57 protein-coding genes, 1 tRNA gene, 2 pseudogenes and 1 riboswitch (1 of these 61 running past the window's edge) are annotated in these 53,569 nt (G+C 66.6%); of the genes and pseudogenes, 24 read left to right on the forward strand and 36 right to left on the reverse strand.

Annotated features, from left to right (window positions below):
* Positions 1-54 carry the beginning of an N-acetylmuramoyl-L-alanine amidase gene (locus ACWDV4_RS19270; RefSeq protein ID WP_449980649.1) on the reverse strand. The gene continues 1,974 nt to the left of window position 1, outside the view, so only the first 54 of its 2,028 coding nucleotides appear in the window; it begins with the start codon at positions 52-54; the stop codon falls past the left edge of the window.
* A gap of 246 nt (positions 55-300) precedes the next feature.
* Positions 301-441: riboswitch (cyclic di-AMP (ydaO/yuaA leader) on the forward strand.
* A 12-nt stretch (positions 442-453) separates the two neighbouring features.
* On the opposite strand from ACWDV4_RS19270, the gene ACWDV4_RS19275 reads away from it, so the two are divergent.
* Positions 454-1,485, forward strand: coding sequence for a C40 family peptidase (locus ACWDV4_RS19275; protein WP_449980651.1), 1,032 nt, complete (start codon positions 454-456; stop codon positions 1,483-1,485).
* Between the two features lie 79 nt (positions 1,486-1,564).
* Here ACWDV4_RS19275 and dcd read toward each other — a convergent pair whose 3' ends face one another.
* Positions 1,565-2,143, reverse strand: coding sequence for a dCTP deaminase (dcd, locus tag ACWDV4_RS19280; RefSeq protein ID WP_449980654.1), 579 nt, complete (start codon positions 2,141-2,143; stop codon positions 1,565-1,567).
* A 79-nt stretch (positions 2,144-2,222) separates the two neighbouring features.
* Between dcd and ACWDV4_RS19285 the strand changes: the two genes are divergently transcribed.
* The gene (locus ACWDV4_RS19285; protein WP_449980657.1) at positions 2,223-2,873 is read left to right on the forward strand and encodes a pyridoxamine 5'-phosphate oxidase family protein; all 651 of its coding nucleotides are present in this window, start codon (positions 2,223-2,225) and stop codon (positions 2,871-2,873) included.
* A 27-nt stretch (positions 2,874-2,900) separates the two neighbouring features.
* Here ACWDV4_RS19285 and ACWDV4_RS19290 read toward each other — a convergent pair whose 3' ends face one another.
* The gene (locus ACWDV4_RS19290) at positions 2,901-3,902 is read right to left on the reverse strand and encodes a zinc metalloprotease (protein ID WP_449980660.1); all 1,002 of its coding nucleotides are present in this window, start codon (positions 3,900-3,902) and stop codon (positions 2,901-2,903) included.
* Positions 3,903-4,013: 111 nt separating this feature from the next.
* Positions 4,014-5,012, reverse strand: a pseudogene (locus ACWDV4_RS19295) (zinc metalloprotease).
* Between the two features lie 194 nt (positions 5,013-5,206).
* On the opposite strand from ACWDV4_RS19295, the gene ACWDV4_RS19300 reads away from it, so the two are divergent.
* Positions 5,207-5,280 (forward strand) — tRNA-Gly (locus ACWDV4_RS19300).
* 89 nt (positions 5,281-5,369) lie between these two features.
* On the opposite strand, the gene ACWDV4_RS19305 is transcribed toward ACWDV4_RS19300, so the two are convergent.
* The 12 genes from ACWDV4_RS19305 to ACWDV4_RS19360 form a co-directional block, all read right to left on the reverse strand.
* Complete coding sequence (locus ACWDV4_RS19305; protein WP_449980663.1) at positions 5,370-6,566, reverse strand: tyrosine-type recombinase/integrase; 1,197 nt, start codon at positions 6,564-6,566, stop codon at positions 5,370-5,372.
* Positions 6,566-6,781 carry a helix-turn-helix domain-containing protein gene (locus tag ACWDV4_RS19310; protein WP_449980666.1) on the reverse strand — a complete coding sequence of 72 codons (216 nt, stop codon included), beginning with the start codon at positions 6,779-6,781 and terminating at the stop codon, positions 6,566-6,568. The genes ACWDV4_RS19305 and ACWDV4_RS19310 overlap by 1 nt, the downstream gene beginning before the upstream one ends.
* Positions 6,766-8,538 (reverse strand): replication initiator, encoded by a 1,773-nt coding sequence (locus tag ACWDV4_RS19315; RefSeq protein ID WP_449980669.1) that lies wholly within the window; start codon positions 8,536-8,538, stop codon positions 6,766-6,768. The genes ACWDV4_RS19310 and ACWDV4_RS19315 overlap by 16 nt, the downstream gene beginning before the upstream one ends.
* On the reverse strand, positions 8,535-9,092 hold the full coding sequence (locus tag ACWDV4_RS19320) for a DUF2637 domain-containing protein (protein WP_449980672.1): 558 nt from the start codon (positions 9,090-9,092) through the stop codon (positions 8,535-8,537). The genes ACWDV4_RS19315 and ACWDV4_RS19320 overlap by 4 nt, the downstream gene beginning before the upstream one ends.
* On the reverse strand, positions 9,089-9,289 hold the full coding sequence (locus ACWDV4_RS19325) for a hypothetical protein (protein WP_449980675.1): 201 nt from the start codon (positions 9,287-9,289) through the stop codon (positions 9,089-9,091). The genes ACWDV4_RS19320 and ACWDV4_RS19325 overlap by 4 nt, the downstream gene beginning before the upstream one ends.
* Before the next feature lie 3 nt (positions 9,290-9,292).
* Positions 9,293-9,556 (reverse strand): hypothetical protein, encoded by a 264-nt coding sequence (locus ACWDV4_RS19330; RefSeq protein ID WP_449980677.1) that lies wholly within the window; start codon positions 9,554-9,556, stop codon positions 9,293-9,295.
* Positions 9,553-11,151: an FtsK/SpoIIIE domain-containing protein gene (locus tag ACWDV4_RS19335; protein WP_449980793.1), complete on the reverse strand. Its 1,599-nt coding sequence runs from the start codon at positions 11,149-11,151 to the stop codon at positions 9,553-9,555. Before ACWDV4_RS19335 ends, ACWDV4_RS19330 begins: the two co-directional genes overlap by 4 nt.
* A 198-nt stretch (positions 11,152-11,349) precedes the next feature.
* On the reverse strand, positions 11,350-11,745 hold the full coding sequence (locus ACWDV4_RS19340) for a transcriptional regulator (protein ID WP_449980680.1): 396 nt from the start codon (positions 11,743-11,745) through the stop codon (positions 11,350-11,352).
* A gap of 588 nt (positions 11,746-12,333) precedes the next feature.
* Entirely contained in the window at positions 12,334-13,107 is a 774-nt protein-coding gene (locus tag ACWDV4_RS19345) for a glycosyltransferase family 2 protein (protein ID WP_449980683.1), read from the reverse strand.
* Positions 13,095-13,907, reverse strand: a complete 813-nt coding sequence (locus ACWDV4_RS19350; RefSeq protein WP_449980686.1) for a GntR family transcriptional regulator — start codon at positions 13,905-13,907, stop codon at positions 13,095-13,097. Before ACWDV4_RS19350 ends, ACWDV4_RS19345 begins: the two co-directional genes overlap by 13 nt.
* 61 nt (positions 13,908-13,968) lie before the next feature.
* A complete protein-coding gene (locus ACWDV4_RS19355) occupies positions 13,969-14,220 on the reverse strand; it encodes a precorrin-4 C11-methyltransferase (RefSeq protein WP_449980689.1) in 252 nt (83 codons plus the stop codon).
* An 82-nt stretch (positions 14,221-14,302) separates the two neighbouring features.
* A complete protein-coding gene (locus tag ACWDV4_RS19360) occupies positions 14,303-14,554 on the reverse strand; it encodes a hypothetical protein (protein ID WP_449980691.1) in 252 nt (83 codons plus the stop codon).
* Positions 14,555-15,215: 661 nt separating this feature from the next.
* On the opposite strand from ACWDV4_RS19360, the gene ACWDV4_RS19365 reads away from it, so the two are divergent.
* Complete coding sequence (locus ACWDV4_RS19365; protein ID WP_449980694.1) at positions 15,216-15,992, forward strand: GntR family transcriptional regulator; 777 nt, start codon at positions 15,216-15,218, stop codon at positions 15,990-15,992.
* A 174-nt stretch (positions 15,993-16,166) separates the two neighbouring features.
* Here the strand turns inward: ACWDV4_RS19365 and ACWDV4_RS19370 are convergent, their stop codons facing one another.
* From ACWDV4_RS19370 to ACWDV4_RS19395, 6 genes and pseudogenes are all read right to left on the reverse strand, one after another.
* On the reverse strand, positions 16,167-17,507 hold the full coding sequence (locus tag ACWDV4_RS19370; RefSeq protein WP_449980697.1) for a hypothetical protein: 1,341 nt from the start codon (positions 17,505-17,507) through the stop codon (positions 16,167-16,169).
* 1,328 nt (positions 17,508-18,835) lie between these two features.
* Positions 18,836-19,732, reverse strand: a pseudogene (locus ACWDV4_RS19375) (IS481 family transposase); the annotation flags it as partial.
* 1,054 nt (positions 19,733-20,786) lie between these two features.
* Positions 20,787-21,176: a hypothetical protein gene (locus tag ACWDV4_RS19380; protein WP_449980699.1), complete on the reverse strand. Its 390-nt coding sequence runs from the start codon at positions 21,174-21,176 to the stop codon at positions 20,787-20,789.
* Positions 21,177-21,465: 289 nt separating this feature from the next.
* Positions 21,466-22,377 (reverse strand): hypothetical protein, encoded by a 912-nt coding sequence (locus tag ACWDV4_RS19385; protein WP_449980702.1) that lies wholly within the window; start codon positions 22,375-22,377, stop codon positions 21,466-21,468.
* Positions 22,378-22,612: 235 nt separating this feature from the next.
* Entirely contained in the window at positions 22,613-23,056 is a 444-nt protein-coding gene (locus tag ACWDV4_RS19390; protein WP_449980704.1) for a DUF6924 domain-containing protein, read from the reverse strand.
* A 216-nt stretch (positions 23,057-23,272) separates the two neighbouring features.
* Positions 23,273-23,695 carry an ester cyclase gene (locus ACWDV4_RS19395; RefSeq protein ID WP_449980706.1) on the reverse strand — a complete coding sequence of 141 codons (423 nt, stop codon included), beginning with the start codon at positions 23,693-23,695 and terminating at the stop codon, positions 23,273-23,275.
* 173 nt (positions 23,696-23,868) lie between these two features.
* Here ACWDV4_RS19395 and ACWDV4_RS19400 point away from each other — a divergent pair, with 173 nt between their 5' ends.
* Complete coding sequence (locus ACWDV4_RS19400) at positions 23,869-24,480, forward strand: TetR/AcrR family transcriptional regulator (RefSeq protein ID WP_449980708.1); 612 nt, start codon at positions 23,869-23,871, stop codon at positions 24,478-24,480.
* A 788-nt stretch (positions 24,481-25,268) separates the two neighbouring features.
* Here the strand turns inward: ACWDV4_RS19400 and ACWDV4_RS19405 are convergent.
* Both ACWDV4_RS19405 and ACWDV4_RS19410 read right to left on the reverse strand, forming a co-directional pair.
* Positions 25,269-25,928, reverse strand: a complete 660-nt coding sequence (locus ACWDV4_RS19405) for a LuxR C-terminal-related transcriptional regulator (RefSeq protein ID WP_449980711.1) — start codon at positions 25,926-25,928, stop codon at positions 25,269-25,271.
* The gene (locus ACWDV4_RS19410; RefSeq protein ID WP_449980714.1) at positions 25,919-27,103 is read right to left on the reverse strand and encodes a sensor domain-containing protein; all 1,185 of its coding nucleotides are present in this window, start codon (positions 27,101-27,103) and stop codon (positions 25,919-25,921) included. Before ACWDV4_RS19410 ends, ACWDV4_RS19405 begins: the two co-directional genes overlap by 10 nt.
* 298 nt (positions 27,104-27,401) lie before the next feature.
* Between ACWDV4_RS19410 and ACWDV4_RS19415 the strand changes: the two genes are divergently transcribed.
* The 5 genes from ACWDV4_RS19415 to ACWDV4_RS19435 all read left to right on the forward strand — a co-directional run bounded on the left by ACWDV4_RS19415 (position 27,402) and on the right by ACWDV4_RS19435 (position 31,376).
* Entirely contained in the window at positions 27,402-28,481 is a 1,080-nt protein-coding gene (locus tag ACWDV4_RS19415) for a serine hydrolase domain-containing protein (protein ID WP_449980716.1), read from the forward strand.
* Between the two features lie 261 nt (positions 28,482-28,742).
* Positions 28,743-29,096, forward strand: a complete 354-nt coding sequence (locus tag ACWDV4_RS19420) for a hypothetical protein (protein ID WP_449980795.1) — start codon at positions 28,743-28,745, stop codon at positions 29,094-29,096.
* A gap of 404 nt (positions 29,097-29,500) precedes the next feature.
* Positions 29,501-30,115 carry a hypothetical protein gene (locus ACWDV4_RS19425; protein WP_449980719.1) on the forward strand — a complete coding sequence of 205 codons (615 nt, stop codon included), beginning with the start codon at positions 29,501-29,503 and terminating at the stop codon, positions 30,113-30,115.
* A gap of 247 nt (positions 30,116-30,362) precedes the next feature.
* A complete protein-coding gene (locus ACWDV4_RS19430; RefSeq protein WP_449980722.1) occupies positions 30,363-30,914 on the forward strand; it encodes a hypothetical protein in 552 nt (183 codons plus the stop codon).
* 57 nt (positions 30,915-30,971) lie between these two features.
* Positions 30,972-31,376, forward strand: coding sequence for a roadblock/LC7 domain-containing protein (locus tag ACWDV4_RS19435; RefSeq protein ID WP_449980725.1), 405 nt, complete (start codon positions 30,972-30,974; stop codon positions 31,374-31,376).
* Positions 31,377-31,404: 28 nt separating this feature from the next.
* Here the strand turns inward: ACWDV4_RS19435 and ACWDV4_RS19440 are convergent, their stop codons facing one another.
* The 3 genes from ACWDV4_RS19440 to ACWDV4_RS19450 all read right to left on the reverse strand — a co-directional run bounded on the left by ACWDV4_RS19440 (position 31,405) and on the right by ACWDV4_RS19450 (position 33,350).
* Positions 31,405-31,686 (reverse strand): hypothetical protein, encoded by a 282-nt coding sequence (locus ACWDV4_RS19440; RefSeq protein WP_449980728.1) that lies wholly within the window; start codon positions 31,684-31,686, stop codon positions 31,405-31,407.
* A 141-nt stretch (positions 31,687-31,827) separates the two neighbouring features.
* Positions 31,828-32,868, reverse strand: coding sequence for a type VII secretion target (locus tag ACWDV4_RS19445; protein ID WP_449980730.1), 1,041 nt, complete (start codon positions 32,866-32,868; stop codon positions 31,828-31,830).
* Positions 32,865-33,350 (reverse strand): hypothetical protein, encoded by a 486-nt coding sequence (locus tag ACWDV4_RS19450; protein ID WP_449980733.1) that lies wholly within the window; start codon positions 33,348-33,350, stop codon positions 32,865-32,867. The genes ACWDV4_RS19445 and ACWDV4_RS19450 overlap by 4 nt, the downstream gene beginning before the upstream one ends.
* A gap of 102 nt (positions 33,351-33,452) precedes the next feature.
* Here ACWDV4_RS19450 and ACWDV4_RS19455 point away from each other — a divergent pair, with 102 nt between their 5' ends.
* Positions 33,453-34,343, forward strand: a complete 891-nt coding sequence (locus ACWDV4_RS19455) for an LLM class flavin-dependent oxidoreductase (RefSeq protein WP_449980734.1) — start codon at positions 33,453-33,455, stop codon at positions 34,341-34,343.
* A gap of 27 nt (positions 34,344-34,370) precedes the next feature.
* Here the strand turns inward: ACWDV4_RS19455 and ACWDV4_RS19460 are convergent, their stop codons facing one another.
* Positions 34,371-34,919: a phosphoribosyltransferase family protein gene (locus ACWDV4_RS19460; protein ID WP_449980736.1), complete on the reverse strand. Its 549-nt coding sequence runs from the start codon at positions 34,917-34,919 to the stop codon at positions 34,371-34,373.
* Positions 34,920-35,084: 165 nt separating this feature from the next.
* On the opposite strand from ACWDV4_RS19460, the gene ACWDV4_RS19465 reads away from it, so the two are divergent.
* The 4 genes from ACWDV4_RS19465 to ACWDV4_RS19480 all read left to right on the forward strand — a co-directional run bounded on the left by ACWDV4_RS19465 (position 35,085) and on the right by ACWDV4_RS19480 (position 39,407).
* Entirely contained in the window at positions 35,085-35,717 is a 633-nt protein-coding gene (locus tag ACWDV4_RS19465; RefSeq protein ID WP_449980739.1) for a septal ring lytic transglycosylase RlpA family protein, read from the forward strand.
* A 117-nt stretch (positions 35,718-35,834) separates the two neighbouring features.
* Entirely contained in the window at positions 35,835-36,962 is a 1,128-nt protein-coding gene (locus tag ACWDV4_RS19470; protein ID WP_449980741.1) for a PP2C family protein-serine/threonine phosphatase, read from the forward strand.
* Between the two features lie 143 nt (positions 36,963-37,105).
* A complete protein-coding gene (locus ACWDV4_RS19475) occupies positions 37,106-38,959 on the forward strand; it encodes an acyl-CoA dehydrogenase (RefSeq protein WP_449980743.1) in 1,854 nt (617 codons plus the stop codon).
* 178 nt (positions 38,960-39,137) lie between these two features.
* Entirely contained in the window at positions 39,138-39,407 is a 270-nt protein-coding gene (locus tag ACWDV4_RS19480; RefSeq protein ID WP_184535203.1) for a DUF6458 family protein, read from the forward strand.
* A 71-nt stretch (positions 39,408-39,478) separates the two neighbouring features.
* Here ACWDV4_RS19480 and ACWDV4_RS19485 read toward each other — a convergent pair whose 3' ends face one another.
* Positions 39,479-40,375, reverse strand: coding sequence for an SDR family oxidoreductase (locus ACWDV4_RS19485; RefSeq protein WP_449980746.1), 897 nt, complete (start codon positions 40,373-40,375; stop codon positions 39,479-39,481).
* A 179-nt stretch (positions 40,376-40,554) separates the two neighbouring features.
* Positions 40,555-41,094, reverse strand: a complete 540-nt coding sequence (locus ACWDV4_RS19490; protein ID WP_449980749.1) for a SixA phosphatase family protein — start codon at positions 41,092-41,094, stop codon at positions 40,555-40,557.
* 117 nt (positions 41,095-41,211) lie between these two features.
* On the opposite strand from ACWDV4_RS19490, the gene ACWDV4_RS19495 reads away from it, so the two are divergent.
* The gene (locus ACWDV4_RS19495) at positions 41,212-41,481 is read left to right on the forward strand and encodes a DUF6458 family protein (protein ID WP_449980752.1); all 270 of its coding nucleotides are present in this window, start codon (positions 41,212-41,214) and stop codon (positions 41,479-41,481) included.
* Positions 41,482-41,608: 127 nt separating this feature from the next.
* Here ACWDV4_RS19495 and trhA read toward each other — a convergent pair whose 3' ends face one another.
* Together trhA and ACWDV4_RS19505 are read right to left on the reverse strand one after the other, a co-directional pair.
* Positions 41,609-42,286, reverse strand: a complete 678-nt coding sequence (gene trhA, locus ACWDV4_RS19500; RefSeq protein WP_449980754.1) for a PAQR family membrane homeostasis protein TrhA — start codon at positions 42,284-42,286, stop codon at positions 41,609-41,611.
* A 47-nt stretch (positions 42,287-42,333) separates the two neighbouring features.
* Positions 42,334-42,921, reverse strand: a complete 588-nt coding sequence (locus ACWDV4_RS19505) for an exonuclease domain-containing protein (protein ID WP_449980756.1) — start codon at positions 42,919-42,921, stop codon at positions 42,334-42,336.
* A gap of 118 nt (positions 42,922-43,039) precedes the next feature.
* Here ACWDV4_RS19505 and ACWDV4_RS19510 point away from each other — a divergent pair, with 118 nt between their 5' ends.
* Genes ACWDV4_RS19510 through ACWDV4_RS19520 form a run of 3 tightly spaced genes read left to right on the forward strand, consistent with a single transcriptional unit; the run spans position 43,040 to position 45,241 of the window.
* Positions 43,040-43,660, forward strand: coding sequence for a 5-oxoprolinase subunit B family protein (locus tag ACWDV4_RS19510; RefSeq protein WP_449980758.1), 621 nt, complete (start codon positions 43,040-43,042; stop codon positions 43,658-43,660).
* A complete protein-coding gene (locus ACWDV4_RS19515; RefSeq protein WP_449980797.1) occupies positions 43,654-44,505 on the forward strand; it encodes a 5-oxoprolinase subunit C family protein in 852 nt (283 codons plus the stop codon). The genes ACWDV4_RS19510 and ACWDV4_RS19515 overlap by 7 nt, the downstream gene beginning before the upstream one ends.
* The gene (locus ACWDV4_RS19520) at positions 44,489-45,241 is read left to right on the forward strand and encodes a LamB/YcsF family protein (protein WP_449980759.1); all 753 of its coding nucleotides are present in this window, start codon (positions 44,489-44,491) and stop codon (positions 45,239-45,241) included. The genes ACWDV4_RS19515 and ACWDV4_RS19520 overlap by 17 nt, the downstream gene beginning before the upstream one ends.
* 132 nt (positions 45,242-45,373) lie before the next feature.
* On the opposite strand, the gene ACWDV4_RS19525 is transcribed toward ACWDV4_RS19520, so the two are convergent.
* Genes ACWDV4_RS19525 through ACWDV4_RS19540 form a run of 4 tightly spaced genes read right to left on the reverse strand, consistent with a single transcriptional unit; the run spans position 45,374 to position 48,816 of the window.
* On the reverse strand, positions 45,374-47,212 hold the full coding sequence (locus ACWDV4_RS19525; protein ID WP_449980761.1) for an NHL domain-containing thioredoxin family protein: 1,839 nt from the start codon (positions 47,210-47,212) through the stop codon (positions 45,374-45,376).
* A gap of 4 nt (positions 47,213-47,216) precedes the next feature.
* On the reverse strand, positions 47,217-47,693 hold the full coding sequence (locus ACWDV4_RS19530) for a MarR family winged helix-turn-helix transcriptional regulator (protein ID WP_449980763.1): 477 nt from the start codon (positions 47,691-47,693) through the stop codon (positions 47,217-47,219).
* Positions 47,690-48,085 carry a hypothetical protein gene (locus ACWDV4_RS19535; RefSeq protein WP_449980765.1) on the reverse strand — a complete coding sequence of 132 codons (396 nt, stop codon included), beginning with the start codon at positions 48,083-48,085 and terminating at the stop codon, positions 47,690-47,692. Before ACWDV4_RS19535 ends, ACWDV4_RS19530 begins: the two co-directional genes overlap by 4 nt.
* A 56-nt stretch (positions 48,086-48,141) precedes the next feature.
* Positions 48,142-48,816, reverse strand: a complete 675-nt coding sequence (locus ACWDV4_RS19540) for a class I SAM-dependent methyltransferase (RefSeq protein WP_449980767.1) — start codon at positions 48,814-48,816, stop codon at positions 48,142-48,144.
* A 138-nt stretch (positions 48,817-48,954) separates the two neighbouring features.
* Here ACWDV4_RS19540 and ACWDV4_RS19545 point away from each other — a divergent pair, with 138 nt between their 5' ends.
* From ACWDV4_RS19545 to ACWDV4_RS19565, 5 genes are all read left to right on the forward strand, one after another.
* The gene (locus ACWDV4_RS19545) at positions 48,955-50,178 is read left to right on the forward strand and encodes a serine hydrolase domain-containing protein (protein WP_449980769.1); all 1,224 of its coding nucleotides are present in this window, start codon (positions 48,955-48,957) and stop codon (positions 50,176-50,178) included.
* A gap of 165 nt (positions 50,179-50,343) precedes the next feature.
* Complete coding sequence (locus tag ACWDV4_RS19550; RefSeq protein ID WP_449980771.1) at positions 50,344-51,450, forward strand: sensor histidine kinase; 1,107 nt, start codon at positions 50,344-50,346, stop codon at positions 51,448-51,450.
* Positions 51,447-52,103, forward strand: a complete 657-nt coding sequence (locus ACWDV4_RS19555; protein WP_449980773.1) for a response regulator transcription factor — start codon at positions 51,447-51,449, stop codon at positions 52,101-52,103. The genes ACWDV4_RS19550 and ACWDV4_RS19555 overlap by 4 nt, the downstream gene beginning before the upstream one ends.
* 57 nt (positions 52,104-52,160) lie before the next feature.
* Positions 52,161-52,772, forward strand: coding sequence for a hypothetical protein (locus ACWDV4_RS19560; RefSeq protein WP_449980775.1), 612 nt, complete (start codon positions 52,161-52,163; stop codon positions 52,770-52,772).
* Positions 52,773-52,878: 106 nt separating this feature from the next.
* Positions 52,879-53,556, forward strand: a complete 678-nt coding sequence (locus ACWDV4_RS19565; RefSeq protein WP_449980777.1) for a hypothetical protein — start codon at positions 52,879-52,881, stop codon at positions 53,554-53,556.
* The last annotated feature ends 13 nt before the right edge of the window (positions 53,557-53,569 follow it).

Consider the following 53,569-nt stretch of genomic DNA (forward strand, 5'->3'; position numbering starts at 1 on the left):
TATCGCGGTACTGAGCAGTATCCGGCTGCTCAGCGGTACTTTCGGACGGTGCATCGAACCTCCATTCGGGGGATGACTCATTGGTCACCCTCACTCGCCCAGGGGTGGTTCGTCAATGGCTTGCGAGAACGGCGATCGAAGTGAAAGATTTCTTCGCATCTGCCGCCCGAAGTCCACCCTTAGTGACCGATGGCTGTACGAAGCGAATTATCTTGCCGGTTCGGGTTGCGCCCTGGTAGTGCACTTCCTTAGGTTGGGGACGGTCGAGACGAGGGCAGTTCGTCCACCCGGGGCGACGTCGGCTCGATACCGCCGAATCGTTCGCAAGATCGAACCGGGGACCCACGTGATCCATTTGGGGTGAATCCGCGATCCGCGGTAGGGCGCACATCTTCCCGCCCGAACCCGTCAGCTAACTCGGTAGGCGGTCAGGAAGAAGGAGTACGGACACCGGTGGCACATCATGCCCCCCGGTTGCGCCCGTTCGGGTCGGTGCACGCCGACCGAGAACCGGCGATGCCACCTACCCGTCGGTCCCTGTTCACCGCCACGCTCGCCGCGATCGCCAGCATCGCCGTCGTGCTCGTTGGCGCGACCCCGGCCCACGCCGAGCCGTCGGTGACCGAGATCGAGAATCAGATCGACAAGGCGTGGGCGAAGCTGGAACCGATCATCGAAAAGCACAACGCCACCCGCCAGGATTTGGCCGTCAAGAAGAAGCAGGCCGACGCGCTGGGCAAGAAGATCCAGCCGCTGCAACGCCAGGTCGACGAGGCGATGGGGAAGGTCAGCGAGCTGGCCGTCCAGGCGTACAAGGGCAACAACGCCTCCACCCTCAACGCCATCCTTGCCACCGGCTCACCCACCAGCCTCATGGACCAGCTCGGCGTGCTCGACCAGTTCGCTCGCCAGCAGCAGCACGACATCCAGGCCGTGGTCGACCTGAAGAACAAGTACGCCGCGCAGAAGGGGCCGCTGGACGTGCTGGTCGCCCAGCTCACCCGGACCGAGGCTGAGCTGGCGGCGAAGAAGAAGGAGATCGACGCCGAGGTCGCCCGGCTGCAGAAGCTGCGCCTGGTGGCGTACGGCAACGGTGGCGGTGGCGTGCTCCGACCGGCCCCCTGCCCCGCGACCTACCCGGGCGGCTCGATCGGGCAGGTGGTCAAGTTCGCCTGCGCCCAGATCGGTAAGCCCTACGTGTGGGGTGCGGCCGGACCCAACTCGTACGACTGCTCGGGCCTGACCCTGCGGGCCTGGCAGCAGGCCGGCGTTACGCTGCCGCACAACGCGGCCCGGCAACGGGCGATGATGCCGCACGTGAGCCGTGCCGAGCTACGCCCAGGTGACCTGGTCTTCTACAGCAACCTCGCGCACGTCGGCATCTACGTCGGCAACGGTTGGGTGGTGCATGCCCCCACCAGCGGCGACAAGGTCAGGATGCGCAAGGTCGACGGCGGCGTGCACAGCTACGGCCGCCCAGGCTAACGGTTTTTGGTGTTAGGAAGGGCCCCTTCCTATCGCATTTTGCATAGGAAGGGCCCCTTCCTAACACCCGTGGTACGCGTCAGCGGGTTGGCCAGGTCCGCCAGTTCTGCCAGGACCGGCTCGGCGTCGGCCCCCGCTGCCCCTGGTAGCGCGAGCCGTACACCTCGGAGCCGTACGGGTGCTCGGCCGGGGACGAGAGCCGGAAGATGCACAACTGGCCGATCTTCATGCCCGGCCAGAGGGTGATCGGCAGGTTGGCGACGTTGGACAGTTCCAACGTGACGTGACCGGAGAAGCCGGGGTCGATGAAGCCCGCGGTCGAGTGGGTGAGCAGACCCAACCGGCCCAGGCTCGACTTGCCCTCCAGCCGCCCGGCGAGCTGATCGCCGAGGGAGATCACCTCCAGCGTGGAGGCGAGCACGAACTCGCCCGGGTGTAGCACGAACGGCTCACCGTCGGGCACGTCGACCACCGAGGTCAGGTCGTCCTGTTGCCGGGACGGGTCGATGTGCGTGTAGAGGTGGTTGTTGAACACCCGAAACAGCCGGTCGAGGCGTACGTCGATGCTGGACGGCTGAACCAGCGCCGGCTCGAACGGTTCCAGCGCCAAGGCGCCCGCCTTGATCTCGCTGACGAGGTCACGGTCGGAGAGCAGCATCGTGCCACCATAGCGACCTCCCGTCTGACCAGCGGCGTCGCACTACCGATCTCGAACATATGTTCGATAGGATGATCCCATGGCTTCCTGGTCCGAATTCGCCACTGACGATCCCCGGCTCGCCGCCGCGATCCGCTCACTCATACAGCAGTACGGGCCAGGCTTCGGCTACCTGGCCACTGTCCGGGCCGACGGCGGCCCTCGCGTCCACCCGGTCTCGCCTGTGATCACCGACGAGGGGCTGTTCTGCTTCATCGTCGACTCGCCGAAACGGCGCGATCTCGAACGCGACGGTCGCTACGCGCTGCACTCCTTCCCGCCGGAGGAGAGCGACGACGAGGCGTACGTCGCGGGGCGGGCTCGTCCTGTCACCGACCAGGCCCGGGTCGCCCGGCTTGCCGACAGCGCACGGGCCGCACCGCAGGTCGACTGGCGACTGTTCGAGTTCACCGTCGACGTGGCGATGCTGTCCCGGCACGGCAACAGCGTCGGCAACGGCGACAGTGACGGCAACGGCGACAGTTACGGCAACGGCAACGGTGCGAGCGCGTTCGGCGGCGGTGGTGGGTCCGGCCGGCCCGCCGTACAGGTGTGGTTCGATCCGGCCGGGGGCCGCAACCGGATGAACAGCTCGGGCCTGGCGACGCGCCGCAGCCGGCGGATCCACCGGCTCGCGGTCCCTGAATACGAGTCGATAATCCCGGGGTACGCGCCGGTGCCGGCCCGTTGACCGAGCCGGCACCGCTGGATCAGATCTTTACGGAGCGCGGTAGGCGTTCCAGGCGTTCAGCATTCGGGTCGCCTGGCCGGTCGTGAACTCGTACATGCAGGAGTCGTAGGTGTAGTCCATGAAGTTGTGGATCGGGTCTACACCGGTCGAGCTGCACGTGTTCCGCCCGGTCGGGCACTGGTAGGCGGCGGAAGCCTCGGCCGGGGTGTCCGAGACCTGGTCGCCAGAGCCGGAGCAGCCACCTTGGAAGGTGTGGTAGAGGTTCAGCCAGTGGCCGACCTCGTGGGTGCCGGTGTCACCCAGGTTGTAGTTGGTCGCGGTGCCGCTCGGCAGCGACTCGCTCAGCACCACCACGCCGTCGTAGGTGTCCAGGTTGTTCTTCGGGAATGTCGCCCAGCCGAGCAGGTTGTCGCTGAGTTCGCCGAGGTAGATGTTCAGCGTGTTCTTGCCGCCCTGTCGGAGCTGACTCTTCATCTGGCGTTCCGCCGACGAGCCGTAGACGATTGGGTACCAGGCCGTGTTGGTGACACGGTTGATGCTCTGCAACTGGAAGGCGAAGGCGGTGACCGCGCCGCCGGTCCCACCTGCGTAGGCCTGGTTGAGCACGTTGATCTGGGAGTTGATCATCGAGTCCGGGATGTTGCCTCCGGCCCGAGTGCTGTTCTCCTGGATAACGTGTACGACCACCGGAATGGTGACCGTGGCCTGGATGCTCGGCCCGGCGGTTGTCGTACTGGCCCGAGCCCGCAGCGTGCTGGCGAAGTCCGCCTCTCGCTCGACCATCTGGGCTGGCGTCAGGTGGTTGGGGTCCTGCTTGCCAGGGGCGCCCGGCCGAGCCTTGGCGAGCGTGTCGTGCGCGAGCGAGTCGTGTGCCTCCGCCGGCTCGACGCAGCCGGGTGGTGCCTGGTCGGCGGCCAGTGCGCTGGTGGTCGGAGCGATGGATGTCGCTGCGGCGCTGAGCAGCATGGCGATGGATGTGGATGCAACCTTGGCTTTTCGCCAGGTCAACGGGTTCGAGCGCAGCCCCATGAGTCCACCTCTTTCTGTCCGCGATGCAGCCGGGGGTGTGCCGCATCGGGTGCGTGAACGTGAGGCGAACGTTACTCGTCCATCGATGTACGTGAAAATAGTGGAGCGAGATTATCTTGCGCGGTACGCCTGCCACGCCTGGGTCATGCGCTGCACCTGGTTGGGGGTGAACTGGTGCATGCAGGCGTCGTAGGTGTAGTCCATGAAGTTGTGGATCGGGTCGAGTCCGGCCACAGTGGCGCAGGAATCCCGGTCCGCAGGACAGCCGAACGCTGGTGCCGCCTCGGCCGGCGTGTCCGGCACCGCGTCGCCCTCGCCCGCGCAACCGCCCTGGAAGGTGTGGTACAGGTTCAGCCAGTGGCCCACTTCGTGGACGGTGGTGTCCCCCTGGTTGTAGTTGGCGGCGGTACCGCCCGGCAGTGACTCGGCCAGCACCACCACGCCGTCGTACTTGTCGACCTTCTTCGCCGGGAATGTCGCCCAGCCGAGCAGGCCCTCCTCTAATGCGCCCGTGTAGATGTTCAGGGTCTTTGCCCCGCCGATTCGTAGGGTCTTCTTCATCTGCTGCTCGGCGGGACTGCTCGGGACGATCGGATACCAGGCCGGCTTGACCATGCGGTTGATCTTCTTCAGCTTGAACCGGAACGGCGACGGAGTGCTGCCGTTGCCGCCAGCAAATGCCTGGTTCAGCACCTTGAGCTGCGCGTCGATCAGCGGGCGCGGAATGTTGCCGCCGGCCCGGGTCGGGTCCTTGGCGATCACGTGCATTACCACCGGGATGGTGACGGTGCCGCGAGCTGGAATCGCGTACGGGCCAATCCCCGCCACCTGAGCGTGTGTCTCAAGCAACTCGCGGTCCCGCTGTGCCGCTTCGGCCGGGGTCAACTCGTTCGGATCATGCCCGTCCGGTCCGTCTCCCGGCCTCGCCCTGGCGTTGTTCGGCGGGAGTTCCGCATGGGCGACGCAGTCCTACGTCGGCGTGGCCGAGGCTGTCGTCATCCCGGCCGCCGCCGGCCCGACACTCGCCGTCGTCGACCCCAATATGAGTACGAGAGAAGCGGCGGTTGCTCCGGTTGAGCGCAGCGACCAGCGGATACGGTGTAAGTCCATGCCTCACCCCTAGATCGATGAAGGCGACGCGTGGGGTGAGCGGGTCGCTACCTTTCGTGTGGTGAACGTTACCCAGGGCTGTCGGTTTTGCAAACGCTGCGCCCGGTGTGCCCGGTCTTGGCGTGGCGACACGGACAACCCGGGGGGTACGCGAGTGCGCTTCCGCGCTCGACCAGGTACAGTGGGGTCCGCTTGCGGGTGTAGTTCAATGGCAGAACATCAGCTTCCCAAGCTGACAGTGCGAGTTCGATTCTCGTCACCCGCTCCAAACGAAAAGCCCTGGTCAGGACGTGAGTCCGAACCAGGGCTTTCGATATTTCAAGATCTGTGATCTCGTGTCGTGCCATTAGCGTGCCATTAGCCCTGGTCAACCAGGGCACCAGACCTGCCATCACCCGAGTCGCCGGACCGCTTCTTCTTCGCCTTCTTGGCCTTCTTGCGTTCCGACCGCATGGCGTCGTGCAACGCCGCAGCAATGGCCCGATCAGCCTCGCTCGTTGCGTGCTGGTAGATCAACGCTGCCTGTGGAGAATCGTGCCCCATCCGCGCCATCAGGTCCCGAGTGCTTGCCCCGGTACGGGCGGCGAGAGTGTTCCCGGTGTGCCGCAGGTCGTGAAAGTGCAACCCCGGCTGTCCGACCTTGGCGACCGCTGCCTTCCAGTTGCTCAACTTGTTGAAGTTACCTCGCCAGATCGGCCGCCCGTTCTCGGTGGCGAAGACCAGCGCTTCGGGATCGTCGTCGACCTCGGCGGCCAGGTGGTCGCGGATGACGTCGACGACGGCCGGCGGCAGGCTGACCGTACGTCGACCGGCCCGGGACTTCGGCGGCCCGAGCACCAGGCCGATCCCACGCTGTTCGGTGTACGCCTGCCGGACCCGGACGGTACCGGCGGATGTGTCGATGTCCTGCCGTTGCAGCGCGGAGACCTCACCCCAACGCAGACAGCCGAAGGTGGCGACCAGGACCAGCGCGCGATACCGGGCCGGCACGGCATCGGTCAGCGCGAAGACCTGCGCGAGGGTCAACACCGGTCGTTCGGCCGACTTCTCTTGATCCGCGCCAGGTATCCGGCACGGGTTCTTGATCAGGATTTCGTCTTCCTTGACCGCCGTCATCAGTACCGCTCGCAGCAGCCGGTACGCCTTGGCCGCCATGCTCACCGAGACGCCGTTGCCGAGCAGTTTCGCCCGCCAGTCCCGCACCATCGGTGTATCCAGCCGACCCAGCTCGACCCCACCGAGGTATGGGATGACGTGCTTGTCGAGCAGCCAGCCGTACAGGTGCACCGTACGAGGCCGCAGGTTGGGCCGCTGGTCGATCCAGCGCCGGGCGTAGTCGCCGAGCTGTACCTTGGCCCGGTCCGGATCGATCCACTCCCGTCGAACCATCTGTGCCTCGACGAGCGTCAGGTACCGGTCAGCTTCGGACTTCCGGGCGAAGGTCTCCGGAGCGCTGCGCATCTGCCCGTCCGGCCCCGGATAGCGAGCCTGGTAACGGCCGGAGGGGAGCTTTCGGATGCTGCCGAAACGTCGGTGCCCTTCCTTGTTCGCCATCAGGCCGCCTGCCGCAGGCTGTTCCACACACCGGACGCCGTCAGCGGCTCGACCCGACCTCCATCCAGGTGCGCGGCCAAGTCAACGGCCTTGATCCGAACGCTTCGCCCGAGCTTGTGGAACGGGATGCGCCGCTCAGCCACCAGCCGCCGAACGTACCGCTCGCTCATCTGAATCCGGGTCGCGGCTTGCTCGATGGTCAGGACCTCGTCCACTGTGCTTGTTCCTCCCCGTTGTGCTGTCGGTGTAGATCAGTTGCCGAAAGGTTGGGCGGTCCCTGGGCGGCCCGGTCTTTGGCGGCGAGTAGTTCGGTACGCCAGCGGGCGCGTTCGCTGATGGAGCGCATGAGTCGGTGGGCGAGGGGTGTCACGTCGGAGTCGTCTGGTCGGGCGAGTTCCCAGGCGTGGCGTACGGGTTCGATGGCGTCGTGCTGGTTGTCGATGCTGGCCGCGTCGGTGGTGACGCCGAGGAGAGCCCGGACCCAGGCCCGCGCGTCGTGTTTGTGGTCGGCGAGGGTCTTGCCGGACCAGTCGCGGGAGATGAGGATGCGCCGGCCACCGATGCCGAGGGTTTCCCGCTGGTGGACCTTGCCCCTGCACCGTCCGGGTTTGAGCTTGGCGTGCGCGTTCTTCGGCTGGACGCCGTAGAGCAGCCAGTTCGCACAGCGGTCGGTGCAGGGGGTGATCTGGAGTTGGTGCCAGAGCCGGTCGAGGTGGCGTTGCTGCCGCTCGGTGGTGATTTTGTGGCAGTCGCCGGTGGCTTTGGTGATGTATTTCGTGACGTAGCGGATGGTGCGTTCGGCGTCGGTGGTGCCGGGCATGACGCCGCGTGCGTCGACCTGGCGGCCGAACCGAACCACGTGCACGGGTTCCGCCTCGGGGTTTTCGTCGATGGCGTCGAGCGCTTCACCCCAGGTCGTCAACGGTTGACGAGCGTCGGGGTCGACCCAGGTTTCTGCCTTCTCATCCCAGACGGGCGGCCGGTCGCGGGTGTAGAGCTGCACGTCCACGGAGGGCCACCACACCTGGTGATAGGTCGCGGCGGCCACGGTCCGGAGCGTGTCCCGGGGGATGGTGCCCCGGATAGCGAAGTGCGCGTGTGGAGCCAGCCGGCGTTGCGGCTCGACGCAGCCGGCGTACTGGACGTTCCAGCCTTCACAGCGGCGCAGGTTCTGCCAGAACCGGTCGAGCAGCCTCGGGAAGTGGACGGCGTCCCAGGCAGCGCGGCGGTAGTCGTACCGGTCGGGGTTGACCGGGGTGCCGTCGGACAGCACCGGCCCGTACGAGTCAAGGGTCAGGGTGAGCCACATGGACGGCCGGTAGGTGCTGCCGTCAGGGGCGGTGTAGGTCTTGCCGACCGTGCGCCGCTCGACCTTGCGGCGGGGTAGTTCGGGTGCGTCCTGCCGCCGCCTGGTCGAGCGCTTTCGCCGTTTTCCGTCGTTGTCGTCGCCCTGGCCGTCTTCGTCGGTCTGGTGTGGTGGTCCGACCCGTCCGCGTAGGCCCTCGGCAGCGATGGCTTCTTCAACCTCGCGGATGGCCTCGTCGAGGTCTTCGACCTGTTCCCATTGGCTGGCCCGGTTGGCTTCGTCGCGGGCGAACTCGAAGTGCGCCCGGAGCAGGATCAGCGCTTTCTGTTCGTCGGTTGCGGGTTCCGGTGCGGGTAGGGGTTCGTCGTCGCGGTGCCAGCCTTCCCGGATCTGCGCCTGCCGTAGGCGTCGGTTCTTCTTCGCGCACGGCGGGCACTTGTCCTCACGGGTGGCCCCGCAGGGCAGGTCGATGACCTCGGTACGGCCGGTGTCCAGGTCGGTCCGCCGCATCGCCAGGGGCCGAATGCAGACCCCGTACTCGATGGCGATGTCCTTGAGGACGTCGACGGCCCGGGGTAGTCCCATCCGTGCCGCCCGCGACCCCGGCCGAGGAGCCTCAACAGTGGTCGGGGTGGGTTCGAGTCCGGGCAGGGTTGGAGCGGTCATTGGATGATCCCCACGACGTGCGGCCGGGTCGGGCGGACCACGGTGACGGGCGGAATCACCGTCGAGGTAGCCGGTTGAGGCATGAGCGGAACATCAACCGTGGCGATGACCGGCTCAGGCAGCCGAGGTGCCGGCACGGGAACAGGTTCCGGCTTAGGTTCAGGCTCGATCGAGGGTTTCTCCCGCTCGGCGGGTGCGCTGGACAGGACGACCTTCACCAGGGCGAGGAACGCCAGCGAGGGGACGGCGGCGACGATCCAGCCCCAGATGGAGGGTTCGGCTTCGGCAACCTGGGCGGCGAGGGACAGCAGCGCGAATGCCACGAGGAGCACGCCGACCAGGCCGACCGGACGGCCAGCGCGTCGACGAGCCCGGATCTCCAGCCCGAGGTAGATGGCCATCAGCTCGACCGCTACGGCGTTAGCCCAGCCGATCCAGTCAGGCTGGCCGTGGGCCACAGTCAGGTCGTGTACGTGGGTGAACGCGGCAGCGCCGGCCATGGTGCCGATGGCGAGCAGGATCAGCAGGCGTACCCCGGATTCGATGCGGATCATCGGCGACCTCGCTGGTACGGGTCGCGGACGGTGAGGTTGATGCGGATCGACTGGCCGACCAGGTCGCGGCGACGGCGGTGGACGAGGTGGGCCAGGCCGTGCAGGGCGGCGGCGATGTGTTCGGGGCTGTCGTCCAGTTCGATGTTCAGCGGCCGGGTGCGCGGGGTGCGGTAGAGGATGCGGGCGAGGAAGTTCATGGTCTACCTCCGGGCTGGGGCGACGCGGGTACGGATGTGGTCGGGTGGGTCGCCGAGGGTGGCGACCGCTTCGGAGAGGCAGCGCCACAGCGCCCATGCCTCGTCGGGGGTCAGGTACATGCGGCGCCGGCCGCCACCGACGGCGAGATACACCGGGTACGGGTCGGGCCGGTCGAGGTCGACGCGGACGGAGACGGCGGTGGTCGGGCCGTTCGGGTTGGGTGCGCGGAGTCGGTAGAACGACCGGGCGTTGGTTGTGGTGGTCACCGCGGTTCACCTCGTTCGGTGTCCCGGTCGAGGATGTTCAGCAGCGCTTCGGGCAGCAGGGGGCCACGGCGTTGCCGGGGCAGCGTGGACGGCCGGGGCGGTTCGGGTGCGGTTTCCCGGCCGACCTGGGCGAGGATGTCCGCCGCGTCGACGGGAGCCGGAAAGTCGCGCGCCAGGTCGCGGATGTGGTCGTCGGTGACGTAGGAGAAGCGGACCCGGATCGGTTCGGGGGTGCCGTCGAGGATGACGTAGCCGACGCCCTTGGCCCATCGGGGCATCTGGTCGGCCAGCGCACCCCTGTTACGGGCACCGTCACCAAGCACCATGTCCACCTGGGATGCCTCGGTCAGGCCGAGGGCGATCCGGGTGGGGAACAGGTCCCGGAACGGCAGGACTTCCTTGCGGGGGTCCTGCAACGCGGCCACGACCAGGACCCCGACCCCGGCACCCTGGGACAGAAGTAGCCCCAACGATCCGGCGATGCGCTTACGCAGATCGACGTCTTGCAGGTACGCCGTCAGCGCCGCCAGTTCGTCGACGAGCACCACGACCAGGGGGTCAGCCTCGGTCGGGGTGTGGACTCGGACCGTGCCGGCAAGGCGGGTTTGCCGTTCCCGCATGACTTCCACGGCCTCGTCGAGCAGGTCCGCCATTGCCTCGAACGACTTTCCGGCGAACCGGGCGAACAGCGGGCGGCCCATGGCGAATTCCATGCCGCCCTTGGGGTCGATCACCCAGAGCCGTACCAGCCCGGAGGAGATCCCACCGGTCAGGGAGCGGACCAGTGACCACAGCACCGAGCCCTTACCGCGTCGGGTGGCCCCACCGATCAGTACGTGGGTGGAGAGCAGGTGCAGGTGCCAGGTACGCAGGTCTTCGCGTCGGGCCATCGGCAGGGCGGTGAAGTCCGGCACCGCTGGTACGTCGAACGGCGGCACGATGGTGCGCAGCGCGTCCGTGCGGACGAGCACCAGGTAGACGAGTGTTGGCCGGTCGCGGAACCGTACCCGGTCGACCGCTCGTAGCAGCCATGCCCAGCGGCCGGTACGGGTCGGCGGATCGTCGGGACGTTCGGAGTAGACGCGGGCGTGCCGCCGGCCGAAGGCGTAGGCCAGGTTCGTCGTCGCCTTCTGGAACTCTTCCGGTGTCTGGCCCCGCACCATGCGGATGGTCAGCACATCCAGGGCCTGATCGGAGCGCACCCGTAGCAGCTCCGGCAGGATGACGCGGTGGTCGTACGTCTCTGCCAGGCCGCATAGGGTTATGGCTTCCTGCCACGCCCGCCGGTAGACGAACACCTGACGGAACCGGCCCAGGATCGGCCCCGCGCACCAGGACCACCACGACGACTCGTGACGCCAACGCCACACGGCCGACACCGCAGCAGCGATTACGAGCGGCACCACCAGGCCCGAGCGGCCGAACTCCCGATACAGGACCGCCGCCAGGACGACCACGCCGACGGTGACCGGGTGACGCAGGCACCACCAGCAGGCCCGCCCCAACCACCGCAACACCAGGCCGCACGCGATCAGCCAGAACGGCAGTTCCAACCGGCGAGGCCGAACCACCATCAGATCCCCGGCCGTGGTCATCACGACCTCACCACGCGGCCGGCGGATCATCGCCCACCAACCAAAGACGAGTACGCCACCAGGGGCGTAACCTGCCACAGGGCAGCAGGCAGCCTACGCTTGACCATGTCACTACCTCTCTCGACAGAGCAGGGGGAAGAGACAGAGGGGGGGCTGCCGTCCGCCAAGACCTGACAGCCCCGCCCACACCAACAGCGACTACGCGGCCGCCTTCTGCTTCACCCCCGCCGGGACACGCAGTCCGGTCGCCCGCAGCGAGTACGCCATCCGACCGTTGTTCGCCACGTACGGCGTGACCGTCATGCCGTCGAACTCCACCGCCTCGAACGGAGTCCCCGTCGGCGGCACCGGCTGATAGTCAGCCGAGATCTTCACCGTCGTCTCCCGCGACCGCTTCCCCAACTCCGGGTCCAGGTCCATCACCCGCACCTGCCACACCCGCTGACCAGTCACCTTGTCCTTAGCCGGCGAACGGCGACCCGTCTTCTCGTCGAAGTCCTCCACCTCACCCAGCGACTCAGGCACCAACGCGCACCCCGCCGGGAACACGTCCTCGAAACGCACGGCGAACCTCGTCCCGCCACGCAGAGCCATCGCTCAACCTCCACTTGTAAACATGTCTGCCAAGTTGCGAGCCCAAAGGTAGACGCGACTTGGCAGACAAGTCAACAACTCTGATCAAGTGGTCCGATTAGTCGCTTAATTCCGAATGGGAGGCGAGCCGGTTGCCGTAGCGCGTGCGAGACGTGCAAATTCTCTAGAAAGCAATGCAACTTCTCATATTAATTCAAAGCCATGAATGCGGCATTCATCCGCACTCACTCGGCTCACGAGTCCTTGCTTAATGAGGGGTGCCACGTACGGTGGAAGGGAAATGAAAGTGGGGCGATGTCCGCGCCAACGGATATCGCCCCGGTACTCCGAACCGGCCCTAGTCAAGCCCTTGCAAGGAGTCCTCGTGACCATATCAAGGCGCAGCCGCGCAAGCCAGGATCCAGAAGGACCCGAGGTGCCCCGGGTTGTTCTCTATGTGGAATCTGCGTGTCGCCTATTGGCGGCAGCAACCATGTTTGTTGCCACGGTAGCAACTGTGGTTATCGAGATATTCTCGGCCAGTTGATCTAATTTTTGGCTTCTTGAAGCTGGTTAGATTAACTGCCGGGACACGGCCGGACCACTACATCAACGCTGACTGGTAGCGAGGGAGGTCAGCAGGGACTGTAGGGCGTGTGCGCGGGCTTCGATGATGCGCATGCGGGCGGCGTGTTCGGTCGGTTCGCGGTGGGTGGCTTGGCCGGTCATCTGGCCGGGCCACTTGCGGTAGAGGAGCCCGGGTTCGGCGGTGAAGTGGCCTTCGCTGACTGTGCTGGCGGCGAGGAGTAGGCCGGTGTCTTCGCTGGCGGGGAGGGCCATCCAGCCGCCGAGGGCGAGGAGCAGGTCACGGCGTATGCACAGGGTCGCGGGGTGTACGGGTGCCCGGTAGTCGTTGGCTTGCCAGAAGGCGAGGACGGCACCGCGACCGATTAGCCCGTCGGGCGGGTCCATGTCCCATCCGTGGGTGGTGCCGTCGGGGAGCAGGTCGAGCACCCGGGACGTGGTCCAACCGACCCGAGGATTGTTGGTGAGTACGGCGATGTCCCGGGCCAGCGCACCAGGCGTTAGCCGGTCGTCGGCATCCAGGACCTTGACGAACTCACCTTCGGCGCGGGCCAGGGCGAGGGTACGGGCCACACCCGGGCCGCCTGGTCGTCCACTGCCCGCACTGATTCGTGGGTCGGCATCAGGCAGCCGGTCGACAAGAAGGCCGTCTTGCCCGTCTTCTTGGACCAGCCATTGCCAGTCCCAACCGTCCGGTAGTTCCTGCGCGGCCAACGAGGCGTAGGCGTCGGCGAGGTAGCCGACGCTGGGCCAGTGCACGGGCGTGATTACCGAGACGAGTCGGGTCAAGTTGTCCACCGTTTCAGCTCGGTCGTGTAGACAAGCTCTGTCCGGTCACCTGGGAACACGACGTCGGCGACTTCCACGACCCGGTCGGCGATGTCAATCGATGTCTTGCGTACGGCCAGGACCGACACCCCGGGTTCGATGTCGAGAAGTTCGGCCTCATCCGGCGACGGCGGTCGTGCCCGTACCTCATCGACGATGCGCGCCAGTTCGACGCCGACCGTGAACAGCTGGTGTTGTGTTCCGCCAGGCCAGGGTTCGTTTTCCGCGTCGAGCAGGCCAGGGTTCGCCGCCACCAGGTCGTACGGCAGGTAGGAGTACGAAACCGACAGCGGCGCGCTTTCGTGCCGGGAACTGGTCCAGTACACGCGCCGCAGCAGTGGCGTGCCGGCAGGCAGGCCGAAGGCGTTGGCCATGTCGTCGTCGGCTTGCACCTGGGCGTACTCGGCGTGGAACTTCAGGTCGTCGACGGTCAGGCCGGTGTCGTGTTCGGTCCCGCCAGTCTTACGCCGCTGGCCCTCGTCGAGCAGCGCCCGGTCTTTCTCCCACTGGTACCGCTCGGTGTTGCGTCGCCGTACCCGTTGGCGGGGTGCCCGCACGTAGGTGCCGCGCCCCTGTTCGGCCCGGACCAGGCCCCATTCGCGCAACTGGCGGATGGCGTTACGGACGCTGGTACGGGACAGCCCGGAGGACTCAGCCAACTCGGTCTCGCTGGGCATGGCCGCGCCCTGGGCGAGCTGCCCGCTCATGATCTGGGCGCGCAGCTCCTCAGCGAGCTGAAGGTAGCGCGGACGCCAGTCACGGGGGATCACGCCGCTAACGCTACCGCCTAGACGTTGAGACGTCTGCCGGGTGGTCCCTCTTCGGCCCCGGTCAGCCATCGGTCGACCCCGACTGGTCCCGCTGACCGTCGGACATCATCTGTATGGCTTCGACGCCGTAGGTCAGTTCTTCGATCATCCGGGCGGCCTGCGTGGCGGACAGCAGCACGGTTTGCGTCGCCCCGTACCGGGTGGCGTCGACCTTGAGCCAGGGTTCCCGCCGCCGGAAGCGATCAATGATCAGTTGGAGACTGAGCCAACCGGCACCCTCCCGCCCGACCGTCACCGCTTCACTTCGATGCATCGGATCATTGGGGCCGCAGCCTCGACACCAGAACGGACAGGCAGACGACGGCCGCAGGGCAGACGTTCCCGGCGTAGGGCGTTCAGCGGTGGGCATCGTCGATCCCCTCCTGAACGGTGAAGCCGGCCTGCGCCAGCAGCTCATCCAGGTGTCGAGCCAGCCGCCACGCGTCGACAAGCCCCAACTCCGCCAACCCGTGTCCACACGCCCGCGACACGGTGTGCACCGCGACAAACGGCGACTCACTGATCGTCCCGGCCAGATGGGTTACCGCGATGCCGCCGGAACGTAGGTTGCCGGCACGTCGCAGCGCCCCACGGTGCCACCCCAACATGCCTGTTAGCAGTGGCGGCACGATGTAGCCGCACCGCTCGTGCACACACCACGAAGGATGATCCACAGCCTTCGGCCAGCGTCCAGCATTAGTCACCGCCACCACCGGCCAGCGGCGCAGCGGCGTTCCTGCCCCAGTGTCAGCAGCGGAGCCTTCTGCACCAGCGGATAGGCCAGGGTCGGTGAGAGCGCCCAAGACGACGTACCGACGTCAGCCCGCGCCACACAACCGCGCGCCAGAGAAAACCCACATACAGGAGTACGGCCACGGCGACGCCACAGCCACGCCAGAACCGATCGGAAAAAGAACCGGACCATCGCAACCTCCACGCCGGACGGTGGGAACCGGTGGTCGGCCCTCCGTCCCCTCAAGCGGAAGGCCGACCACCGATCCAGCGACGACACGACGAAATCCCTGGGGAGAACCGGGTACGCCGTGCCGCGCCAGCCCCGCGCGTCGGATCACCTCAGGCATGCCGGACCGAGGGCACGCGGGACTGTCGGTGTGCGACCGGGACCAGCGGGGTGCCAACCCCTTGTCACGCACCGCTATCCCGGCCGCACACCGAGAAACGTATCTACAACTAGAAGACTTGTCTAGATGTCTGAAGGAGTCAGATTGGTTGTCGGTTGAGAACCTGACAGACAGGTACGGTGACCCAGTGCCAACCCCGCACTACGGTCAGCCTCGCTACCGCTCGATCGCCGACGAGCTACGCCGCCGCATCACCGCAGGCGCGATACCCCCCGGTGCCCTCCTCCCACCGGAGAGCACACTCAAGACAGAGTTCGACGTCGCCCTAGGAACCATCCGCGCCGCACTCGACGTACTCCGGGCCGAGGGCCTGGTGGTCACCGAACACGGCAGGGGCACCTACGTACGCCCCAACTATCCGGTACGGCGACTCGGTCCCGATCGCTACTGGCCCCAGCATCCGACCGCCGACCAGGCGTCAGCAGAGCCGAGCGACAACACCAGGCCGCAACCCGTCGACCAGGTCGACGCCGACTACCGCGAAGTGCCCGCAACGGTTGAACTCGCCCAGATGTTCGACGTCCAGCCCGGCACCATGCTGCTCGAACGCCGTCTACTCACCCGCAGCCACGGCGTGCCCCAGCAACTAACCACCTCGTACTACCTGCTCGACATGGTCGCCGGCACGCCAGTAGCCGACCCCAGCCGCGAATCCTGGCCCGGCGGCCACGTCGCCCAACTCGCATCCCTCGGCATCACCGTCACCAAGATCCGCGAAGTTGTACGCGCCCGCATGCCCACTACCGACGAAACCAACGCCCTACGCCTACCAGCCGGCGTACCCGTACTCGCCGTGAGCCGGAAGACCTATGTGCGTGAACGCGTCGTCGAAGCCGCTACCAACCTCGTACTACCCGCCGACCGAACCGAACTTGAGTACGAGTTGTCGCAGCAGGAGCATTAGACGACCGCTCCGAGTAGTTGTTCTAGGTTTGCTGTTATGAGATGTGTAAGCCGCATCGGCTGCGGTAGTCGTCGTATTTGCATAAAATTGCTAATACGTAGTTGTCGGTGCACGGCTGTATTAGGTTGCCGAAGATGTGTGATCTTCTTTTCGTCGAGCCTTCGTTCCGTCGCCTTAGAACGGTGGTTCCGAATCGATGGCTTCCCGAAGGTCTGGGTATGAATAATATCCGCCTGCCTGGTCGAATGATTGCATGGCTGCGCTAAGTGTGTACCAATCGGTGGCGCATTCAGTGAAGTGACCCACTGTTGAATGGAAGAACTTTAGCATCAAGTCGGGCATTCCGGAGGCGAAGTGAATCTGATTGTTGTGGACGAAAATCGCTATGATTGACTTGATGTCAGATGCGCTCATCTCCTTCGCGATGGGAAGAATCAGCCTAGCCATATTTGCCTCTGCGGCCCTAAAGCTTCCCGAGTCCGCGAAGACCTTGATCGCCGCTTGCGTGAAGCTCAGCTCTGGGTTTTGCGTTACTACATCCATGAGATTTCCAACGTTGAGGTGCTCGCGTCGACTATTTACGACGGCTGCGATGCCCTCTGGTAGCTGTCGAGTGAAGAGCCCATGATCAAGCAACGATCCAAGATCGGCTGCCTCTACGGCCGCCCTCACTCGGGAATGAGAAGATGCAGGCAGCGCGAGCCAAGCCAAGTCTAAGTCGCCGAGAGCGCCGGCAAATCGGATCAGCTCAGTGGCGGTAAGCCCTAGTCCCTCCTCCTTGTTCTTGACGACCTTGTTCAAGGCATGGCTCAGCAACTCAGGCTGGATGCGCTCCAGCGCATGGGCGGCAAGCGCGCAGCGATCCCCTCGTCTCAGATCTCCGTCGGGCGGATTGATGGCTACTTTGACAATTAACTCGGCTAAGCCTCTCCGAAGGCTGCTTTTGCCACGTTCGAAATATCGTTCCCGGAGATATTCGCAGAGGTCGTCCAAATTGTTTGGAAATGCTGTCCCATCAATCTCATGACGGAATCTTTCGATGGCCTTCTTGCCGGGGGTTGGTCCTTTCGAAAGTACCGCATCAACGGCTGTGCCTAGGTGAACCCGGACAAGTTCGGGGGTTGGTTCGAAGACTTCATCCGGTCTCACGAATGCTGGATGTGCGCAAACGTGTCTGTCTCTACGAAGCCGCTCTAACTCGTCGACTTCGCGATCAATAAGCAGTTCAAACTTGTCACGGCAAACTTCCAGTAGATCGCGTTCCAGTTTTGCGACGTGCTCTACGTTGCCGCTGATGACTGCGCGATCTAGTCCCTCAACAAAACTTCGCGCCTCACCCTCGCCGGATGCTGCAATCTCGCGAATCTTGTTAACAAGGTCGAGTGCGACAGCTACCCATATACCTACAATTGCTGGGCGGAAAGCGCCGGCCTGGTATGCCCGTACCGCTTCGGTTAAGTAGCGCCTAGAACCCGGATCTCTTACTGCCGCCTGTAGGTCCTCCAGTGCGCGCATACGTCCTCTTCAGTCGAGCTTGGATTGAACTCATTGATGGTACGGCGCTGGTCACCTTGAGGCAATGTCTATCGTGTCGCTCCTGATTGAGGGTGTCGATCGCGTACGGCGCGGCCAATCCGTAAGGAGGTGGCTTGGCGAGTGTGATGGTCACCGTCGGTGAGATCGGTTGGAAGTAGTCGATAACCATTTGGCTCAGCTCCACAGCAATTGGGAGCAGTCAACGGCGGCGAACGTTGGCAAGCAGCGGCGGTTTTGTGCTGCTCACAGGAGCTTTCAGCCTGGCGGATGATGTCTCTTTTGAATACCGTCTGAACCTTGAGATCCCGACTAAGTGGCGCGGCAAGCGGCGCGGTAAGTGTCTAGTCCCAGTTGATGCTTGACGGATCCGTCCCACCTGTTGCTTGACAGTGGATCTAGACATTGAGGTCGACCTTGCGGGGTCGTTGGGCTTTGATTTGGGTGATGGGCTGGTCGGTGGTGCGGCGGATGGTGCGGGTGCCGTCGTCGCAGTGGATGGCCAGTTCGGTGTCGGTGACGTCGATAGTCACGGTTTTGCGGGCGTGGATGCGGCCGAGGGCGATCTTCTGGCCGGCGACCATGACACCGCCGCTGTTGGAGGCTCGCCGCTGGACCCGGACCGGGTCGGTGGAGGGTTGTGGTGGCGGGCCAGCAGGCCGGGCGCTGCGTAGCCGGGCCGTCTCGGCCGGGGTCAGCGGGTTGGGTCTGGTGCGCAGCAGCTCGCGGGTTTCCAGGTCGAAGAAGGCCAGGGTGTGGGTGTCGACGCGGACCCCGACGCGGCGGCCGGCGAGGATCTCGGCGGCCAGGACCAGATGCTGGCCGAGGGAGACGCAGCCGCTGGTGCCGACGGTCCGGTCGACCTCCACCGGCCCGGCCACCTGCCCAACGGGTGCTGGCGGCAACGGTGGCGGCCCCGCTGGTCGACCGCCGGCACGGTGTAGTGCGGCGAGGTCGTTGACGGACAGGTGTGACCGCACGGATTTGAGGCGGGTTCCGGCGATCATGAGGTGGATGACGTCGGTGTCGGCCCAGAACGTGACCGTGACCCCGGACCGGTGTGGTCCGAGCCAGAACTGTTTGCCGCTGACCTGCATGTTTCCGCTTGGTGGTACGACCCGGTCGAACTCGACCGCGTCACCAGCCCACCCCTGCCGCTCTGGTGTCGGCACGATCGGGGCCAGGGTGATGGGAGTCAGGTCGACCGGGGTCACCGCTGGCGGCTGGTGCGGTTCCTCGACGGCCGTAGTGAAGCCGGACGGCAGTCTCACCGGCAACAGCCGCTGCCCCTCACCCTCCTTGCCCGCAGTGAACCGGTCGGCGGGAAACGCCATGTCCAGGGCCTGATGCGGCCGGCGGGTGTTGTACTGGTCCCGGAAGCTGTCGACTGCGGCCTGTGCTGTCTCTAGATCCGGGAACACCCCAGCGTCGTCGAGTAGTTCCCGACGCAGGGTCTGGTGGAACCGCTCGACCTTCCCGGTGGTGGTCGGCGACGCTGGCTGCGTCAACCGGTGCACGATCCCGTTCTCTCGGCAGATCCGGTCGAACAGCACTTCACCACCCTTGCCGAACCGGTCGGTGAACTGCTTGCCGTTATCGGTCAGCATCTCCTGCGGCACCCCGAACCGCACCAACCCCTGGGCCAGGGCCTCACACACCGCCCGACCAGTCGCCCGCCGCACCACCCGCGCGATCACGCAATACCGGGAATGGTCATCCACCCCGGTGACGACCTTCGCCTCACTGCCGTCAGCCAGGAACACCCCACCGACGATGTCCATCTGCCACAACTCCATCGGCGCAGCCCGCTGCCACCGCCGATAATCCTTCCGACCCCGCCCCCGCTTCACCGGCTCGATCAACCCATGACGAGCCAGAATCCGATACACACTCATCCGCGACGGCAGATCCGGGCAACCAGCCCGACCCAACTCGAACACGATCCGCCGCGCACCCCACCGCGGATGCGCCCGCCGTAACTCACACACCGCCGCTTCCACCTCCGGCGACGCCTGATGCGGACACGACTCCGGCCGATGCGACCGATCCTGCAACCCGGCAAGACCCGCCTGCGCATACCGGCCCAGCCACGAATGCACACTCTGCCGCGACACCCCGAACCTCACCGCGACCTCGGTCACCCGATCCCCGGCCAACACCGCGAGAACCGCCTGATACCGCTGCTCCACCACGGACAACCCAACCAGCGCCAATCCCGGCCCCCTGACCACGCAGTGCCCGCAAACAACACGCGATCAACGAACCAACTACGGATCATGTCAAGCATCAACTGGGACGCAGGTGTAAAGCATCTACCGGGACATGACAAAGCGGCGCGGTAAGACGCTGCCGAATAGTTCTGTAGTGGATCAAGACGCCGCGCGGAGCGCGGCGCGTGGGCGGTAGACCGCCCGGCGGTGAACCGCCCCGGACCGCTGCGCGGCCGGGGCGGAAAGCCACCGACAGCCGCCGGGTAGCCGCCCCCGCGCCGTGCTGAGAGTCCTCCGCGCGGCGCTGGTCACCATAGGTCATCGAGGGCAGCGATCTGTCCGCGTAAGCGGCGAGCATCGCTGCGGGGCAGGGCGGCGACGGCGACATCCAGGATCCAACGCACCTCCGCCGGGTTCGGGCAACACCTCATTACGCCGCACCCGGAGGTCGGATCCCACAGGCGTCGCCAGGGATGCCGGACGAACCATGACCAGGTCTTCAGCGCATCTGAAATGGCTTGGTCCCATAACCGGGTGCGTTCCAGGTAGGCGATGGCTTTCAAGCCCAAGGGCGAGAGTTCAGGTATGACGGAGGTAGTTCCGTCGAGTGGCCGCCGGTAGATCGAGTCGGCGCGGAGTTGTGCGGGGCGCCTACGCGGCATGGCCCTTTCGCGGAGTCGACATGCCGCCATGGTTGCACAGTCAGTCGGCCTCGTCTCGCCCGCCGGCGGATGAAGAGGTGCACCAAATGTTGCTGCGGTACGGAAGCCGTCGGGGCTGGTCGCCGTCGTGGTCGGGGCTTCCGTCTGCCGCGCCAGTGCAAACCCCGCACTGGCTTGCCACCGAGCTGCCCTGTCGCCGTCCGTCGTGGTCGTCCAGGTGTGCCCGGCCACCGCGCATGCCCCCTACGTGCCCGTAACACGGGGAAGCCCCGGGCAACCGCGACCAAGCACGGGCACCGCCACCAGGAGCGCGACCGCCTGAACTGGTCAGGAGCGGACGCCCGCACGAGTTCCCAAGCTGTAGTTCCAGGAGAGCTGAGGGCAAGGCCCTAGATGGCGGTCGGATACAGCTCCAATCCCGTCGCTCGAAGCTCGATCCAACATCCGGCAAGGTGAGGAAGAACGCCGACGATTTTTACGGCTACCAGACCACGGCCAATTCTCATGATCACAACCTCGTCCCCGTCCGCTGACTGCTCGATTCGTCCGCGCACCATCACCGCGTCGCCGACGATGCCAACGAAGTCGCTGTCCTCGGTAGCGAGCCTGGCGGATTTCCCCCAACGCAGCGCATCTGAAATGTCCCACTCGACGTCAATCAACTGTCCCGCGGCAGGCGCTTCGGCATCCCGCCACACACCGGCCGCGACGCCGACAGCACAAGCGAAGGTGACCTGTAGCGGCACCTGGTCGCCTACGTCTAGGACCTGTACATCCACGACTTGTCACCGTACTGAGCGCCGCGCGGCCGTGCCACTAGCGTGCCATTAGGCCAGGACAACCAAGGTCAACCCAGGCCACCAGGGACCGCCGTGACCAGGCCGCCGGCACCACGACCTGCCGCCCATCGGCAATTCCCAAGCTGACAGTGCGAGTTCGATTCTCGTCACCCGCTCCAAACGGAAAGCCCTGGCCAGGACGCGAGTCCGAACCAGGGCTTTCGATGTTTTGTAGAGCCGTGCTTATACGTCGGGCCATCCACAGGCCACTAGGCGGCCTGGAACGTGCTCATTTGACGACGTGGAAGTCCGGGTGAGCATTCCAGGCGCGCATCGCCGCCGCATCGAGGTAGACAGCATCGCTGGCGCGGATGCTGCGGCCCGCGTTGCTTAGGTGGTCGAGCAGGTCTGCGGTAGGTGGGGTGTGGAACTCCACGAACACCCAGCCGTCAGTCTGCCGCGCCACTTGTTGAGCCATCCGTCCCAAGCCCGGGCGGCCAGTGAGGTCGCTGACGAAGATGTGTAGCCCGATACCGCAACGCATCGTCACCCCAGTAGCCCGCTCGACAAGCTGTAGCTCCTCGGGATCGGTCTCAAAGCCCGCTTCGTAGATGGAGTAGCCGTAGGGCAGGCCGGCGGCGGAGTACCAGGAAGTCGGGTCGGCTTCATGCGGGGCCAACCCCTCGGTGATCATTGCCCCTACCACGATCGGCGCGATGCGTTCAGGAGCGTACGGACTCAAGATGCTCAACGCTGTTCCACCCATAACCGAGGAGTAGACAGCATCGGTTTTTTCGGGGCCACACCTGACGCCCAACTGTCGGTCAGAGAAGCACCAGATGCGGAGCCTGGTCAGGATCGGCGTCCCGCCAGGGCCTCGAGCCATATTGTCCTCGAACTTGATGGACGGACTGACACGGCGTTGCCCGCTTTCCTCGACATTCTGGCGGCGGGTTGGGAGGGATGACAGGGCGTCCGTGAGTGGAGTTCGCTGGAGGATGAGCTTGCTCTCGACGCGCGTCACGATGGGCGGGGGCATGTCTCGCTCGGCGTGACCCTCCGTCCGCCCGGACTTGACCTCGATGGCACGGCTTGGTCCGCCAGGGCTGTTTTCGTGCTGGAAGCGGGTGAAGAGATGACCCATCTCGCCTCCGATCTTGGTGCCCTGCTTCGGAAGTATTAGTACCTTGCGCCGTTCCATTAGCCCTGCCATTAGCTGAGGCAAACGGGGGTCATCCCAGGCCATCCGGGACCGCCGTGACCGGGGTGTTTGCCGTTGATCGGCCCTGCGTCGCCAGTTCCCAATCTGACAGTGCGAGTTCGATTCTCGTCACCCGCTCCAACTGAAAAGCCCTGGCCAGGATGTAAATCCAAACTAGGGTCTTCGGTATTCCAAGATTTGTGATCTCGTGAGGTGCCATAGCCTCACGGGACAGTCAGGTCTGATCAAAGCCCCGAAAGGTGCCGGAGGTGTCGGCTCGGTCTGCGAATTCGGCGAAATTCATGTTTGCGATGGAGAGGTTGGCTGAGATGTCGGCGTACCAGCGGGGCGGTGTCCGGAAGGTGCGGCCCGGCTGGTCGTATAGGTCAACGGCGAGCAGCGGATGTTCCTCGTCAGCCATGGTCGTGGTGTCGGCGAGGAACACGTAGGTCAGTTTGTCGTTATCGGCCGCGCCGGCATCCGCTTGGACCAGATCCTGAATGCTCACTCCGTCGTACTGCGGATCACTGACGAAAGTTGCGGTGTGAAGGTCTTCGGCGATGAGGGCAGCCTTCAACACGTCCCACTCGGCGTCTTCGGTGAAGTCGACTCGCAGTACCAGCGACGTCGTGATGGGTGGAAGCGGCGGCTCGATCCGCGCCCACGCCTTGCCGGTCAATCCGCCAGGCCCTACCAAGTCGAGGTGATTGCTGACCACAGGTCAAGACCTCTGCAGGGCAGGGGCCTAACTGGTCAAATCCTGCGTGCTGCGCTTCATGGTGGACTGCGGATCCGCCGCTGACCTCGATAAACGAAGGTCAGCGGCGGCATCGGACGCATTGCCAGGTTGGCGAGTCAGCCGGCGACGACTTGCCGCACCGCTCGGTTGGGCGGGTCAGGCGGCGAGCTGGCGCCGCGCGGTGTCGATGTCCATCAGGTACGACATGTACTTGAACCGGCCGTTCTCGACCCGGTAGAAGGCGGTCTCGGTAATTGACACCGACGCTCCGGTGGGGGTGAGGCCGTTCCACTCCTGGACCGGCGTTCCCGTGTCGATCAGGCGGGCGGCCACCTGGTCACCCTCGACGACGAGATCCTGGAGCTCCCAGTGAAGATCCGGCACCGCGTCGATGTGCTTGTAGAACTCGGCCACCATGTCGGCCATCTTGACCGGGGTGCCGTTCATGATTACCTCTTCGTGGGCAAAATCGACCATGCGGTCGAACTCGCGCTTGTTCGCCAGATCGACGTACCGCAGGTAGAAATCGCGCAGCTCTTCGGTCGACATGCCCGAACTGATCGTCTCGGTGATGCTCATGATCGATCTTCCCATTCTATTGATGCCGACCAGTGGACACAGGTTGGCTGTTTGGTTGGAGCGGCCACACGTCGAAGTTTTGTACCGCTCGGTTGTGAAGTAACCATAGCAGGCTTCTGTACCGATCGGTTGGTGTCCTGGGTCACTTTCGAACCGAGCGGTAGGATGGGCTCATGAGCACCGAGAGGTCGACCATCGGACGGCCGCGAGCGTTCGACGAGGAGACGGTCCTCGACCGGGCCACTGAGGTTTTCTGGCTACACGGCTACGAGGGCGCGTCAATGGCCACCCTCACCAGCGCCATGGGCATCAACCGGCCGAGCCTGTACGCCACCTTCGGCAACAAGGAGCAACTGTTCGAGCGTGCCTTCGCGCGCTACCGCGATATCCAGGTGGCCAAGGTTCGCGCCGTCCTCGAACAACCCACCGCGTACGCCGCCATCGAAGCATTTCTGCGCTCCAGCGTCGATGGCCTCACCGCCAGCGATCACCCCCTGGGCTGCCTCTCCATCCAGGGAGGCCTGGCCTGCTCGCCCGAGAACGCCCGCATCTCCGAGGTCCTGGCCGCCGGCCGGGCTGCCAATGAGGCCGCCATCGAAGAACGGATGTCTCGCGCAGCGAGCGAAGGAGATCTTTCGCCCGGTGTGGATCATCGGGCACTGGCACGGCTCTTGATGGCGCTCAGCGAGGGGCTTGCCGTCCACGCTGCGGCCGGCACCAGTCGTGAAGACCTCCAGGCCTCCGTCGATGTCGCCCTGCGCGCCCTCGTCCCATCCCAGTCCTAGGTGTATTGCCTAGGGAGGTTGGTTGAGGTCGTGTGACGACACGATGTAGATAAACGTGATGACGAAGGCCTCCGGTTGTGGAGTGGAGCTGTCTAGGAACCGCTCCGGCAACCAGGAGGCCTTCGTGTCTCAGGCAAACGCCGCTCTGACTCCTCGTACACGTCTCTGCCTGGCGCTTCTGATCGTGGATCAGGGGTGGCCGGACGCCCGCGCGGCGGAACGTCATGACCTGCCCTGTAGGGGCTTGGCCTGTGGTCAGCAGCCGTTCCGCCAACGACCAGCAGGCCTTACGTTCCCACGAACTGCCCGGCGGTTGCGCGTGGCTACGCTCGCACGAACCGGCCCGCGACCCGCGCCTTCGGCTCGTCCAGGAGGACCCGCCACTCGGCAGGATCCACGTTATAGCCCACGGCCACTCGCACGATCTTCGATTGTCCTCGCAAATCGTCCATAACCTAGGCGATGGTCGTCATCGTGCCCGCGTCATGCCGGAATTTCGAAGTCATGTGACCCGTCGTCGTCGGGCTGAAGGGCTGCTCTCGATGACGTCCGGCGCGTCGCCTTCGCATTTCGGGCATAAGTAGCCCGAACGGTTGGCGACATCCCCGGGGACCTTGGTGATCTGAACGCTATGGGCGCTACAACGGGCTCGTAGCGCCCATAGCGTTCAGATCACCTTTGTCGGCAGCTGTGTGCGGGACCATGATCGGTCTCGTACCGTGCCATCCCGAGACGTGCCGAGCCCCGGCGTTGCGCTGGTGATGGCCCACTCGGGTTTCGGTGAGGTATCAGGACGCCTCGTGCAGGCCTGCGCCGTTGAGGTAGGTGAGAACGGCGCGGACGCGGCGATGGCCGCTGTCGGTGACGGCGAGGCCGAGCTTGTTGAAAATGTTGCCGATGTGCTTGTGCACGGCGTTGTCGGTGATGAACAGCCGGTCAGCGATGGTGTTGTTGTCGTGTCCCTGTGCCATCAGCGCGAGTACCTCGCGTTCGCGGGGGGTGAGGACCGCGATCGGGTCCCTGCGATGGGCGAGGAGTTGGGCGATGACATCCGTGTCCATGGCGGTGCCACCGGCGGCCACGCGGCGCAGCGCGTCGACGAACTCGTCCACCCGGCTGACGCGGTCCTTGAGGAGGTAGCCGACGCCGCCGCCGGTGGTGGAGAGTAGCTCGGCGGCGTACTGCTGCTCGACGTACTGCGACAGGACCAGGACCGGTAGGCCGGGGTGTTCTCGCCGGGCCTGCAGGGCTGCTCGGATGCCCTCGTCGCGAAACGACGGCGGTAGCCGGACGTCGACGATGGTGACGTCGGGCCGATGGTCCCGTACGGCGGTGAGGAAGCCCGCCGCATCCTCAGCGATGGCGGCGACTTGGCAGCCTACGCGGTTGAGCAGCAGTTCCAGCCCGGTGGACAGCAGCACGTTGTCTTCGGCGATCACTACCCGCACGGCAACTCCATGGTGATGATCGTCGGCCCGCCGGCCGGGCTGTCGACGTCGACGGTGCCGTCGAGTGCGAGCACCCGGCGACGGATCCCGGCCAACCCGGTGCCTCGCCGATGGTCGGCGCCGCCAACGCCATTGTCCGTGATCACCACCGACAGCCGGTCCGCCGTACGGCTCAGCTGAGCCGATGCCGCAGTCGCGCGGCTGTGCCGGGCTACGTTGGTCAGTGCCTCGGCGACGGCGAAGTAGACGACGGCCTCCACGGCCGCCGGTACCCGTCCGATGTCGCCGATGTCCAGTCGGGTCGGCACCCCGCAGCGGGCAGTCACTGCGGTCAGGGCGCCGGTGAGGCCCCGGTCGGCGAGAATCGGCGGATAGACCGTACGGATCACATCCCGTAGTTCGGTCATCGCCTCTTCGGTTCCTTCGTGTGCATCCCGAAGAAGTCCTTCCAGGAACTGCTCGTTTCGCGGATTGTCGGATAGCGCTTGCCGGGCCACGGCCAGCCGCATGGCGATGGCCACCATCCGGGCCTGGGTGCCGTCGTGCAGATCGCGCTCGATCCGGCGCAGCTCCGCACCGTGTGCGTCGAGTACCTCCGCCCGGGTGCGGGTCAACACGGCGACCCGGTCGGTGAGCTGCTCAGCTGCTGAGGGCGACAGCACCGCCAGGCAGATCCGGGCGTGGGCGCGAGCCATCGGCGGAAGGAGAAGGTATGCCAGTGCGGTGAGGAGAAGGATCTGTAGCGGACCGAGGGTGAGGGCGCCAGCCCAGTCGGTTACCGGGATGTCGATGAACAGCCGTGGCCGATCCTCCGGATCGAACGCCCACCACAACGGCGTGGCGACCGCAGCGGGCAGCAGGTTGCCCACGCACAGCAGCGTGGCGAGGCCGAGCGTCACGCCGGTTGCCGCGTTCACCGGTAGCCATAGCAGGTTTCGGCGGGTGGCCGGATCGGTCCAGGCCTGGCGTGCCGTGGCGGGCGGGGCAGGACGTGGTGCGATGGGCTCGCCGAGTAGCCGTCCGGCACGGTTGCGGTGCCGGTCCGCCCACGACCAGGCAAGCTTGGGATGGCACAACAGCGGCAGCGCGAGCACCGTGACAATCCCGGTGCCCAGCGACCCCAGCAGGTAGACCGCGCCGCGCCAGGCCTGTGACCACCGCCGACCCGACGTCATAGCGCGACTCTTTGCGTACCCGTTGCGGTGTTGCCCTTCACGTGGCCCTTCACGTGGCCCTCTACATGTCCCGACACGAGATCAAGTCTGCGATATGGCCAAACTTCGGGCACTACAGCCAGCTGTACCACATATCCGGTGGTACGAGGTATTGGTCCACGTCGCTGCGGTTTCTAACTTCAATGGCATGAGATTGAACAGCAGAAACCTATCGAGACGGCGGGTCGCGCTGGGTGCGGCGGCGGGACTTGTCGCCCTCACGTTCGCGATTACCGCGCTTGACCCAGCAGACGGATCGGTGACCGGTTCCGGCCACGTTGGTGCCCGGTTGCAGCGGGACACCGACGCGATTCATGCCCTCGGGGTGACCGGCGTTCAAGCTCGGGTGACCACCTCGAACGGCCGGCAACTCGTCGCCACCAGCGGTGTCGCCGATCGTGGCACCGGGCGCCCCGTACCACCCAACGGACGCCTCCGGATCGCGAGTACCCGCAAGGCGTTCGAAGCGACCGTCATCCTGCAACTGGTCGAGGAACACAGACTGTCGCTCGACGACACCGTTGAGCGGTGGCTACCTGGGATGATCCGCGGCCACGGCAACGACGGCCGTCGGATTACCGTGCGTCACCTGCTGCAGAACACCAGTGGTATCCACGACGACCTGCCCGGCTACACCACGCCCGAGGAGTATCTCCAGCAGCGATACGAGGTGTATACCCGCGAGCAACTCGTGGCGCGGGCGATGAGCCACCGGCCGGACTTCGAACCTGGAGAGGGCTGGGCGTACTCCAACACCGGTTTCGTCCTGGCCGGCATGATCATCGAGCGGGTTACCGGCCGGTCGTTGCAACAGGAGATCACCGACCGGATCGTCGGTCCGCTCGGGCTGGACCACACCACCTGGCCGGGGACCTCGCCGCTCCTACCCCAGCCGCACGCTCGGGCGTACCAACGGTTCGAGACGGGTGAGCTGGTGGACGTCACCGAGCAGGTTCTGGTGGATCCGGACTCGATCGTCTCCAGCACCCGGGACCTTGACCGGTTCTTCCGTGCCTTGCTGGACGGCCGGCTGCTACGCCCCGCGCAACTGGCCGAGATGAAGCGAACGGTCGAGATCAACGAGGACATTAGTGTGATCTGGCCGGGCGGCCTCTACGGGCTCGGCCTGGTCAGCCGCCCGCTGCCTTGTGGCGGCATCTACTGGGGCCACGACGGTGGCGACGGTGGTTACATCACGGTCACCGGCGTTACCGACGACGGCCGGCGCAGTGCGGTGGTGTCCATGTCTGCCTCGCTCAGCGATTCGATGGAGAGCCAACTCCAGCAGCAACGCGGTGCCGACACGCTGATCCAGAACGCTCTGTGCAGTCAGGCGTAACCGAACCGCACCACAACTCGTGAACGAAAGTCCTGACCGGCGATGGCAACGCCGGTCAGGGCAGTTCCGGAGAAGGAGCCCGGCAGCAGCCCATCCGCCAATCATGGACCGGTGACCCCCTGCTGGCACTCTCCGCTTTGGGCCGGTCCTGCTGGCGGGCTTTCGGGCGTGCTCGGGCGGGGACAGGGCGAAACGGGTGGTGCGGTTTGTTCGATGGCCGGTACGGTCCTGGCCACGATCAGCCAAGGTAGCGAGGGCAGCATGAGTGACGACGACGGGACGAGGGTGCTGTGGCGGCCGACCGGACCTAAGGAGCTGGAACTCGTACGTGAATCAGGCTGGCGGCATTGGCCACCTCGCCTGCCGGATCAGCCGATTTTCTATCCGGTCCTCAACGAGGACTACGCGATCATGATTGCCCGGGACTGGAACGTCCCCGCCTCCGGTGTCGGTTACGTAACCCGGTTCCGCGTCGAGTCGGAGTTCCTGCGCCGCTACCCCGTACGGCAGGCCGGCGGCAAGACCATCCTTGAGCTGTGGGTGCCCGCTGCGGAGTTAACCGAGTTCAACAGGCACATCGTCGGGCTGATCGAGGTGGTACGCGAGTTTCGGTGAGCACCGTGGCAGAGCATCCGCGGGACCCCTAGCACACCAACCCGCAATGACAGAAGATGTCTTTCGGCACGATCCTTGTCCGCCAAGTTTCTGATAAGGACCGACCGGGCGGAACCCGGTTGCGAAAGATGCGGTTCGCCCCTCTGGATGGCACTCTTCGGCGACGGCCAGTCAAGTGCCAGGGCAGCGATGCGCAAGGCATGGCCGCCCTGTCGGAGTAAACGCGTAGCCATCGCTAGGAGGAGCGTCAATGTTTGGGGAGCCACGCCCCCTGCTCCGCTTAGCGATGGATGTCGCTGGCGTACCTGTCTGCGGCGTATTTGCCTCCATAGTGGAGGGAAACCCGTCCGCAGGATACCACTTCAGGTGTCTGTCATCTGCCGGGCTCGGGCATCGGGCTGCTCGTGGCTGGCCAGTCGCGGCGCGCCGAGCAGGACCGCAGGGTGTCGGCCGTGGCTAGACCCGGCCGTATCCGCGCGTTGTCCAGCGCTGCCTTCAAGCTGTTTCGCGGTGCCGATGAGCCGGCTGAACAATCGCGGGTCGACTGGGACGATCAACCAACCAGCGAAATTATCATGATTAGTGAGGGATCAATGTCTGAGTCGAGCTTGTCGCAGGTTGTCATGAACGCGGTCAAGAGCTTCCGCAGCTCGGTCCCCGAGTGTGTTGCCGCTGGAGTCGTCGACATGTCGACCGGCATGCTCCTGTCGGTCGACACGACGGACAACCACCCGCAGGAAGTGCTGGATCTGCTCGCGGCGGCTACCTTCGACATCTTCCAGGGTCGAAACGTCACGATGATCGAGGACATCTTCAAGGCCCGGCGGGGCGTCAGCGGTGGTGGCCACTACTTCCAGGAAATCCTGGTGAACAGCCAGAATCTGACCCACCTCTTCATTCGCAGCGCGGTCAGCCCCAACATCGTCGCCGTGGTTGTCTGCCGGCGCGCGGTCAACATCGGCATGATGTTCGCCCAGGCGCGAATGGTGATGCGACAGATGGAATCCGAGGGCGTGTGACCGCTCTGGCACGGGCTGCCATGGGGGTTGAGATAGTCCACGAGGCCACGGGCTGAGCTGGGTCGACGGCGAGCATCCCGGTGCCTGTGCGTCGCCGCTGTGGGGCGACGGGTAGCTCGAAAGGCGTACACACATGTCCGGGCGCTTTGCTCTCCTCCACCAGGCCATGCAGATTCTCGGGGCGCGTTCGGTCACGGTGTTCTCGGTCTCGTCCGGATCCGAGGTCTGGTCGAAGACCGGGACCACGGTGGCGATCGACGCTGGCTTGGTGGCTGTCATGGCCGGCATGGTTGCGGCAGCCCGCCGTCTGGCGACGGTCGCCGACCCAGATGGTCCGCTGGACGAGGTAGTCGCGCTGGATGAGGTCTGGTTTCATGTGCTGTACCCCCTCGACAGCCAGGAGACCGGGTCGCAGGTCGCATACCTGCTGCTCGAACGGAACGTGGCGAATCTCGCGGCGGCCCGCCGTGAGTTCCGGACCTTGGTCCAGGCGGTGCCGGCAACGCAGGACAGTTCAGCGCCGTCGAGCGAGGCAGCGACAACAGAAGCAGCGACAACAGAAGCAGCAACAACAGAAGCAGCAGGAACAGAGGCGGCGACAACACCGGTCGCGGTATCCAAGGCCGCCGAGCGTCCCGCCTTCCCGCGGCGGGTAGCGACGGTCCCGATCGAGCCGGGAGCATTGCCTGAGGACGGAACGTTCGGCGAACACACCCGGTGGTTGAACCAGGCAGCGGGCCCGTTCGTGTCAGATGAGCGGACGCTCCGCCGACTGCTGGAAGCCTTGCGCCAGCTGTAGTGGACGTAACTGAAGGTTCGATCGTCCCGTCGAGGCGGGCATGCACAGGGAAGTGGCGTGTATCTGGACGACGAGAGCGGCAGAGCCATACAGGCGGAGTTGGCCGCACTACGTGACCACGTGGCGGGTGTGCTCGGCTGCGTACTCGCCGGGGTCGACGGTCTCCTCATCCTCAACGATGCCGGCCCAGGTATCGAGCCGCACGACATCGCGGCGATGGCTGCGGCCACCGTCGGCCTCAGTCGGCAGTTCAGCCGGGCACTGGACCAGGGGGTGTTTCAGGAGTGCACCGTCCGGAGCACGCAGGGACACTTCGCCGTGTACAGCGTCGGTGAGTGGGCGGTGCTCGCCGTACGGGCCACCGAAGGATTGAACATCGCGCGGCTGCACCTGGAGGCGCGGGCCATGGCCGCGAGGATCGCCAGGACCCTGGAGACCACCCAGTGGTACGGCCAGAGCTAGCCGCACCTGCCGTACCGTTCGGCCCTCGTCACCAACCCCACTTGGAGCGCATCGGTCGGGCGGTCAGCGACTTCGGGGTGCCGTACTCGGTGATCTCGGCCCGAACCCGGGTGACAAGCTGGTCGGCGCTGTCGCCGTCCGCTGCCTGACCTCGGTATTCGGGACCGTCTCCCACCGGGTACGCCACGACCGTCCATGGTCGACCGAACCATGCCCGGCCGATCAGGGTGAACGGGGTGAGTAACAGGTTCAGCATCAGGTGGATCAGATATGCCACAACGAATGGCAGTGACAGAGCCACCACCAGCATCCCGACTATCATGATGGCGCCGCTGAGGTGCAGGCCAACCTCCATCAACCGGAATCCCCAGGGTTGTTTCGGGGCCCAGGGCAGCCAGCGTCTTCCCACTCGCCACCGGCGTCCGTCCCGGCTGGTCAGTCGCGCCATCGGTCAGCCCCGAGTGAACACGGTGAGATCACCGCTGAAGATCTCGTACATGCTGTGCAGGTTCGCCACCATCATCTCGACGGAGGAGGCGAACGTCTTCGTCTGAAGCTCGATCATCCGGATGGTGTCTCCGATCAGATCGACCACGGCGAGCACCAGCTGGAGCAGGCTCCATGCCGCCTTCCCGAGGTTGTCGGTGGTGGCCAGGGTCGTGATGGCCTTCTTGATCCGCGCTGTGTAGAAGTTCAGCGCCAACAGAAAGCTGTTGATGATGTATTCGTAGGCGTTCGCGATCCATTCGTACGTCTGCTGATACGCCCTGAAGACGTTCGCGAGCGCCCCGAAGCCCCGAATCAAGCGGTCCCGCATGTGGTAGTCGAAAGCCGTCGACGCGCTGCCGGCGTCGCCGGTCCAGTGTGCGGAGAGCAGGTCCATGCCGTGCTCGAGGTTGTCCGCGACCTGCTCGGCACCTCGCTCCAACTCACCCATGGCCTCGGCTATGCGACGCAGCGTCCCCCATTCGCCGAGCACGAGGGGCAGCGCCTTTGCCAGCAGGTCGTATCCGGTGACCCACTTGACCCCGTCGTTGATGTGGCCGAGCAGGCTGTACACCGATTCCCTGGCGGTTTCGGCGTCGCGGCGTTCGGCCGGTACGACCAGCCGCACGGCCGCGCCAGCGGAGAAGCCGTTGCTCATCACCACGACATCCTGTTCGCGGTGGTCCGCCGGCAGGTTCCAGGTGCGGCCGGCGGTCCACAACCGGTCGGCTGCCGCGGTGTCGGCCCGGTCGTAGTTGTCGGCGGTCAGCCGCAGGTCGTGCGCGGTCGACCAAAGGGCTCGGTCGGCACCACGGAGGAACGTCAGCAGCGCTTCCGAACTGCTCTCGACTGCCCAGCGGGCCGGGGTCAGTAGGCCGGTCAGGCCGGTGGTGTCGGCGCAGTACTGCGCGCAGTAGGTCCGCATGCTCGCCACCGCTCCACCGCGGTTCTGCTCGAGCTGGTCGGCGTATCCACGCAGGTGGCCGGTCTTGACGATCAGCGTCATCGGCCCGACCGTCCCGCCGCCTGGTCCGACGATGCCGCCCCGGGCGGCGATGGCTGGTCCGCTGGTGTCGGTCCGGGCAGGGCGGCCTGGATCGCGGCCTCTGCCTGCTCGTCCGTCATGTCCTCGGTGACCATCTCGAACGCGCGCCGTACCGCAGCCAATCGATCCGACAGCCAGATGTGGGCGGATCGTATGTCGGGATCCTCGCTGTCGCCGCGAGCGACGTCGACCCAGTCGAGGTCGCCGTCTTCGATCCGCGCCTGCACCCGAAGGTAGGCAGGCGGCGCGCCATCGGGTACGTCTGGTGCGGTATCACCGCCGGCACGCCGGGCAGCCTCCCGTTCTGCCGCCTCGCGAGCCTCGAACTCCTCAATTCTGGTCAGCACCCCGGTGCGCCACTGTCCGAGCTGACTTTCCATTGCCGCCATTTCGGCTCGCTGGCGCTGGACGTACTCGTCCCAGGCCGTGCCCGCTTCCCCCATGCCGGAGGATGTTTGCAGCGCTCGTCGGGACGTGCAACCCCTGTCGATCATTTGAGTTTCGGCTGTCGGATTTGTTACTCGCGGCCGTAATAGGCTTTTGGCATGCGGATAGGCATCGTGATTCTGGCGGACCAGCGGTGGACCGAGGCACAGCGCCGGTGGCGTCAGGTCGAGGAGTGGGGATTCGACCACGCCTGGACGTACGACCATCTCGGCTGGCGGGACCTGGTCGATGGTCCCTGGTTCGACTCGATGCCGACGCTCACAGCCGCCGCCATGGTTACTTCACGGATCAAACTCGGCACGCTGGTTGCCTCACCGAACTTCCGGCACCCGGTCTCCTTCGCCCGGCAGGTGACCACGCTCGACGACGTCTCCAACGGCCGGGTGCTGCTCGGGATCGGGGTCGGTGGACTCGGCTTCGATGCCGCCGTACTCGGGGCGGAGCCGCTGACTCCTCGGCAACGGGTCGACCGGCTCGCCGAGTTCACGGAACTGCTCGATCGGATCCTGTGCGATGACCGGGTCACCTGGCGCGGTGACTACTACGCCGCCGTCGATGCCCGAAGTAATCCCGGCTGTGTGCAGCAGCCCCGAGTGCCCTTCGTGATGGCGGCCAACGGGCAGCGTTCGATGCGGCTGGCCGCCCGGTTCGGGCAGGGCTGGGTGACCATCGGCGACACCTGTGACGACATCGAGGAGTGGTGGCGGTCGGTGGCTCGGCTGTCGGAGCAGATGGACCGGACCCTGGACACGGCCGGACGCGACCCGGCCAGCCTCGACCGCTATCTGTCCCTGGACTCGGCACCGGTCTTCTCACTCTCCAGCGCGTCGTACTTCGCGGACGCGGTCGGCCGGGCCGCCGACCTCGGCTTCACCGACGTGATCACCCATTGGCCCCGCGAGTCGAGCTGGTACGCGGGGGACGAGGCGGTGCTGCAAGAAGTAGCGACGACCCTGCTACCGCAGTTGCGTACCGCCAGTGGCGACTGAGTTGGGTGGCAAGGCCACCGTGCAACCTCAGAGGTCCGCGCCCGTGAGCAGGGCGCGCACCCGCAGCTCGGCCGCGAGTCCGGTGGGGCAGTCGGCGATCACGGCGGCGGTGCCGATCGGCTCGGCGGACCGGGCGGTGATCACCTGGTAGAGCGCGCGGAGTTGGGCACCGGTGGCCACCCAGTCGTCCACCAGCAGTACTCGGTCGCCGGGGCGCAGGTGCCGGTCGCGTACGCCGAGGGTGAGGGTTCGACCCCGGTAGTCCGCTGTCGTGGTGGCCCAGGTGGTCGGTTCGGCGATCAGCCGGCTATCGGGACGTTCCTTGTATGCGGGCACAAGACCGACGCCGAGCGCGGTCGCCACCAGCGGGCCGAGCATCAGCCCGGTCACCTCGGGGCTGACCACGACGGTGGGTTGGTCGGCCCGGAACAGGTCGGCCAGGGCTGGACCGAGTCGGGCCAGGATCGTCGGGTCTCGCCACCAGCCGGAGACGTCGCTGACCAGGTGGCTCGCCGCCGGCCCGGGGTCGACCCAGCGGAAGTGTTCTACCAGGAGTTTCCTCAACTCGTCGGGCACCTGACCATGGTGCGGCACCCGGGCCCTTCCGACCCAGCACGGGTCGGATGATCGGCTACACGTTTCACCGCAAATACGGGCAAATCAGATTGATCACGTTGACCTTCGAAGTGCTTCTCTGGCTAGCGTCCGCACGGTCTCCTAGTCGATCGAAGGGCCAGTTCAGTGGCGGGCAAGCACTTCCGGGTACGGGCATTCAGGTCGCGCGTCGGCGTCGGCGTCGTCGTCGGTGCGGCGGTGGGCGTGGCGGTCGTCGCCGGTGGCACGGTGGGCGCGGTCCAGCTCACCTCCGGCGGGACGGACGGAACATCGGTGCCGACGGCCGCGACGGCGTACCCGTCGTTGGTGCCGAGCGCCTCCGGCGAGCCGTCGCAGAGCCCGTCGGCCACCCCTACCGGTGAGCCGACCACGGCCAGCCCCACGGCGACCAGGTCGCCCGAGCGGGCATCGCGCAAGACCCGGGCCGCCACGCCGAGCGCCACCGCCAGCCGGAGTGCGGCGGGAAGCAAGGTGGTCGGCAGCGGCACCTGCGGCGCGTCCTTCTACGCCGAGGGGCAGATGACCGCCAACGGGGAGACCTTCGACCCCGAGGCGTTGACCGCCGCCCACAAGACCCTGGCCTTCAACACCAAGGTACGGGTGACCAACCCCGCCAACGGCAAGTCCGTCGTGGTGCGTATCAACGACCGGGGCCCGTACATCGACGGTCGGTGCATCGACCTGTCCCGGGCGGCATTTCGGACGATTGCCTCCCTCGATCTCGGTGAGGTCAACGTCAAGTACGAGATCCTCGGGTAACTGTCCGACCGCATGTCCCGTGACCGTTCGGCGGGTGCCCGATGGCCGATGCGCCAGGTGGACAGAACCGCATCGGACGAGGGGTCAACTTCATTCAATCGCCGCGCTCAATCATGCATGCTGTTCGGCGTACCCATGCAACTTTTGTCGTCGGGCCGCCGCCCGCTGAGCCCTGGATCCCGCGCCGGTCTCGGCGCGGCCCTTGTGCTGCTCGCGTTCGTGTCCGCAGTGGAACTTGCCGACGGTGGTGGCGCGAACTACCTGGGGCTGATGGCGGCGGCACCCTTCCTGGTGGCCACGTTCGCACCGTGGCGGATCGTGCTGGGGATCGGGGCGGTGGCCACCGGGCTTGCGGCCACCTTCGCGCTGAGCAGCGAGGAGATCACGCTGGCCATGGCGGTCAACGTGGTGGGGATCGCCCTGGCCATGGCCATCGCCGCTGCGGTGGCGATGATCCGGCAGCGGCAGGCCGAGCGGATCGCGGAGTTGTCCAAGCTTGCCTCGGTGGCCCAGCAGGCGGTACTGCGTCCGCTCGGTCCACAGGTGGGTGCGTTGGCGGTAGCCGGACACTATATTTCCTCCACCGCTGCCGCGGACATCGGCGGTGATCTCTACGAGGCGATCGACACCCCGTACGGCACCCGGCTGATCATCGGCGACGTACGTGGCAAGGGGTTGGACGCGGTACGGCTGGCCAGCATCGTGTTGGGCTCCTATCGGCATGTCGCCTATGAGCGGGCCGACCTGCGGGCCATCGTCGCGGACCTGGACCGGGCGGTGGCCCGAAGCGTCGGTGACGAGGACTTCGTCACCGCAGCCCTGGTCGAGGAGCGGGGTGGCACCCTGACGATCGTCAACTGCGGCCATCCGGCACCGCTACTGCTGCGCCGGGGCAAGGTGATCCCGCTGGAGCCGCCGGCTCCGGCACCGCCGCTGGGGTTCATGCCGGTCGTCTCGCCGCGCGTGGAGCGGCTCGAACCGGGCGACCGACTGCTGCTGTTCACCGACGGGCTCGGTGAGGCCCGCCGGGATGGCGAGTTCTTCCCGACCGCCGATCGGGCCTGGCAGCTGTTGGGGCACGGTACGGTCGCCGACGGGTTGGCTTCCCTGGAGACCGCCCTGGTCGAGTGGGTGCAGGGGCAGCTCGACGACGACATCGCCCTGGTGCTGATGGAGTACTCCGGTCCGCAGGCGATCACCACTGCGGCGGTGCCAAGTTGGGAGGTCGGCGCGGCCGACGTTTGAGGCTGGGATGTGGGTGCCGGTGGCCAGCTGTCCGCGACCCGTCAGCAGTAGTTTCGCCGGACGGCTTGTCGCTGCTTACCGGTGAGTAATATAGTTCGGAGTTACTGATCGGTAACTGGTGCGTGGAAGCGGGGCCGGCGAGCATGACCCACTACAAGAGCAACCTTCGGGATATCGAGTTCAACCTCTTCGAGGTCTTCGGTGTGGACCGTGCGTTGGGGCAGGAGCCGTACACCGAGCTGGACAGCGACACGGCCCGGAGCATCCTTGCCGAGATGGACCGGCTCGCCCGCGAGGACCTGGCGGCCAGCTACGTCGAGGGCGACCGCAACCCGCCGAAGTTCGACCCGGAGACCCACTCGGCGCCGCTGCCCGAGTCGTTCAAGAAGTCGTACCAGGCGTTCATGGACTCCGAGTTCTGGCGGCTGGACCTGCCGGCCGAGCTGGGCGGCACCAACGCTCCGCGCGCCTTCTGGTGGTCGCTGGCCGAGCTGGTGCTCGGCTCCAACGCCCCGATCTGGATGTACGCCTCCGGCCCGTCCTTCGCGCGCACCCTGAGCGTGGAGGGCACCGAGCGGCAGAAGCGCTGGGCCGAACTCTTCGTGGAGAAGCAGTGGGGCTCCTCGATGGTGCTGACCGAGCCGGACGCCGGTTCCGACGTCGGCGCCGGTCGTACCAGGGCCATCCCGCAGCCGGACGGTTCGTGGCACATCGAGGGCGTGAAGCGCTTCATCACCTCGGGTGAGCACGACCTCAGTGACAACATCATTCACTACGTCCTCGCTCGTCCCGTCGGCGTCGAGGGGGTTGGTGGCCCGGGCACCAAGGGCCTGTCCCTCTTCGTCGTTCCGAAGTTCCACTTCGACGAGGAGACCGGCGAGCTGCTCGACCGCAACGGCGTCTACGCCACCAACGTCGAGCACAAGATGGGCCTGAAGGTCTCCAACACCTGCGAGCTGACCTTCGGCGAGCACGGCGTACCGGCCAAGGGCTGGCTGCTGGGTGACGTACACGAGGGCATCCGGCAGATGTTCCTGATCATCGAGTACGCCCGGATGCTGGTCGGTACCAAGGCCATCGCCACGCTCTCCACCGGTTACCTGAACGCCCTGGAGTACGCGAAGAACCGGGTGCAGGGCGCCGACATGCTCCAGACGGACAAGTCGGCTCCCCGGGTCACCATCACCCACCACCCGGACGTACGCCGGTCGCTGATGCTGCAGAAGTCGTACGCCGAGGGTCTGCGGGCGCTGGTCTGCTACACCGCCTCCTGGCAGGACAAGGCGCACCTGGCCGAGGCCGCCGGGGACGAGAAGGCCGCCAAGATCGCCAAGAAGGTCAACGACCTGCTGCTGCCGCTGGTCAAGGGCGTCGGTTCGGAGCGGGCCTACGAGCTGCTCGGTCACGAGGCCCTGCAGACGTTCGGCGGCTCCGGTTTCCTCCAGGACTACCCGCTTGAGCAGTACGTCCGGGATGCGAAGATCGACACCCTTTACGAGGGTACGACCGCGATCCAGAGCCTCGACCTCTTCTTCCGGAAGATCGTCAAGGATGGCGGTAAGGCCCTGATGTCGGTGGCCGCCGAGATCCAGGCGTTCGTCGAGTCGGAGGCCGGCAACGGGCAGCTCAAGGAGGAGCGGCAGGCGCTGGGCAAGGCGCTGGTCGAGGTGCAGACCATTCTCGGCACCATGACCACCTGGCTCGGTGAGGTGCAGGGCGGCGAGCCGCGGGCGCTCTACAAGGTGGGCCTGGCCAGCCGTCGGCTGCTGCTCGCCGTCGGTGACCTGGTCGTCGCCTGGCTGCTCCAGCGTCAGGCCGAGATCGCGCTGACCGCTCTGGCCGGCGAGGTTTCGGACGCGGACAAGTCGTTCTACGCCGGAAAGGTGGCCGCGGCCCGGTTCTTCGCCCACGAGGTGCTGCCGCGTATCGGTTCCGACCGCCGGATCATCCAGTCGACCAGCCTCGACGTGATGGACCTGCCGGAAGACGCCTTCTGACCGATCCGAGAAAACGGTACGTCAGGGGTTTGCTTCTCTGACCAAAGGAAATCCCCCGAATGCGCGGCGGCCGCGAGCAGTTGCTCGACGGCCGCCGCGCTATTCTTGAGGGAGGAGTAGTTCGCCCGATTTGTAATAGGAAGCCCAGAAGCCATCGCACAGGGGGAGTGCAGCGCACATGGGCATCGGTAGCGGTATCTTCCTTATCACAATAGGCGCGATCCTGACATTTGCCATCAGAGCGAACGTCTGGTGGATTGACCTACGCGCAGTGGGCTGGGTGTTCATCCTGGCTGGGCTGGCCGTACTCTTGACGACCTTCTGGTTCTGGCAGGACCGGCGACGGCGTGCTCGTACATTGATCGTCGAAGAGAACCGGTTGTCCCATCCCACGGCGATGATGCCACCACCACCGGATCCGCCCCCACCGAACGCGCCACCGAGCTGACCATGGCCGGTGGAACGTGTTGACGACGGTTCGGCGAGACGTGCCGACGATCAACCCGCAGAACAGAACGATCAGCGGAAGTCGGCGACGTGGTCGCGGGCCCATTCGGCGAAGGTGCGAGCAGGTCGACCTGTGGCCTGCTCCGCCGTCGTCGGTGGGGTGGTGGTCTGCTCCGCCGTTGTCGTTGGCTCGGACGTCGAAGCGTCGAACTCGGCGATCGACTCCGGATCCGTCTCCGAACCCGAATAGTCCTCGAAGCCGAGGAGGAAGTCGGCGTTGTCCGAGGCGAAACCGCCCTGCTGTAGATACTGCTCCCGGGCCTCCGCCGGCGTGACCACCTCGAAGCGGATCTCCCGTCCGAGTGCGGCGGCGATGGCCCGGACCTGGTCGCGGTGGGTGATCATGTCCGGCCCGTTCAACGTGTACGCCCTGCCGGTGTGACCCTCCGCCAGCAGCGCGAGGGTGGCGACGTCGGCGATGTCCCGTTCGTGCACCGGACACCAGCCGAGGTCGGGATTGGGGTCCCGAACCACTCCTTCAGCCCGGATGCTCGGCCCCCACAGCCACAGCTTGTTGAGCATGAACTCGCCGGGGCGTACGTGCGTCCACTCCAACCCGGACGCCTCCACCGCCCGCTCCACGGGCAGATGGAAATCGGCGTCGTACCCGTCGGTAACGGCGCCGGACGAGAGCACGACGATGCGTCGTACGCCGGCCTTTTCCGCTCGGGCGACCACCTCCCGTGCGGTCGCGGCCAGCGGAAACAGGTACATACGTTCCACACCGGCCAACGCGGCGGTCAGGGTCTCCGGTTGGGCCAGATCTCCACGTACCACCTCCACCCCGTCGGGGAAGGCCGCCGTTGCGGGAGTACGGGTCAGCGCCCGTACCTGTGCGCCGGCGGCGACGAGTTGCCCGACCACCAACCGGCCAACGTTGCCCGTAGCGCCGGTCACCAGAATCGTCACGTGACTTCCCCCGTCCATTGTTGCCGCTTCTGAAGGAAGTCGATTCTGGCCCGGCCAAGTCAGGTTGGCAAATGCGAACAACGTGTTCGCATTTCCTTGGTGAGCTGCGGAAACGTCGCCGATTTCGGGTCTCGAAATTATTTGGGGGCGGGGTATTTTCGCCCGTTCCGAAAAAGGGTTCAGGCGTGCGCGGTGAACCGGTCCGTGACCGGTGCCTCGCCCGGGTCGACGCTCGCCCAGTCGCCGGTCACCTGGTGCACCGCCATGTCGCTCGTACCCAGACCCCCGGAGATCGGATGGGTGGGATCCAGCAGGTACGACAACTGGGAGATGCTCGGGTTGTGCCCGATCAGTAGCACCACGCTCCGCGAGAGGTCCAGGTCGCGAAGCAGGTCGAGCAGCTCCTCGGCACCGTGCTGGTAGACGGCGGCGTCGTAGTGGACCACCGGCGCGTTCGGGGACGTCAGCGGATCACTGAGCCTGCTCGGCCGCTCAGCCAACTCGGTCAGGCCCAGCGCGACGCCGTGCCAGGTCTGGCGGGTGCGTTGAGCCGGGGAGCAGATGACCGTGTCCGGCCGGTAGTCGTGTTCGGCCAGCCATTGCCCGGCGGCTGCCGCATCGGCGGCACCGAGGGCGGTGAGCGGCCGGTCGAAGTCCGGCAGGCCCGGTGACTGTCCGGCCTGAGCGTGGCGAAGTAGGACGATGCGCCGTTCGGTCATCCGCCCAGCTTGCCTGATTGGCGGCGGAACCACGTGGGTAAGTCGATGAATGCCGCAACCTCACAGGTGGCAAGCGGCGGGTAGCGAATGCCAGCTGATAGCCAAGGAGGCAGCAAAGTGGGCATTGGTGGAAGCATCTTCCTTATCGCCCTGGGCGCGATCTTCGCGTTCGCGGTCGAGTTCGAGCTGGGCTGGCTCGACATCAGCGTCGTCGGCTGGGTGCTGATGATCGCCGGTGTGGTCGGTCTCATCATGACCAGCTGGTTCTGGAACCGGCGTCGCACCGTCGTCACCGCCCCCGTGGCAGAGCGTCGGGTCGTACCCAGCCAGGATGCCCGGGTCGTCGAGGAGTACCGCGAGGTGCGCCGTCCCGGCCAGCCGCGTTGACGGCACCGCGAATTCTTCAGCCCGGTCAGGCTCTACAGCACATGGATGGGGTGAACGCCCAGGCGTCCACCCCATCCATGTCGTGAGTCGCGATCACTCACCCCACCTGTGCGTGCAGGCGAAGCGTTCAGGCGAAGAGGGCGAAGTAGATGGCGATGTGGTGGCAGATCGCGGCCACCAGGGTGCAGGCGTGGAAGAACTCGTGGTGGCCGAAGACGGTGGGCCAGGGGTTGGGTCGGCGTAGCGCGTAGAAGACGGCACCGACGCTGTAGACCGCTCCGCCGACGATCAACAGGACCAGCGCGGTGACGCCACCCTCGCGCAGGATGTCCGGCAGGATCGCGACCGCCACCCAGCCGAGAGCCAGATAGAGCGGCGCGGAAACCCAGCGCGGTACGTGCGGCCAGACGAGCTTCAGCGCAACGCCGGCCAGGGCACCGCCCCAGACCACTGAGAGCATGATCGCCGCGCTCCGGTTGGAGAGCAGCAGCAGGCAGAACGGGGTGTACGTACCGGCGATGAATATGAAGATCATCGAATGGTCGAGTCTTCGCATCACCTGGTAGCCGCGCTCGGACCAGACCCGCCGGTGATAGAGGGCGCTGGTGCCGAACAGGCCACAGACGGTGAGGCTGTAGATAGCGCAACTGATCAGCGGAGCCCAGCCGGGTCGGGCAGCGGCGAGTGAGCAGAGCACGATGCCGCAGACGGCTGCGACGAAGAAGGCGTAGGCGTGCAGCCAGCCGCGCATCCGTGGCTTACCGATGTCGACCGGCTTCATCCGTAACGGGGCCGAGGTGGTCACGCCACTAGGTTACGGCACCGTAGGTTACTTCTGAGTAGTGGAACGCGTCACGTGTCCCGAGTCGGGATCACCGGCCAGGCTCCGGCAGCCAGGGTGTGCAGCACGAGCGCGCCGATGTTCCACGCATCGTCGGCACCGTTGTGATGGCGACCCTCCAACGGAAGATCGACATGCCGAAGCGCCCCGGCCATCCCCATTTTCCGCTGGAGGCCGTACGCCTGCGCGAACACGGCCTTGGCGTTGATGTGCCGGACGCCGAACGGGTACGGCACCTGAGTGGCCGCGCACTGGCGTTGGAACTGCAACCGGTCGTAGTCGCCCCAACTCGCCCAGACCCGGGGACCGGCCTGATGCTGCTTGGCCAAGAGCGTGCACGCCTCCGCAAAGCTCACGCCCGCGTCGACCTCTGCCTGGGTGAGGCCGGTGAGTTCCGTACAGAACGCGCTCACCCGCGACCGCGCCGGTCGGACCAGAATCCGGTCGCGGGCCACCCGCCGCCGGTCAACCAGATCGACCACGCAGAGTCCGATTTCGATGATCTCGTTGGTCTGGTCCCGTGGTGACGGGCCCCGCCAGCAGGTCGCCTCGACGTCCACGACGTTGAGAAACCGGTCGGCCTCCAATGGATGTGACATGCCGGGGAGCCTATGGACCGGCCGGTGGTCCAGCATTCGGTTTTACCTCCGCCGACGATCCTGTCGCTTGGACGCCTGGGCTGACGTGGGTCTTGGCCGTCGGGCAGGATGCTGAGCCATGCGGGTACGGCGGGTGGGAGAGCACGGATTGCTCCTCGACTGCACCGACGCAGGCCAGGTCGAGGCGTGGCGAGCCGAACTCTGGCGGCGACGCGCCGCTGGCGAACTGGCGGCCGTCGAGATCGTCCCGGCAGCACGAACGGTGCTGCTCGACGGGGTGCCCGATCCCGCCGCGACAGCCGAGCTGATCGCCCGCTGGCTGCCGAAACCGGTCGCCGACAGCACTACCGGAAACGGACCCGAGGTGACGATCCCCACCGTCTACGACGGGGAGGACCTGCCCGAAGTCGCCGCGCTGTGGGACGTCACCGTCGAGGCGGCGGTCGAGCGGTTGACCAGCACCGAATTTCGGGTGGCGTTCTGCGGCTTCGCCCCCGGATTCGCCTACCTGACCGGGCTACCCGAACAATGGGCGGTGCCCCGACTGGCCACCCCGCGTACGACGGTGCCGGCCGGGTCGGTCGCGCTCGCCGGGGCGTACACCGGGATCTATCCGAACGCCTCACCGGGCGGTTGGCGACTGGTCGGTCGTACCGAGGTCACGCTCTTCGACGTACACCGTGACCCGCCGGCGCGGCTCGTACCCGGCACGCGGGTCCGGCTGGTGCGGGCATCGTGATCGAAGTTGTCCGGGCCGGGGCCCTCACCACCGTCCAGGACCTCGGCCGGCCCGGATACGCGTACCTCGGGGTGCCCCACTCGGGCGCGCTGGACATCCCGGCGTTACGGCTGGCCAACCGGCTGGTCGGCAACCCGGAACAGGGTGCCGGGCTGGAAACCACGCTAACCGGCTGCACGATCCGGCTGACCGTCGCCGGGACGGTCGCGGTGACCGGAGCCGACGCCCTGGTACGGGCCGCCGGGCGGCCAGCCGACCCGGGGCGGCCGTTGGCCGTACCGGCGGGTGGACTGGTCGAGGTCGGGCCGGCCCGGACCGGGGTGCGGTCGTACCTGGCCGTCGCCGGAGGCATCACCGTCGAGCCGGTGCTCGGCAGTCGCTCCACCGACACCCTCTCCGGGCTCGGCCCGGCACCGCTGCGCGACGGCGACACCCTGCCGACCGGCCCGGTCACCAGCGCCCCCGCCCCGGTCGACTTCGTGCCCTGGCCAGCCCCGTCCACCGTGGTCGACCTGCTGATCCGCCTCGGCCCCCGGGACGACTGGTTCACCGACGAGGCCATCGACCAACTGCTCGGTACGGCGTACACGGTCACTCCGGTGAGCAACCGGGTCGGTGCGCGGCTGGCCGGCGCGGCCCTGCCCCGCGCGAAGGCCGGCGAACTGCCCAGCGAAGGGCTCGTGCTCGGGGCGGTACAGGTACCCGCCGACGGGCAGCCGCTGATCTTCCTCGCCGACCATCCCACCACCGGCGGCTACCCGGTGATCGCCGTGGTCACCGACGTGGCGCGGCTGGCCCAGGCCCGCCCGGGTACTACCGTGCGATTTCATGGACCTCAACGCTGACCTCGGTGAAGGCTTCGGCATCTGGCGGCTCGGTGACGACGAGGCACTACTCGACCTGATCACCTCGGCCAACGTCGCCTGCGGCTTCCACGCCGGGGACGCCAGCACCATGCGCCGGATCTGCGCGGCGGCCGCCGAACGCGGGGTCGCCATCGGAGCCCAGGTCGGCTACCGCGACCTCGCCGGATTCGGCCGGCGGCGGATCGAGTACGCCTTCGACGAGCTGCGCGACGAGATCGTCTACCAGATCGGGGCGCTGGACGCCTTCTGCCGGCTCGCCGGAACCTCGGTGCGGTACGTCAAGCCACACGGCGCGCTCTACAACACCGCTGCCCGGGACGAATCCCAGGCGGCGGCAGTGGTGGCCGCGGTGGCCGGCTACAACCCGGGGCTGCCGGTGCTCTGCCAGCCCGGATCGGTGCTCGCCCAGCTGGCCACCGGGGCCGGACTGCGGGCCGTCGCCGAAGGGTTCGCCGACCGGGGCTACCAGGCCAACGGTGCGCTGGTGCCGCGTACCGCCCCGGGCGCGCTGGTCATCGATCCGGATCAGGCAGCCGATCGGGCGGTACTGATGGCCGTCGAGCAGCGGGTCGTGGCGGTGGACGGCACCTCCGTACCGGCCCCGGTGGAGTCGATCTGCCTGCACGGGGACACCCCGGGTGCGGTGACGGCCGCCAGTCGGGTCCGCGCCGCCCTCAACCGCGCTGCGGTGAACCTGGCTTCGTTCGTGGCTTAGATGGTGTGGGAGTTGGGTGTTGGGTGTTAGGGGTTTGGTGTTAGGGGTTTGGTGTTAGGGGTTTGGTGTTAGGAAGGGCCCCTTCCTATACAAAAAACGATAGGAAGGGGCCCTTCCTAACACCACAGCAGATCAGGTGTCGAGGCCGCGCAGGATCAGCGGGAGGCGGTTCGGGCCGTCGGGCGTGATGCGTACCGGCACTCCCCAGTCCTGCCGGGTCAGGTGGCAGGCCGCGTGCTCCTCGTCGGCGTCACAGGTCGCCGCCTGGGCGGTCACCTGAAGCACGCCACTGGCCACCTCGGGGTTGACGACCAGCCGACGGGACAGGTCGGTGGTGATCCCGAGGCCGTCGAGCAGCAGCTCCGGTGGGGACGCCGACACCTCCAGCCGAGTCGACGGCCCGAACGTCTCGTCCATTTTCTGGCCGGGCGGCGGCGTGAAGACGATGTCCAGGGTCACCTCACCGGGGGCGAGGTCGGTCGGCGGACGTTCCGCCCGGTGCCGGTCACCCGCCACCGTCGTTGCCCCGGCTGCGGAAAGCGCACCCGGCGCCAGCCGGGTCAGCCGGTGCGCCGCCGACTCGACCACCAACACCACGTCGTCAGCGGCCAGCACGACGTCACTCGGCTCGGCCAGGTCACCGGCGACGGTGGCGACGACCCCGGCTGCCGGGTCGTAACGGCGGACCGCCCCGTTGTACGTGTCGGCCACCAGCACCGAGCCGTCGGGCAGCGCGCACACCCCCAGCGGATGCTGGAACAACGCCTGGTCGGCGGGCCCGTCGACGTGACCGAAGTCGAACAGGCCCTGCCCCACCGCCGTGTGCATCGCACCGTCTTCGACGTACCGCAGGGCGCTGGTCTCGCTGTCGGCGATCCACAGGCGGGAGCCGTCCGCCGAGACGGCCAGCCCGGACGGCTGGGCCATCCACACGTCGGGCAGCGGCCCGTCGCGCAGCGCCTCGACCGTGGTGCCTGCGTAGATTCCGGCGGTCCGCTTTACCGGGTCGAACCACCAGAGCTGGTGGATGCCGGCCATCGCGATGATGACCTTGTTGTCGTACCAGGCGAGGTCCCAGGGGGAGGAGAGGTCGATGGAGAGCGCGTCGTGCGCGTGGTCGTCGACCGTCGAGCGCCACTGGCGGCCGGTGCCGGCGACCGTGGTCACCTCACCGGTCGCCAGGTTGACCCCACGCAGCAGGTGGTTGACGGTGTCGGCGACGACCAGGTCGTAACCGGCGATCCCGGCGGTGTGCTCGGGCAGCCGACACATCCCCTGTGGCTCGGAGAAGCTCGCCTGGTCGGCCGCGCCGTCGGCCCGTCCGCGCTCGCCGGAGCCGATTCGCCGCAGGGCGGTCTCCCCGTCGGGGGCCAGTTCGACCAGCGAGTGCCGGGCCGAGTCGGAGACCAGCAGGTTCCCGCCGTCGAGCGCCACGGCCTTGCCGGGGAAGCGCAGGCTGGTCGTCGGTTCGGCCGGCGGGACGTACGGGCCGACGCCCCGGTGCAGGGTGCCCTTGGCCTCGTGTACCTCGATCAGCTCGTCGAGGAGTCGACCGATCCCCTCCACGTGCCCCTCACCAGCCATGGTGGCGACGACGTAGCCTTCCGGGTCGATCACCGACAGGGTCGGCCAGGCCCGGGCCGCGTACTGCTGCCAGGTCTTCAGCTCTGGATCGTCCAGCACGGGGTGCGACACGCCGTACCGCTCGACGGCGGCGACCACGGCATCCGGGTCCCGTTCGTGTTCGAATTTGGGCGAGTGCACGCCGATGACGACGAGTACGTCGCCGTACTTCTCCTCCAACGGACGCAACTCGTCGAGTACGTGCAGACAGTTGACGCAGCAGAAGGTCCAGAAGTCGAGGATCACGAAGCGTCCTCGGAGATCTGCCAGTTTGAGGTCCTGCCCGCCGGTGTTCAGCCACGCGCGGCCCTGGAACTCGGGTGCGCGTACCCGTGGTGATGCGTCCATGCGGTCAGCCTGCCACGCCGCCTGGGATCGAGGACGAGGGGTTGTGCAGGTCTGCCGAGGCAGCTACCAGCCGTTGCATGGCGCGTTGGAAGTCGACGCGTTCCGTGTCCGTCCAGTCTTCGGTGAGGCGTGCGAACGCCTGCTCCTGCCACCGGTGGGCGTCTCGAAGCATGGCCTCGCCCTGGGGCGTCACGGCCACGACACGGCGTCGGGCGTCCGCCGTCGAAGCCGTGACGGTGAGGAGGTGTCGCCCGACAGCGTCGCTGACCATGCGGCTCGCGCCAGATTGGTCGATTCCAAGCTCGGCCGAGACATCGTTGATGCTTACCTCACCCCGGCCACTGAGGGCGTACACCGCCTCGGTGACCAGCACATCGCGGCCACGAGCAGCGCTGATGTCGCTCGCGTCGGCTCGGCGTGCCCAGTGCCGTACGAACCGGAAGAGGGTCTGCCCTGGCCCGGGTGACGGATCCGTGGTCATGCGCGTGCCTCGGTAGCCGCCAACTCACGGTAGAGGTATGCGAACTCCAGCGCCGGCCGCAGCGCCGGGAACCGGAGGGCGGCGGAGACGACGCCATCGGTGGTACGGAACATCGTCGCGACCCGGGTCGGCGCGGTGTCCTCGGGCCAGCGTGCGTCCTGTTCCACGACGAGCACCCGGTCGCTGATGGGATGGAAGGACGTCGGTCGCAGGGTGATGCCGGAGCGTTCGATCCACTTCGCGAACTCGTCGGGGTTGATCGGCCCCGCGCCCTTGGGACCGTTGACCACGATCGGATCGGCGACGATCTCCTGCACCCGGGTTAGGTCGCCGGTGTTGACGATCTCATGCCAGCGAGCGATAGCTGCTTCGGTGTCCGTGGTTATGCCCATCCGCAGATTGTATGCGAACCGCATACATTTTTGGGGAAGTGGGTAATCAGCCGTCGCTACTTGCCGCTGCGCGGGTGGGCCTGGATGGCGAGCATGACCGGTGTGGGCGCTCCGCCTTCGGTGAAGCGGTCCAATTCCAACCCGGCGTCGAGGAAGGCGTGCAGCAGTTCCGGCAGGGGACGGTGGATGGCCCCGACCTTGTCGCGAATTCCCTGGTCGGTCCAGGAGTCGCGGGTCCAGTGGCTGTCGAGGTAGCCGGGACGAATCACGACGGCGTCCGGGTCGGTTCGGTCGGCGAACCCGGCGCAGAAACAGGGGTGAACTCCGATGTGGACGAACTTGCCGCCGGGCCGTAGTACTCGGGCGACCTCGCGGAGCGCCTGGGGATAGGCCGGCATGTCGGTGTGGACCATCACGGCGACGACGGCGGGCAGGCAGCCATCGGGGAACGGGAGTCGTCCGACGTCGGCTCGGGCGATCGGTAGGCGGCCGGCAGCGTGTCTCAGCATCCCGGCGGAGATGTCCACTCCGATGGGATGCCAGCCCAATGCGCGGACTGGGCGGGCGTATGCGCCGGTGCCACAGCCGATCTCCAGGCAGGTACCACTGCCCGTACCCAACAGAAGGCGCAGCGCCTGGTCGATGCCGAGCGGATCGCCGTCGGCTTGTCGCCCGACGAACTCCTCTTCGTACCAGTCCGCGATCTCGTCGTACGCCGCCACCGGTCCCATGTGTTCCACTCTAACCAGCTCAATCGATCGAACGCGATGGTCGACGTAGCTGTCCTGTTCGTGGGCGTGGTGCCATCGGATGCAGGGTTGGAGTCATTGTGGCTTCACGTGGTGCCAAAAATGTGCCATCATGACACCATGAACGTCAACGAGAACAAGGTGCTGCGGATTTACCGGCGAGTGGGGGTCATGGCGCTGGCTGTCACGGCGCTGGCTGCCACGCTGCTGTCCGGGGCGGCCACACCCGGGATGGCGGCCCCGGCCAGCGTGGCCGCGTCGAAGGTCGCCTCCGCGCAGGAGCGCCCGGAGTTGCAGGCGGCCATGCAGGCGTTCGTCGATATCGGTTTCGCCGGGATGCAGTTGCGTGTGCACGATCAGCAGGGCGAGTGGGTGGGCAGCGCCGGGGTGCGCAGGCTGGGCGAAGACGCGAAGCCGCCGACGAACGGGCGGTTCCGGATCGGCAGCAACACCAAGACCTTCACCGCGACCGTGGTGCTGCAACTGGTGGCTGAGGGCAAGGTCCGGCTGGACACCCCGGCGGCCGACTACCTGCCGCAGTTCGGGCTGGACCGGCGGATCACCGTACGGATGCTGTTGCAGCACACCAGCGGGGTGTTCAACCACACCGGCGACTACTACGACGGGACGGCCATGCCGGGGATCCCCTCGACGGGCCAGGAATGGGTGGACACCCGGTTCCACACCTACCAGCCGGAGGAACTGGTGCGGTTCGCCCTGTCCAAGCCGCCACTGTTCGCGCCAGGGACGAGCTGGAACTACTCCAACACCAACTACACCCTGGCCGGACTGCTGATCGAGCAGGTCACCGGCCGCTCGTACGCCGAGGAGATGCAGCGGCGGATCCTGCGGCCACTCGGGCTCTCGGGCACTGTGGTGCCGGGTGCCCGGTCGGAAATCCCCGGGCCGCACGCCCACAGCTACTACCACTATCAGGACGCCGGCCAGTGGCAGACGGTCGACGTCACCCGCCAGAGTCCCTCCTTGCTGTTCGGTGCCGGTGACATGATCTCGACCACCGAGGATCTCCATACGTTCTTCTCCGCGCTGCAGAGTGGCAAGCTTCTGCCGGCCTCGCTGCTGGCCGAGATGCGCACGGCACATCCGAGCGGCAACGGCTTTGGCCTGGGGCTGCGCGTGCAGGACGTGAGCCCGGACTGCGACGGCATCATCTTCTTCCACAACGGCAGCACCATCGGCTCCGGAGCGCTGATGTACAGCACGCCCGACGGCAGCAAGACCCTGACTGCCTCGGCGACCGGCGGAGACGCCGAAGTCGACCTGGTAGGGGCGTATCCGACGGCGTTGGACAACCTCCTCAAGGCGGTGTTCTGCGGCGAGTAGGCCGCAGCCTGACGAACGAACCGGGCCCGCAAACTCACAAGCGAACCGGGCCACGCCGAGCTCAGCGAGTCCGGCGTGGCCCGTTCACATGCTCGGACGCCGGGCCGAGCAGGTATACCGCGTTCGTTGTACGTACCGGAAGCGGTCCGTTCGTACAGTGCCGGTATGCGGCGGTGGCTGGTGGACGCGGCGCTGGTGGTCGGTGCGGGTGGTGCCACGGTGTACCGGGTCGCCGTCGCGACGGTGGCACCGGCGGACCGTTCACCCGACGAGTGGGCGTACGTCCTCAGCGTGGCGATGGCGGTGGCGCTGTTGGCGCGGCGACGATGGCCGGCGGTGGTCCTGGCCGTGGTGGGCGGCCTGTTCCTGCTCTACCACGTGATGGAGTACCCAGGCGGTGCGCCGGCAGTGCCACTGTGGGTGGCGCTGTACTCGGTGACGGTGGCCACCCGACGCCGAGCCGGACTGGTGCTGGCCGGAGTCCTCATCGCGATCGACGCGTACAGCCGCATGGTGATCAATCAGGTTGGCCTGCTGGATGCCACCTTGGACAGCTCGACGGTGGTGTTCGTGTCGATGCTGCTCCTTGGCGAGGTGGTACGCGGTCGGCGGGCAAGGTTGGCGCTGTTGGCCGCCGACCGCGAGCGGGTGGCCGCGCTACGGGTCACCGAGGAGCGGATACGCATCGCCCGGGAGTTGCACGACGTGACTGCGCACACCCTGGCGGTGGTGAACGTGCAGGCCGGGGTGGCGGCCGAGGTGCTGGACGACGATCCGGCGCAGGCTCGGGCGGCGCTGGAGAACGTACGGCGTGCTGCCCGGGAGGCACTGGACGAACTGCGGGCGGCGGTGGGAACGATCCGCGACGGGCCGCGCCCAACCGAGACCGCAGGCGACAGAACCGAGGTCGAGCCGCCCGGGCCCACCCTGGACCGGCTGCCCGCGTTGGCCGCCTCGACCGGGGCGGTGGTCGTCTACGAGGGGGAAGCACGCCCGCTGTCCCGAGCGGTGGAGTTGACGGCGTACCGGATTGTGCAGGAGGCGGTGGCCAACGCGCTGCGGCACGCCGATGCGCAGCGGATCGACGTACACCTGGGGTTTCTGCCGGACGGTCTTTCGTTGCTGGTCTCCGACGACGGCCGGGGCGCGACCGGACCGCCGGGCAACGGGCTGCGTGGCATGGCGGAACGGGCCGCCGGCCTGGGTGGCTGGCTGCGGGCCGGTCCGGCCGACGGCGGAGGGTTCCAGGTACGGGGGTGGCTGCCAGGATGACGGTACGAGTGCTGCTGGCTGACGACCAGACGCTGGTCCGGGCCGGTTTCCGGGTGCTGCTGGAGCGGGCCCCGGACATCGAGGTCGTCGCCGAGGCGGCCGACGGTGACGAGGCGATCGCCGCGACTCGGGCGCACCGGCCGGACGTGGTGTTGATGGACGTACGGATGCCCGGCACCGACGGGCTGACCGCCGCGCGGCGGATCCTCGCCGACGAACGGCTGCCCGGGGTACGGGTCGTCATGCTGACCACCTTCGAGCTGGACGAGTACGTCTACGCCGCGCTGCACGCGGGCGCGAGCGGATTCCTGCTCAAGGACCTGGAGCCGGAGGAGTTACGGCGGGCGGTCCGGGTGGTGGCCGCCGGAGACGCGTTGCTGGCCCCGGCGGTGACCAGACGGCTCATCGCCGCATACGCGGGTGGTCCGGCCGTACCCGGGGTGCACACGTTGACCGCCCGGGAGCGGGAGGTGGTGGCGCTGGTCGCCGATGGGCTGTCCAACGCCGAAGTGGGGCTGAGACTGCGGATGAGCCCGGCGACCGCCAAGACCCATACGAACCGGGCGATGGTCAAGCTCGGTGCCCGGGATCGGGCGCAACTCGTGGTCTTCGCCTACCGCAGCGGGCTGGCCCGGCTACCGCGTCCACGGTAGTGCGTCATCCGCGATCGACGGATTGGTCGACGTCGTTGGATTCGTAGCGTCGAGCACATGTTTCTCATCTTGGGTCCGGCGCTCAATCTGCTCGCCGGCTTCTTCTGGGAGAGCGACCGGCAAGGGGTTACCGCCGGTACGCTCATCGTGCTCTCCACCGGTCTCTGGCTCATCGGCCTGCTCGGGCTCTACGACCGGCTACGCCCGCTCGCGCCAAGGTTCGTGGCGGTGGCGGTGCCGCTGGCGGTCTTCGCCACCGTCGGCGGGCTCGCCTTCGGGTTCCAGAGCATCTACGAGGGGATGTTCGACGTTTCGCACGCCGAGGCGGTCGAGCAACTCAACCACTATCCGTTCACTGCCAACTCGCTGTACTGGCTGGCCGGTCCGATGTTTCCGCTGACGCTGTTCCTGCTGGGGGCGATGTTGCTCAAGCTGCGGGCCGCACCGCTACCGGTCAGTGTGCTGATCATGCTGGGGGCGCTGGCGTTCCCGTTGAGTCGGATCACCCGGGAGCCGACCATCGCACACGTGGCGGACGTACTGCTGTTGCTGCCGTTCCTCTACCTGGCGGTGCGGTCGCGGCTTCCCGGCCGCCCCGCCACCGAGGTGTCCGAATCGGACGGGAGGCGTAGGGGTCTTCCCCTATTGCGCCGGCCTGCTCCGAAGTGAAGATATCGGGGGCGGTTGAGACCCGAGCGCGATGTGATCATCGCCGATGGATGGCAAGGTTTGGGTCACGGTCAGGTAGCTGACCGTGACCCGAAGGGAGCTTCTGTTGGCGATACCACGTCGTACGCGACTGGCAGCGCTCGCCAGTGCGACCGTACTGGGGGTGGGGGCGGTGCTGGGCGGTGCACCGGCCGCCTCCGCCGCCCGCACCGAACCGGAACTGGCTGCCGCCCGCACCGAGCCGGGTCTGGACGAGCGGACCGCATCCCGGGTGGACTGGCAGCCCTGCGCCGATGCGCCCGGGGTGCAGTGTGGATCGATCACCGTACCGATCGACTGGACCGATCCGGGCAAGGGCAGCGTGGACATCGCGCTGGCCCGCCGGCCAGCCACCGACCCGGCCCGTCGGATCGGCGCGTTGCTGATCAACCCGGGTGGGCCGGGCGGCTCCGGGGTGAACGTCATCAAGCAGGACTCGTTGCTCTCCGCCGACGTGCAGCGGCAGTTCGACATCGTCGGGTTCGACCCGCGTGGCGTCGGCGCGAGCAATCCGATCCTCTGCCCGGCCGTACCGTCGCTGCCGGCACCGGCCGAGTTCCCGACCACCCCGGAGACCTTCGCGGCCCTGAAGACGTTCAACCGGGCGTACATCCAGGACTGCCGCCGGTTAACCGGACCGCTCTTCGACTATGTGGACACGCTCAGCGTCATCAGATTCCTCCGTGGATACTGCGGCCTTCAGGCCGGAGAGGAAGCGGACTCCTGCGGAGCAGGTCAGGGGTAGCCGATTCGCCGTC

The organism is Micromonospora sp. NPDC003197, assembly GCF_053590565.1.

What these genes read in the sequence shown, in the direction of transcription:
- dcd (WP_449980654.1), bottom strand. Translation starts at nt 2,143, where the DNA reads ATGCTGCTCTCCGACCGTGACCTCGTCAGCGAGATCAAGGCGGGCGCC.
- ACWDV4_RS19285 (WP_449980657.1), top strand. Translation starts at nt 2,223, where the DNA reads ATGGCTTCCTGGTCCGAATTCGCCACTGACGATCCCCGGCTCGCCGCC.
- ACWDV4_RS19290 (WP_449980660.1), bottom strand. Translation starts at nt 3,902, where the DNA reads ATGGGGCTGCGCTCGAACCCGTTGACCTGGCGAAAAGCCAAGGTTGCA.
- ACWDV4_RS19305 (WP_449980663.1), bottom strand. Translation starts at nt 6,566, where the DNA reads ATGGCGAACAAGGAAGGGCACCGACGTTTCGGCAGCATCCGAAAGCTC.
- ACWDV4_RS19315 (WP_449980669.1), bottom strand. Translation starts at nt 8,538, where the DNA reads ATGACCGCTCCAACCCTGCCCGGACTCGAACCCACCCCGACCACTGTT.
- ACWDV4_RS19320 (WP_449980672.1), bottom strand. Translation starts at nt 9,092, where the DNA reads ATGATCCGCATCGAATCCGGGGTACGCCTGCTGATCCTGCTCGCCATC.
- ACWDV4_RS19325 (WP_449980675.1), bottom strand. Translation starts at nt 9,289, where the DNA reads ATGAACTTCCTCGCCCGCATCCTCTACCGCACCCCGCGCACCCGGCCG.
- ACWDV4_RS19335 (WP_449980793.1), bottom strand. Translation starts at nt 11,151, where the DNA reads ATGACCACGGCCGGGGATCTGATGGTGGTTCGGCCTCGCCGGTTGGAA.
- ACWDV4_RS19340 (WP_449980680.1), bottom strand. Translation starts at nt 11,745, where the DNA reads ATGGCTCTGCGTGGCGGGACGAGGTTCGCCGTGCGTTTCGAGGACGTG.
- ACWDV4_RS19355 (WP_449980689.1), bottom strand. Translation starts at nt 14,220, where the DNA reads ATGCATCGAAGTGAAGCGGTGACGGTCGGGCGGGAGGGTGCCGGTTGG.
- ACWDV4_RS19360 (WP_449980691.1), bottom strand. Translation starts at nt 14,554, where the DNA reads ATGTTGGGGTGGCACCGTGGGGCGCTGCGACGTGCCGGCAACCTACGT.
- ACWDV4_RS19370 (WP_449980697.1), bottom strand. Translation starts at nt 17,507, where the DNA reads ATGCGCGCACTGGAGGACCTACAGGCGGCAGTAAGAGATCCGGGTTCT.
- ACWDV4_RS19385 (WP_449980702.1), bottom strand. Translation starts at nt 22,377, where the DNA reads ATGGAACGGCGCAAGGTACTAATACTTCCGAAGCAGGGCACCAAGATC.
- ACWDV4_RS19395 (WP_449980706.1), bottom strand. Translation starts at nt 23,695, where the DNA reads ATGAGCATCACCGAGACGATCAGTTCGGGCATGTCGACCGAAGAGCTG.
- ACWDV4_RS19400 (WP_449980708.1), top strand. Translation starts at nt 23,869, where the DNA reads ATGAGCACCGAGAGGTCGACCATCGGACGGCCGCGAGCGTTCGACGAG.
- ACWDV4_RS19410 (WP_449980714.1), bottom strand. Translation starts at nt 27,103, where the DNA reads ATGACGTCGGGTCGGCGGTGGTCACAGGCCTGGCGCGGCGCGGTCTAC.
- ACWDV4_RS19420 (WP_449980795.1), top strand. Translation starts at nt 28,743, where the DNA reads ATGAGTGACGACGACGGGACGAGGGTGCTGTGGCGGCCGACCGGACCT.
- ACWDV4_RS19440 (WP_449980728.1), bottom strand. Translation starts at nt 31,686, where the DNA reads ATGCTGGTGGTGGCTCTGTCACTGCCATTCGTTGTGGCATATCTGATC.
- ACWDV4_RS19445 (WP_449980730.1), bottom strand. Translation starts at nt 32,868, where the DNA reads ATGACGCTGATCGTCAAGACCGGCCACCTGCGTGGATACGCCGACCAG.
- ACWDV4_RS19450 (WP_449980733.1), bottom strand. Translation starts at nt 33,350, where the DNA reads ATGGGGGAAGCGGGCACGGCCTGGGACGAGTACGTCCAGCGCCAGCGA.
- ACWDV4_RS19455 (WP_449980734.1), top strand. Translation starts at nt 33,453, where the DNA reads ATGCGGATAGGCATCGTGATTCTGGCGGACCAGCGGTGGACCGAGGCA.
- ACWDV4_RS19470 (WP_449980741.1), top strand. Translation starts at nt 35,835, where the DNA reads ATGCTGTTCGGCGTACCCATGCAACTTTTGTCGTCGGGCCGCCGCCCG.
- ACWDV4_RS19475 (WP_449980743.1), top strand. Translation starts at nt 37,106, where the DNA reads ATGACCCACTACAAGAGCAACCTTCGGGATATCGAGTTCAACCTCTTC.
- ACWDV4_RS19480 (WP_184535203.1), top strand. Translation starts at nt 39,138, where the DNA reads ATGGGCATCGGTAGCGGTATCTTCCTTATCACAATAGGCGCGATCCTG.
- ACWDV4_RS19490 (WP_449980749.1), bottom strand. Translation starts at nt 41,094, where the DNA reads ATGACCGAACGGCGCATCGTCCTACTTCGCCACGCTCAGGCCGGACAG.
- ACWDV4_RS19505 (WP_449980756.1), bottom strand. Translation starts at nt 42,921, where the DNA reads ATGTCACATCCATTGGAGGCCGACCGGTTTCTCAACGTCGTGGACGTC.
- ACWDV4_RS19510 (WP_449980758.1), top strand. Translation starts at nt 43,040, where the DNA reads ATGCGGGTACGGCGGGTGGGAGAGCACGGATTGCTCCTCGACTGCACC.
- ACWDV4_RS19520 (WP_449980759.1), top strand. Translation starts at nt 44,489, where the DNA reads ATGGACCTCAACGCTGACCTCGGTGAAGGCTTCGGCATCTGGCGGCTC.
- ACWDV4_RS19525 (WP_449980761.1), bottom strand. Translation starts at nt 47,212, where the DNA reads ATGGACGCATCACCACGGGTACGCGCACCCGAGTTCCAGGGCCGCGCG.
- ACWDV4_RS19530 (WP_449980763.1), bottom strand. Translation starts at nt 47,693, where the DNA reads ATGACCACGGATCCGTCACCCGGGCCAGGGCAGACCCTCTTCCGGTTC.
- ACWDV4_RS19535 (WP_449980765.1), bottom strand. Translation starts at nt 48,085, where the DNA reads ATGGGCATAACCACGGACACCGAAGCAGCTATCGCTCGCTGGCATGAG.
- ACWDV4_RS19540 (WP_449980767.1), bottom strand. Translation starts at nt 48,816, where the DNA reads ATGGGACCGGTGGCGGCGTACGACGAGATCGCGGACTGGTACGAAGAG.
- ACWDV4_RS19545 (WP_449980769.1), top strand. Translation starts at nt 48,955, where the DNA reads ATGAACGTCAACGAGAACAAGGTGCTGCGGATTTACCGGCGAGTGGGG.
- ACWDV4_RS19550 (WP_449980771.1), top strand. Translation starts at nt 50,344, where the DNA reads ATGCGGCGGTGGCTGGTGGACGCGGCGCTGGTGGTCGGTGCGGGTGGT.
- ACWDV4_RS19555 (WP_449980773.1), top strand. Translation starts at nt 51,447, where the DNA reads ATGACGGTACGAGTGCTGCTGGCTGACGACCAGACGCTGGTCCGGGCC.
- ACWDV4_RS19560 (WP_449980775.1), top strand. Translation starts at nt 52,161, where the DNA reads ATGTTTCTCATCTTGGGTCCGGCGCTCAATCTGCTCGCCGGCTTCTTC.